At 62.2% G+C, this 51,627-nt stretch carries 49 protein-coding genes (1 of these 49 running past the window's edge); 31 read left to right on the top strand and 18 right to left on the bottom strand.

All coding sequences use genetic code 11. The features are described 5' to 3' along the window. Positions 1 to 66 precede the first annotated feature (66 nt). From NR164_RS16170 to NR164_RS16155, 4 genes are all read left to right on the top strand, one after another. A complete protein-coding gene (locus tag NR164_RS16170; protein WP_256822980.1) occupies positions 67 to 1,014 on the top strand; it encodes a hypothetical protein in 948 nt (315 codons plus the stop codon). Then, on the top strand, positions 1,004 to 1,381 hold the full coding sequence (locus NR164_RS16165; protein ID WP_017849623.1) for a hypothetical protein: 378 nt from the start codon (positions 1,004 to 1,006) through the stop codon (positions 1,379 to 1,381). Before NR164_RS16170 ends, NR164_RS16165 begins: the two co-directional genes overlap by 11 nt. A 410-nt stretch (positions 1,382 to 1,791) precedes the next feature. After that, positions 1,792 to 2,739 (top strand): hypothetical protein, encoded by a 948-nt coding sequence (locus NR164_RS16160; protein WP_256822969.1) that lies wholly within the window; start codon positions 1,792 to 1,794, stop codon positions 2,737 to 2,739. Further along, positions 2,729 to 3,118 (top strand): hypothetical protein, encoded by a 390-nt coding sequence (locus tag NR164_RS16155; protein ID WP_079443682.1) that lies wholly within the window; start codon positions 2,729 to 2,731, stop codon positions 3,116 to 3,118. The genes NR164_RS16160 and NR164_RS16155 overlap by 11 nt, the downstream gene beginning before the upstream one ends. An 86-nt stretch (positions 3,119 to 3,204) precedes the next feature. Here the strand turns inward: NR164_RS16155 and NR164_RS16150 are convergent, their stop codons facing one another. From NR164_RS16150 to NR164_RS16135, 4 genes are all read right to left on the bottom strand, one after another. Beyond that, positions 3,205 to 4,620 (bottom strand): efflux transporter outer membrane subunit, encoded by a 1,416-nt coding sequence (locus NR164_RS16150; protein WP_017847282.1) that lies wholly within the window; start codon positions 4,618 to 4,620, stop codon positions 3,205 to 3,207. Further along, positions 4,617 to 7,796 carry an efflux RND transporter permease subunit gene (locus tag NR164_RS16145; RefSeq protein WP_169865885.1) on the bottom strand — a complete coding sequence of 1,060 codons (3,180 nt, stop codon included), beginning with the start codon at positions 7,794 to 7,796 and terminating at the stop codon, positions 4,617 to 4,619. Before NR164_RS16145 ends, NR164_RS16150 begins: the two co-directional genes overlap by 4 nt. A gap of 15 nt (positions 7,797 to 7,811) precedes the next feature. After that, positions 7,812 to 9,053 carry a multidrug efflux RND transporter periplasmic adaptor subunit MexE gene (gene mexE / locus NR164_RS16140; protein WP_046383238.1) on the bottom strand — a complete coding sequence of 414 codons (1,242 nt, stop codon included), beginning with the start codon at positions 9,051 to 9,053 and terminating at the stop codon, positions 7,812 to 7,814. A 204-nt stretch (positions 9,054 to 9,257) separates the two neighbouring features. Beyond that, entirely contained in the window at positions 9,258 to 10,154 is an 897-nt protein-coding gene (locus NR164_RS16135; protein ID WP_046383239.1) for a LysR family transcriptional regulator, read from the bottom strand. Positions 10,155 to 10,255: 101 nt separating this feature from the next. Between NR164_RS16135 and NR164_RS16130 the strand changes: the two genes are divergently transcribed. The 5 genes from NR164_RS16130 (at position 10,256) to NR164_RS16110 (ending at position 14,509) form a co-directional block, all read left to right on the top strand. Beyond that, positions 10,256 to 11,263 (top strand): polysaccharide deacetylase family protein, encoded by a 1,008-nt coding sequence (locus NR164_RS16130; RefSeq protein WP_256822968.1) that lies wholly within the window; start codon positions 10,256 to 10,258, stop codon positions 11,261 to 11,263. Positions 11,264 to 11,288: 25 nt separating this feature from the next. After that, positions 11,289 to 11,831, top strand: coding sequence for an ester cyclase (locus NR164_RS16125; protein WP_256822967.1), 543 nt, complete (start codon positions 11,289 to 11,291; stop codon positions 11,829 to 11,831). Between the two features lie 115 nt (positions 11,832 to 11,946). Further along, entirely contained in the window at positions 11,947 to 12,381 is a 435-nt protein-coding gene (locus tag NR164_RS16120; RefSeq protein WP_046486470.1) for a nuclear transport factor 2 family protein, read from the top strand. Further along, positions 12,378 to 13,847 carry an FAD/NAD(P)-binding protein gene (locus NR164_RS16115; protein ID WP_256822966.1) on the top strand — a complete coding sequence of 490 codons (1,470 nt, stop codon included), beginning with the start codon at positions 12,378 to 12,380 and terminating at the stop codon, positions 13,845 to 13,847. The genes NR164_RS16120 and NR164_RS16115 overlap by 4 nt, the downstream gene beginning before the upstream one ends. Then, positions 13,844 to 14,509 (top strand): glutathione S-transferase family protein, encoded by a 666-nt coding sequence (locus NR164_RS16110; protein ID WP_017847290.1) that lies wholly within the window; start codon positions 13,844 to 13,846, stop codon positions 14,507 to 14,509. Before NR164_RS16115 ends, NR164_RS16110 begins: the two co-directional genes overlap by 4 nt. On the opposite strand, the gene NR164_RS16105 is transcribed toward NR164_RS16110, so the two are convergent. Beyond that, positions 14,484 to 15,245 carry a helix-turn-helix transcriptional regulator gene (locus tag NR164_RS16105; protein ID WP_256822965.1) on the bottom strand — a complete coding sequence of 254 codons (762 nt, stop codon included), beginning with the start codon at positions 15,243 to 15,245 and terminating at the stop codon, positions 14,484 to 14,486. The two genes, NR164_RS16110 and NR164_RS16105, sit on opposite strands and share 26 nt — an antisense overlap. Before the next feature lie 137 nt (positions 15,246 to 15,382). Between NR164_RS16105 and NR164_RS16100 the strand changes: the two genes are divergently transcribed. The 10 genes from NR164_RS16100 to NR164_RS16055 all read left to right on the top strand — a co-directional run bounded on the left by NR164_RS16100 (position 15,383) and on the right by NR164_RS16055 (position 28,405). Continuing rightward, positions 15,383 to 16,756 (top strand): MFS transporter, encoded by a 1,374-nt coding sequence (locus tag NR164_RS16100; protein ID WP_046383245.1) that lies wholly within the window; start codon positions 15,383 to 15,385, stop codon positions 16,754 to 16,756. A gap of 97 nt (positions 16,757 to 16,853) precedes the next feature. Beyond that, complete coding sequence (locus NR164_RS16095; RefSeq protein WP_126586751.1) at positions 16,854 to 18,194, top strand: lysine N(6)-hydroxylase/L-ornithine N(5)-oxygenase family protein; 1,341 nt, start codon at positions 16,854 to 16,856, stop codon at positions 18,192 to 18,194. Positions 18,195 to 18,210: 16 nt separating this feature from the next. Beyond that, positions 18,211 to 18,564 (top strand): cupin domain-containing protein, encoded by a 354-nt coding sequence (locus tag NR164_RS16090; protein ID WP_046383247.1) that lies wholly within the window; start codon positions 18,211 to 18,213, stop codon positions 18,562 to 18,564. Then, a complete protein-coding gene (locus tag NR164_RS16085) occupies positions 18,561 to 19,685 on the top strand; it encodes an FAD-binding oxidoreductase (protein ID WP_256822964.1) in 1,125 nt (374 codons plus the stop codon). Before NR164_RS16090 ends, NR164_RS16085 begins: the two co-directional genes overlap by 4 nt. A 4-nt stretch (positions 19,686 to 19,689) precedes the next feature. Then, the gene (locus tag NR164_RS16080; RefSeq protein ID WP_256822963.1) at positions 19,690 to 21,312 is read left to right on the top strand and encodes a methionine--tRNA ligase; all 1,623 of its coding nucleotides are present in this window, start codon (positions 19,690 to 19,692) and stop codon (positions 21,310 to 21,312) included. Beyond that, positions 21,305 to 22,429, top strand: a complete 1,125-nt coding sequence (locus tag NR164_RS16075) for an FAD-binding oxidoreductase (RefSeq protein ID WP_256822962.1) — start codon at positions 21,305 to 21,307, stop codon at positions 22,427 to 22,429. The genes NR164_RS16080 and NR164_RS16075 overlap by 8 nt, the downstream gene beginning before the upstream one ends. Positions 22,430 to 22,617: 188 nt before the next feature. Further along, positions 22,618 to 23,958, top strand: coding sequence for an ABC transporter substrate-binding protein (locus NR164_RS16070; RefSeq protein ID WP_256822961.1), 1,341 nt, complete (start codon positions 22,618 to 22,620; stop codon positions 23,956 to 23,958). Between the two features lie 318 nt (positions 23,959 to 24,276). Then, positions 24,277 to 25,218 carry a transcriptional regulator FeaR gene (gene feaR / locus NR164_RS16065; protein WP_256822960.1) on the top strand — a complete coding sequence of 314 codons (942 nt, stop codon included), beginning with the start codon at positions 24,277 to 24,279 and terminating at the stop codon, positions 25,216 to 25,218. A 130-nt stretch (positions 25,219 to 25,348) separates the two neighbouring features. Then, complete coding sequence (locus NR164_RS16060; protein ID WP_108523987.1) at positions 25,349 to 27,463, top strand: PQQ-dependent dehydrogenase, methanol/ethanol family; 2,115 nt, start codon at positions 25,349 to 25,351, stop codon at positions 27,461 to 27,463. 87 nt (positions 27,464 to 27,550) lie between these two features. After that, positions 27,551 to 28,405 (top strand): transporter, encoded by an 855-nt coding sequence (locus tag NR164_RS16055; RefSeq protein WP_108523988.1) that lies wholly within the window; start codon positions 27,551 to 27,553, stop codon positions 28,403 to 28,405. A 44-nt stretch (positions 28,406 to 28,449) separates the two neighbouring features. On the opposite strand, the gene NR164_RS16050 is transcribed toward NR164_RS16055, so the two are convergent. Further along, complete coding sequence (locus NR164_RS16050; protein WP_108523989.1) at positions 28,450 to 29,937, bottom strand: aldehyde dehydrogenase family protein; 1,488 nt, start codon at positions 29,935 to 29,937, stop codon at positions 28,450 to 28,452. A gap of 272 nt (positions 29,938 to 30,209) precedes the next feature. Between NR164_RS16050 and NR164_RS16045 the strand changes: the two genes are divergently transcribed. Beyond that, positions 30,210 to 31,379: a p-hydroxyphenylacetate 3-hydroxylase oxygenase component gene (locus NR164_RS16045; protein ID WP_108523990.1), complete on the top strand. Its 1,170-nt coding sequence runs from the start codon at positions 30,210 to 30,212 to the stop codon at positions 31,377 to 31,379. A gap of 65 nt (positions 31,380 to 31,444) precedes the next feature. Beyond that, entirely contained in the window at positions 31,445 to 32,389 is a 945-nt protein-coding gene (locus tag NR164_RS16040) for a p-hydroxyphenylacetate 3-hydroxylase reductase component (protein WP_108523991.1), read from the top strand. 44 nt (positions 32,390 to 32,433) lie between these two features. Here the strand turns inward: NR164_RS16040 and NR164_RS16035 are convergent, their stop codons facing one another. Further along, a complete protein-coding gene (locus tag NR164_RS16035) occupies positions 32,434 to 33,762 on the bottom strand; it encodes an alginate export family protein (RefSeq protein WP_256822959.1) in 1,329 nt (442 codons plus the stop codon). Positions 33,763 to 33,978: 216 nt separating this feature from the next. Here NR164_RS16035 and NR164_RS16030 point away from each other — a divergent pair, with 216 nt between their 5' ends. From NR164_RS16030 to feaR (NR164_RS16020), 3 genes are all read left to right on the top strand, one after another. After that, positions 33,979 to 35,478 (top strand): APC family permease, encoded by a 1,500-nt coding sequence (locus NR164_RS16030; protein WP_256822958.1) that lies wholly within the window; start codon positions 33,979 to 33,981, stop codon positions 35,476 to 35,478. Next, positions 35,459 to 36,031 (top strand): DUF3156 family protein, encoded by a 573-nt coding sequence (locus tag NR164_RS16025; RefSeq protein ID WP_108523994.1) that lies wholly within the window; start codon positions 35,459 to 35,461, stop codon positions 36,029 to 36,031. The genes NR164_RS16030 and NR164_RS16025 overlap by 20 nt, the downstream gene beginning before the upstream one ends. Before the next feature lie 118 nt (positions 36,032 to 36,149). Further along, positions 36,150 to 37,112 carry a transcriptional regulator FeaR gene (gene feaR, locus NR164_RS16020; RefSeq protein ID WP_256822957.1) on the top strand — a complete coding sequence of 321 codons (963 nt, stop codon included), beginning with the start codon at positions 36,150 to 36,152 and terminating at the stop codon, positions 37,110 to 37,112. A gap of 56 nt (positions 37,113 to 37,168) precedes the next feature. On the opposite strand, the gene NR164_RS16015 is transcribed toward feaR (NR164_RS16020), so the two are convergent. Further along, positions 37,169 to 37,534, bottom strand: coding sequence for a cupin domain-containing protein (locus tag NR164_RS16015; protein ID WP_108523995.1), 366 nt, complete (start codon positions 37,532 to 37,534; stop codon positions 37,169 to 37,171). Between the two features lie 24 nt (positions 37,535 to 37,558). Continuing rightward, positions 37,559 to 38,857 (bottom strand): FAD-binding oxidoreductase, encoded by a 1,299-nt coding sequence (locus NR164_RS16010; RefSeq protein WP_256822956.1) that lies wholly within the window; start codon positions 38,855 to 38,857, stop codon positions 37,559 to 37,561. On the opposite strand from NR164_RS16010, the gene NR164_RS16005 reads away from it, so the two are divergent. Both NR164_RS16005 and hpaR read left to right on the top strand, forming a co-directional pair. Continuing rightward, complete coding sequence (locus NR164_RS16005) at positions 38,856 to 38,993, top strand: hypothetical protein (protein ID WP_158276035.1); 138 nt, start codon at positions 38,856 to 38,858, stop codon at positions 38,991 to 38,993. The genes NR164_RS16010 and NR164_RS16005 overlap by 2 nt on opposite strands. Before the next feature lie 60 nt (positions 38,994 to 39,053). Continuing rightward, positions 39,054 to 39,476 (top strand): homoprotocatechuate degradation operon regulator HpaR, encoded by a 423-nt coding sequence (gene hpaR, locus NR164_RS16000; protein ID WP_108523997.1) that lies wholly within the window; start codon positions 39,054 to 39,056, stop codon positions 39,474 to 39,476. A gap of 53 nt (positions 39,477 to 39,529) precedes the next feature. Here hpaR and hpaI read toward each other — a convergent pair whose 3' ends face one another. From hpaI to NR164_RS15960, 8 genes are all read right to left on the bottom strand, one after another. Continuing rightward, complete coding sequence (gene hpaI, locus NR164_RS15995) at positions 39,530 to 40,330, bottom strand: 4-hydroxy-2-oxoheptanedioate aldolase (protein ID WP_108523998.1); 801 nt, start codon at positions 40,328 to 40,330, stop codon at positions 39,530 to 39,532. A gap of 17 nt (positions 40,331 to 40,347) precedes the next feature. Continuing rightward, a complete protein-coding gene (gene hpaH / locus NR164_RS15990) occupies positions 40,348 to 41,151 on the bottom strand; it encodes a 2-oxo-hept-4-ene-1,7-dioate hydratase (RefSeq protein ID WP_108523999.1) in 804 nt (267 codons plus the stop codon). 12 nt (positions 41,152 to 41,163) lie between these two features. After that, the gene (locus NR164_RS15985; protein ID WP_108524000.1) at positions 41,164 to 42,468 is read right to left on the bottom strand and encodes an MFS transporter; all 1,305 of its coding nucleotides are present in this window, start codon (positions 42,466 to 42,468) and stop codon (positions 41,164 to 41,166) included. Positions 42,469 to 42,516: 48 nt separating this feature from the next. Then, positions 42,517 to 42,909 (bottom strand): 5-carboxymethyl-2-hydroxymuconate Delta-isomerase, encoded by a 393-nt coding sequence (locus tag NR164_RS15980; RefSeq protein WP_108524001.1) that lies wholly within the window; start codon positions 42,907 to 42,909, stop codon positions 42,517 to 42,519. A gap of 78 nt (positions 42,910 to 42,987) precedes the next feature. Then, entirely contained in the window at positions 42,988 to 43,845 is an 858-nt protein-coding gene (gene hpaD / locus NR164_RS15975; RefSeq protein WP_108524002.1) for a 3,4-dihydroxyphenylacetate 2,3-dioxygenase, read from the bottom strand. A gap of 79 nt (positions 43,846 to 43,924) precedes the next feature. Continuing rightward, entirely contained in the window at positions 43,925 to 45,385 is a 1,461-nt protein-coding gene (gene hpaE, locus NR164_RS15970) for a 5-carboxymethyl-2-hydroxymuconate semialdehyde dehydrogenase (RefSeq protein WP_256822955.1), read from the bottom strand. A 5-nt stretch (positions 45,386 to 45,390) separates the two neighbouring features. Further along, complete coding sequence (locus tag NR164_RS15965; protein ID WP_256822954.1) at positions 45,391 to 46,161, bottom strand: fumarylacetoacetate hydrolase family protein; 771 nt, start codon at positions 46,159 to 46,161, stop codon at positions 45,391 to 45,393. After that, a complete protein-coding gene (locus tag NR164_RS15960; RefSeq protein WP_108524005.1) occupies positions 46,158 to 46,823 on the bottom strand; it encodes a fumarylacetoacetate hydrolase family protein in 666 nt (221 codons plus the stop codon). The genes NR164_RS15965 and NR164_RS15960 overlap by 4 nt, the downstream gene beginning before the upstream one ends. Before the next feature lie 189 nt (positions 46,824 to 47,012). On the opposite strand from NR164_RS15960, the gene hpaA reads away from it, so the two are divergent. Beyond that, entirely contained in the window at positions 47,013 to 47,903 is an 891-nt protein-coding gene (hpaA, locus tag NR164_RS15955) for a 4-hydroxyphenylacetate catabolism regulatory protein HpaA (RefSeq protein ID WP_256822953.1), read from the top strand. Positions 47,904 to 48,014: 111 nt separating this feature from the next. Here hpaA and NR164_RS15950 read toward each other — a convergent pair whose 3' ends face one another. After that, positions 48,015 to 49,271, bottom strand: a complete 1,257-nt coding sequence (locus NR164_RS15950) for an OprD family porin (RefSeq protein ID WP_256822952.1) — start codon at positions 49,269 to 49,271, stop codon at positions 48,015 to 48,017. Positions 49,272 to 49,535: 264 nt separating this feature from the next. On the opposite strand from NR164_RS15950, the gene pqqA reads away from it, so the two are divergent. The 4 genes from pqqA to NR164_RS15930 form a co-directional block, all read left to right on the top strand. Then, complete coding sequence (gene pqqA, locus NR164_RS15945) at positions 49,536 to 49,607, top strand: pyrroloquinoline quinone precursor peptide PqqA (RefSeq protein ID WP_108524256.1); 72 nt, start codon at positions 49,536 to 49,538, stop codon at positions 49,605 to 49,607. 83 nt (positions 49,608 to 49,690) lie between these two features. Further along, complete coding sequence (locus tag NR164_RS15940; RefSeq protein WP_108524008.1) at positions 49,691 to 50,080, top strand: DUF2946 domain-containing protein; 390 nt, start codon at positions 49,691 to 49,693, stop codon at positions 50,078 to 50,080. A gap of 209 nt (positions 50,081 to 50,289) precedes the next feature. Then, on the top strand, positions 50,290 to 50,871 hold the full coding sequence (locus NR164_RS15935) for a putative natural product biosynthesis protein (RefSeq protein WP_108524009.1): 582 nt from the start codon (positions 50,290 to 50,292) through the stop codon (positions 50,869 to 50,871). Between the two features lie 691 nt (positions 50,872 to 51,562). Then, positions 51,563 to 51,627: the start of a DUF2946 family protein gene (locus NR164_RS15930; RefSeq protein ID WP_108524010.1), read on the top strand. It continues 343 nt past the right edge of the window; 65 of the gene's 408 nt are visible here — the first part of the coding sequence; the start codon lies at positions 51,563 to 51,565; its stop codon lies off the right edge, out of view.

Here is a 51,627-nt window from a genome sequence, read left to right as displayed (position 1 = left end):
ATGCATGGCAAGCAACAGGCTCACATCAACCGGTTCCCTTCGCCCACTGCGGCTGAGAGGTTTTTAATGTCTCAGCCCTATGCGTTTATCAATGATTGGCAACAAACCTCAGTTGAACTCAAGGCAAGATTGCGCTTGAGCCAGCACGCCGAAGCCAAGTTCGACAGGCTCAATACCCATATTCGAAACGTTGTGGTGCTGCCGGGGCAGTTGGTCATCATCGGTGATGACTCCACGGTGTTGTGCAAGCCGGAAGAGCATCTGCTGATGCAATCCGCCTGGCGTATCCGCCATAGCGTGATGGCCGAAGGGGGCGACGCCTTTGCTTTGCAAAACTACGACCTGCTGCAGAAACTGCTGGGCTACACCTCGCTTGGGGTCGGTACGGCGGGGGATGCTTGGAATCGCCACTTGAAGGCGATCGTCAAAACCCTGGAAGAAATCGATGCCCTGCATAAACAGGCGTTGCGCCGAGGCGGTGGCGTAGCGCGGGATGAGTTTTTGGCGCGTCGCCAAACGCTGTTCGCCAAACTGGAGGCACAACTGCGCGGGTTCGCCCGTTACGGCACGGGTTTGCGTAATGAAGGCTCGATCAAGAAAATGCTCGGTATTTCCACCAAGAGTTATTTGCATACTGGAGAGATCAGCCGGTATGCCGAGAGGATTGCGCGGATTTCCAGGGTGGCGAAAGTGCTCAAGGCAGGGACGCCGTTGGGGATTGCTTTGAGCGCTGCGTCCACTGGGCTGGAGATCAAGGAAGCCTGTTCCACGGGGAGGGAGGAGCAGTGTACGAAGGCTAAGTATGTGGAGGTGGGGAAGCTGGCAGGAGGCGTTTCATTAGGCGCTGCCGGAGGGTTGATTGGATCGAGTTTGTGTCTTGCCGTACTGGTACCAACAACGGGTCCAGGTTCGCTGGCTTGTCTATTAATCGGTGGCGCGGCGGGCGGCGTCGCAGGAGGCGCGCTTGGCAGTAGGGGTGGGGAATTAGTGGGTGAAAAGCTCTATGAATATTAACGATTTCCTAAGTTCTCATATCATTTTCTGGTTTGAAATAGCGTTGTGTATTTCACTCGGCGTTGCCTTGCTGATCTATGTTTTTCTGGCCTATCGGCGTTTGGAATACATGGAGCGCCTTCTGAATAAATGCAGTTTCGTTGTGTTTCACGCCCAGTTTTGGGGCAACTCACCGCGAGGGAGAATGATGCGATTCGGCGCGGTCGCAGTAGCAGTATTGCTGCCAAAGCGGAACTTAAAACGTGGTGTCATTGACTGGCAGCAAGTCCAGGAATTTCCTCGCTGCCTGAAAAACTTGTTCCGTGGTATCTATTTCGTCATCGTCGTTGTCTTTATGTACGGCATCGTTTTTTGGTTGCCTAAATGAATTAGTGTTCAGTAGGAATGTTTTTCTTAAGTTGCTGAGCCAAAAAAGCCCCGTGATCGAATGGAGTACGGGGTAAAAAACTGGCTGGATGCGACCAACCAAAGAGACTCTTTACATTATCTGGTACTAGTGACGTTTCGCGTCATTTGCGTTGCCGCAGTCATATTGGTTAACGAAATTATTCCATTGGAATAGCTATTAGGAAGTGTCTGACAGCTATTGGTAGGCGAGGGGAAGTCCATTTCCCAAGTTGATCGACGATGCGCGAATTTATCTGGTAAATCCGCGACAGCGCTTGAGCCGTTAATTAGATTACGACGCCATCTTCATTCAATCAGGAATGTATGCATGGCAAGCAACAGGCTCACATCAACCGGTTCCCTTCGCCCACTGCGGCTGAGAGGTTTTTAATGTCTCAGCCCTATGCGTTCATTAATGATTGGCAACAAACCTCAGTTGAACTCAAGGCAAGATTGCGCTTGAGCCAGCACGCCGAAGCCAAGTTCGACAGGCTCAATACCCATATCCGGAACGTTGTGGTGCTGCCGGGGCAGTTGGTCATCATCGGTGATGACTCCACGGCGTTGTGCAAGCCGGAAGAGCATCTGCTGATGCAATCCGCCTGGCGTATCCGCCATAGCGTGATGGCCGAAGGGGGCGACGCCTTTGCTTTGCAAAACTACGACCTGCTGCAGAAACTGCTGGGCTACACCTCGCTTGGGGTCGGTACGGCGGGGGATGCTTGGAATCACCACTTGAAGGCGATCGTCAAAACCCTGGAAGAAATCGATGCCCTGCATAAACAGGCGTTGCGCCGAGGCGGTGGCGCCGCGCGGGAGGAGTTTTTGGCGCGTCGCCAAACCCTGTTCAAAAAACTGGAAGCACAACTGCGCGGGTTTGCCCGTTACGGCACGGGTTTGCGTAATGAAGGCTCGATCAAGAAAATGCTCGGTATTTCCACCAAGAGTTATTTGCATACTGGGGAGATCAGTCGATATGCCGAGAGGATTGCGCGGATTTCCAGGGTGGCGAAAGTGCTCAAGGCTGGGACGCCGTTGGGGATTGCTTTGAGCGCTGCGTCCACTGGGCTGGAGATCAAGGAAGCCTGTTCCACGGGGAGGGAGGAGCAGTGTACGAAGGCTAAGTATGTGGAAACGAGTAGGTTAGTAGGCGGGGTTGCTGGTGGTTTAGTGGGGGGCTATGCGGCGGCCACGTTATGTTTCGTTGTGTTGGGGCCCACTACAGGACCGCTATCATTAAGTTGTTTGTTGATCGGCGGCGGGACCGTAGGCGCTGTCATGGGCAGTCGTGGAGGGGATCTGGGCGAGCATTTAGGAGAGAAACTATATGAGTATTGATTGTTTTATTTATCATCCGCTGAAGCTCTGGTTTGATTTGACTCTGTTTTTTTTGGTCTTCATCGCCTTTGTGGTTTTGATATACCTGGCTTATCGAAGACTCGACGAAATGGAATATCTTCTAAACAAATGCAGTCTTATCACACCCAATCAACGTGTTTGGGGTAATTCGATTCGAGGAAGAATGATTCGACTATCTGCCGTCACCGCAGCGGTTGTTCTACCAAAGTGGAACGTAAAACGAGGTGCAGTGGATTGGCAGCAGGTACAAGCCTTTCCTCGTAACCTCAAGCGATTGCTTCAGGGAACCCTGCTTGTTGGAGTGCTTTTTCTAATGAGCGCCACCGCTGACATCTTGTATAAGTGGCTACATCAGTAACTGCGACACAAAAAAAAGCCCCATGACCAAACGGACCACGGGGCTAAAAATTGGCTGGATGCGACCAACCAAAGGAGCTCTTTACATCACTTGGCCGTAGCGACCACCGTATCCGGCTGCCAACCGCCACCCAGCGCCTTGTAGATCGCAACAATCCCGCGATACAGATCAACCTCGGCCTGGGCCTGGGAGTCTTCGGCGGCCAGGCGTTCGCGTTGTGCGTCGAGCAGCACGAGGAAGTCCACGGTGCCTTCGCGGTAGCGGATCGCGGCGAGGTCGGCGGCGGCGCGGCTGGATTCGCTTTGGCGGATCAGCGAGACCAGGCGTTGCTGACGCTTGCCGTAGTCGCTGAAGGCGTTCTCGGATTCTTCCAACGCCAGCAACACTTGCTGCTCGTAGTTGGCCAGGGCGCCATCGGCCTCGGCATCGGCGCCGCGCAGGCGCGCGCGCACGCTGCCCAGGTCAAACGCGGCCCAGGTGATGCTCGGGCCGAGGGCCCAGGCATTCGCCGCGGATGAACCGATCTGCGAACCGCGCCCGGCGGTGAAGCCGAGGAAGCCGCTGAGGCTGACCCGTGGGAACAGGTCGGCCTTGGCCACGCCGATGCGCGCGGTGGCGGATGCCAGTTTGCGTTCGGCACTCAGAATGTCCGGGCGCCGTTGCAGCAGTTGCCCTGGATCGCCGATCGGCAGCGCCTTGGCAATCGCCGGCAAGTCTTTCGGGCTCAGGTCCACGCTCAGCTTGTCGGGGCGCTGGCCGAGGAGGGTGGCGATGCGGTTGCGCTCGCGCACTTGTTCGGCCTGCAGTTGCGGCACGCTGGCTTCCACCGCCGCGAGGCGCGCGTCGGCACGTTCCACGTCGAGTTGGTCGCCCACGCCGGCATCGCGCAGGCTGACGGTGATGGTGCGCGACTCCTGTTGGTTCTTCAGGTTGTCCAGGGCGATGCGTTCACGCAGTTGCGCGCCGCGCAGTTGACCGTAGGCGTCCACCAGTTCGGCAATCAGCGTGACTTGCAGCTGGTACAGGTCGGCTTCGGCCGCTTGCTGGTCGGCGTCGGTGGCTTCCAGGTTGCGCTGGATGCGGCCGAACAGGTCCAGCTCCCAGGCCATGTCCAGGCCCAGGTCATAACGCTCGCTGTTGACGCGCTTGGTGGTCTGGCCAGGGATTTGCCCCTTGGCCAGGTCACTGCTGGCGCGGCTGGTGATGGTCGGCATCGCGTCGTTGCTGGCGTCATCGCGGATCGCCCGTGCGGCCCGCAGGCGGGCAAACGCCACACGCAGGTCGCGGTTACCGCTCAGCGACTGGGTCACCAACTGGTTGAGAGTCGGGTCGTCGAATTGCTGCCACCAGATGCCTTCGAATTTCCCGTGGTCGTATTTTTTGGCATCGGCGGCAGCCGTGATATTGGCCGCCTCCGGGGTCTGGGTTGTGTAGTCCGGGCCCACGGCACAGGCGCTCAGCGCCAGGACCAGCAAGCTCGGCAGAAAGACTTTCACACTCATTGCTGTGTCTCCAGCTTCAAGGCCTTGGCCGCTTTGCGCGCGTCCTGGCGCTCCACATAGCGACGGATGAGTACGTAGAACACTGGTGTCAGCAACAGCCCGAAGAAGGTCACCCCGATCATCCCGGAGAACACCGCCACGCCCATGGCATGCCGCATCTCGGCACCGGCACCGCTGGACAGCACCAGGGGCACCACACCCATGATGAAGGCGAACGAGGTCATCAGGATCGGCCGCAGCCGCAGGCGGCACGCTTCCAGCACCGCGGCGAGCGGGTCGAGGCCTTCCTGCTGTTTATCCTTGGCGAACTCGACGATCAGAATCGCGTTCTTACAGGCCAGGCCCACCAGCACGATCAGGCCGATCTGGGTGAAGATGTTGTTGTCGCCGCCCGAGATGATCACCCCGGTGATGGCCGACAGCAGCGTCATCGGTACGATCAGGATCACCGCCAGCGGCAGGCTCCAGCTTTCGTATTGGGCGGCCAGTACCAGGAACGCCAGCAGCACACAGAGCGGGAACACGAACAGCGCGGTGTTGCCCGAGAGGATTTGCTGATACGTCAGGTCGGTCCACTCGTAGGTCATGCCGTTGGGCAGTTCATCCTTCAGCAGTTTTTCAATCGCGGCCTGCGCCTGGCCGGAGCTGTAGCCCGGTGCAGCGTTGCCGTTGATTTCCGCGGTGATGAAGCCGTTGTAGTGCATTACGCGGTCCGGGCCAGAGGTGTCGCTGACCTTGATGAAGGTCGCCAGCGGGATCATCTCGCCTTTGTTGTTGCGCACTTTCAACTGGCCGATCTGGTCTTCATCCAGGCGGAACTGCTGTTCAGCCTGCACGTTGACCTGGTAGGTGCGGCCGAAGCGGTTGAAGTCGTTGGCATACAACGAACCCAGGTAGATCTGCAGGGTGTCGAAGATGTCGCTGATCGCCACGCCGTGGGTCTTGGCCTTTTCGCGGTCGATGGCGGCATCGACCTGGGGCACGTTGACCGTGTAGCTGGTGAACAGGCCGAACAGCTCCGGCGTGGTGCGGCTCTTGGTGATGACGTTCTGCACTTCTTTGTACAGCTCTTCGTAACCCAGGTTGCCACGGTCTTCGATCTGCAGGCGGAACCCGCCGATGGTGCCCAGGCCCTGTACCGGCGGCGGTGGGAAGATCGCCATGTAGGCTTCCTGGATGTCGCTGTACTTGCCGTTCAGCGCGCCGGCAATCGCACCGGCGGACATGCTCGGGTCTTTACGCTCGTCGAACGGTTTGAGGGTCACGAACACGATGCCGCTGTTCGGGCTGTTGGTGAACCCGTTGATCGACAGGCCCGGGAAGGCCACGGCGCTTTCCACGCCCGGCTGTTTCAGGGCGATGTCGGACATGCGCTTGATCACGTCTTCGGTGCGATCCAGGCTCGCGGCGTCCGGCAATTGGGCGAAAGCCACCAGGTATTGCTTGTCCTGGGCCGGTACGAAACCGGTCGGGGTGTGGGCAAACCCGAACCACGTCAGCACCATCAGGCCAGCGTACAGGAACAGCGCGATGCCGCTGCCGCGGATCACCCGGCGCACGGTGCCGACGTAACCATGGCTGGCTTTTTCGAAGAAGCGGTTGAACGGCCGGAACAACCAGCCCCCCAACAGCTTGTCGAGCACCTTGGAGAAGCGATCCTTCGGCGCGTCATGGCTGCGCAGCAACACGGCAGCCAGGGCAGGGGACAAGGTCAGCGAGTTGAAGGCCGAGATCACCGTCGAAATCGCAATGGTCAAGGCGAACTGCTTGTAGAACTGCCCGGTCAAGCCGCTGATGAAGGCTGCGGGAATGAACACGGCGCACAGCACCAGTGCCGTGGCGATGATCGGCCCGGTCACTTCGCTCATGGCCTTTTCAGTCGCCTGGAACGGTTCCAGGCCCAGCTCGATGTTGCGCTCGACGTTCTCCACCACCACGATGGCGTCATCCACCACGATGCCGATGGCGAGTACCAGGCCGAACAAGGACAGTGCGTTGAGCGAGAAGCCGAACAGGTGCATCACCGCAAACGTACCGATCAGCGAGACCGGCACCGCCACCAACGGAATGATCGAGGCGCGCCAGGTCTGCAGGAACAGGATCACCACCAGCACCACGAGGATCAGCGCTTCGAACAGGGTATGCACCACCGCCTCGATGGAGCCGCGCACGAAGATGGTCGGGTCGTAGACGATGCTGAAGTCCATGCCTTCGGGGAAGCTCTTCTTCAGCTCCGCCATTTTGTCGCGCACTTCGTTGGAGATCTGGATCGCGTTCGAGCCTGGGCGCTGGAAGATCGGGATCGCCACGGCCGGCTGGTTGTTGAGCAACGAACGCAGGGCGTATTGGCTCGAACCCAGCTCGACCCGCGCGATGTCTTTGAGGCGCGTGATTTCACCGTTATCGCCGGCGCGAATGATGATGTTCTCGAACTCTTCTTCCGTGACCAGGCGGCCCTGGGTGTTCACCGACAACTGGAAGCTGGTGGCATTCGGTGCAGGCGGCGCACCCAGCGCACCGGCGGCCACTTGACGGTTCTGCTCGCGAATCGCGGTCACCACATCGGTGGCGGTCAGGTTGCGCGAAGCGGTCTTGTTCGGGTCCAGCCAGACGCGCAGGGAATAGTCGCCCATGCCGAACAGCTGCACATCACCCACGCCGCCCAGGCGCGCCAACTCGTCCTTGATGTTGAGCAAGGCGTAGTTGGACAGGTAAAGCATGTCGTAACGCTGATCCGGGGAGGTCAAATGCACCACCATGGTCAGGTCGGGGGAGGCCTTGTCCACGGTGATACCGATGCGCGTCACTTCCTCGGGCAGCTTGGGTTGCGTGCGCGTCACACGGTTTTGCACCTGCACCTGCGCGTTGTCCAGGTCGGTGCCCAGGGCGAAGGTGATGGTCAGGGTCAGTTTGCCGTCGGCGGTCGACTGCGAGGACATGTACAGCATGTTCTCGACGCCGGTGATCGCCTGTTCCAGCGGCGCGGCGACGGTTTCGCCGATGACTTTGGGGTTGGCGCCAGGGAAGTTGGCACGCACCACCACGGTCGGCGGCACCACTTCCGGGTATTCGCTGATCGGCAGTTGGAACAGCGAGATCGCGCCAGCGATCAGGATCAACAGCGAGAGCACCGCTGCGAAGATCGGCCGCGAAATGAAGAACTTGGAAAAATTCATCTTGAGTCGTATCCCTTAACCGCGTGGAGTCGCGACGGCTGCGAGCTTGGGCGCGGTTTTTTCCGGCGCCACTTGCTCCAGGTTGCTGGCTTCAAGCGCTTGTCGTTGTTGGGCCAAGGCGGCGAGGGTTTCCTTGCTGGCCATCGGGATGGTTTCCGGGGCGACCGGCGCGCCCGGGCGCACACGCTGCAGGCCCTTGACGATAATGGTGTCGTCCTTGTTCAGGCCGCTGCGCACGATGCGCAAACCTTCGATCTTTGGCCCCAGTTCCACCGAGCGGTAGGCCGGCTTGTCGCCTTCCATCACCAGCACGAACTTCTTGCCCAGGTCGGTGCCGACCGCTTCATCGTTGATCAGCACGGCGGAGTAAGTGCCGCTGCCGACCAGTTTCAGGCGGGCGTACAAGCCAGGGGTGTATTCGCCTTTGCTGTTATCGAATACCGCGCGGCCACGGATGGTGCCGGTGGCCGGGTTGACCTGGTTGTCGACGAAGTTCATCTGGCCCAGGTGCGGGTTGCCGGTTTCATTCGACAGGCCCAGGTACACCGGGGTGGTCGCGCCACGGCGACCCTGGCGGGCGAGTTCGGTGTACTTGAGGTACACGCGCTCATCGGCGTCGAAGTAGGCGTAGACCTTGTCGGTGGAGACCACGCTGGTCAGCGCGGTGACGTCGGCGGTGACCAGGTTGCCAGCGGTGATCTCGGCACGGCTGACACGGCCGCTGATCGGCGCGATGACGCGGGTGAAGCTCAGGTTCAGCTTGGCCAGGTCCAACTGCGCCTGGATGCCGGCGACAGCGGCGCGGGCTTCCTGGGCGGCGGTGGTGCGCGAGTCGGCCAGTTCGGCGGAGATCGCGTTGCTCTGACGCAGGCGTTCGCCCCGTTGCGCTTCGTTATCGCTGCGGGTGGCGGCGGCTTTGGTCTGTTGCAGTTGGGCTTCGAGGCGGCGCACCTCGGCCTGGAACGGGCGTGGGTCGATCTGGAACAGCAGGTCGCCTTTCTTCACGAGGGCGCCTTCGGTGAAGGCCACCTGATCGATCTGGCCGGACACCCGTGGACGGATCTGCACGGTTTCCGGTGCTTCCAGGCGTCCGGTGAATTCGTCCCACTCGTTGACCGGTTGCTCAAGCACCTTGGCCACGCTGATTTTTGCAGGAGGCATGGCGGCCGCTTGTTCCGGGGTTTTGCCGCACGCGCTCATCACCGCCACGGCCAGAATCGCCAGGGGCAAGCGTAAGTGTTTGAGTGTCTGTTCCATGAGGTGTATCCGCCAATGTATTTGAGATGGGCGGATCATGCGCGGGGAGCTGCTAGGTCACGAATCGAATGAAGCAAAGATAACTATCATTCGGAATGATATAAGCGCGGAGTGAGCCCTCTAGTCTGCGGGTTTCATTAGGCAGCTATCAATATGCTTGATGACAAAGGCATGTTGCGCGCGCTGCAAGGAACGCCGCAATGCCTACCTGGCACTGTCGCTCGCCAGCTGCGCAACGATGCGTTCTATCAACATTCTCACCCGTCTGGGCTGAATGCGCGTGGGCGGGTAGACGATGTTCAGCGCTGTGCGGCCCAGGTCGTAATCCTCGAGCACCTCGACCAAGCGGCCGGCGTCGAGATCGGCACGCACGTCCCACACCGATTTCAAGCAAATTCCGTGGCCGGCCAGGCACCATTGGCGGACCAGCGCGCCGTCGTTCGCCACGCGGCGGCCACGCACCATGATCCGGTGGGTCTGCCCGTGCTGCGTGAACGCCCACTCCCGCGAAATATTGACGCCGAAGCGCATCACCAGGCACTCGTGCGCGGCGAGGTCCTCGGGGTGTTGCGGGGTGCCGTGGCGCGCCAGGTACAGCGGTGATGCACACACCACTCGGCGGTTTTCGCCAATCAGACGGGCATGCAGGGTGCTGTCGGCCAGCGCGCCGAAGCGCACGGCGAAGTCGATCCCCTGGCCGACGGGGTCGACATAGCCATCGCTGAGGTTCAGGTCGATGCTGACCTGCGGGTGCTCCTGCATGAACTGCGCAAGGATCGGTTCGATGTATTGGCGACCGAAGTCTTGCGGGGCGCTGAGGCGGATCGGCCCGCAAAGGGTGTCGGCGCCCAGGCGAATGCTGGTGTGCAACTCGTCGGCGTCTGCCAACAGGCGATGCGCGCCATCGACCAGCAGGCGGCCTTCATCCGTGAGGTTGATCGCGCGGGTGGTGCGCTTGAGTAGGCTGGCACCGTAAAAGCTCTCCAACTGCGCCAGCCGTTCCGACACCGAGGCCGGCGATAAGCCCAGTTCCCTGCCGGCGGCAGACAGCCCGCCTTTCTCGACGATCAACAAAAACAGCTCAAGGTTCTTCAGCAGCATTATTCGGTTTTTCCGAAAGTGATTTTTGATTTCAGCTCAATTATCAAAATAAACCTAAAGGACTAGCGTTGCATCCGTGTTTATTCAACGGAGTTACCGTCATGTCATTTGTGAACCTGCAACGGCGTACCTTCCTGGCCCAGGCGGGCGCGGGCGCCGCGGTGTTGACCGCCGGATCGCTGCTCGGCAGCGCCAACGCGAGCGCGGCGCAGGCCGGGCAGAGTGGGGCGGCACCGGCTGCGCGCCAGGCCAAGGGTGGTTTCTGGCCCGGCGACACACGGCTTGTGGTCTCGATCTCGATGCAGTTCGAGGCCGGTGGGCAACCGCTGAAGGGCACCGACAGCCCGTTTCCCAAGGTGGACTTCCCCGACAGCGTGCCCGCTGACCCGGCCACCAATACCTGGTTCGCCTATGGCTACCGCGAAGGCATTCCCAGGCTGCTCGACCTCTGGGACCGGCATGGGGTGAAGGTCACCAGCCACATGATCGGCGATGCGGTGAAGCGGCATCCGCAGTTGGCCCGGGAAATCGTCGCGCGCGGACACGAGGCGGCGGGCCATGGCCCGCGCTGGAGTTCGCAATTTGCCATGAGCCGCGATGAAGAACGCACGTTCCTGCGCCAGGCCGCGAGCATGGTGCAGGACGTCACCGGCCAGCCGGTCAGCGGCTATAACTGCAATTGGCTGCGCCGTGGCCCCAACACCCTGGCGCTGCTGCAAGAGCTTGGCTACGTCTATCACATCGACGATGTGAGTCGCGACGAGCCGTTTATCGAGCAGGTCAACGGCCAGGATTTCGTGGTAGTTCCGTACACCTTGCGCAACAACGACATCGTCTTGATCGAAGGCCGCAACTACTCACCGTCGCAGTTCCTGGAACAGGTGAAGCTGGACTTCGACCAGTTGTACGAAGAGGCCGGCAGCCGGCGCCGCATGATGTCGATCAGCGCCCACGACCGCATCAGCGGTACGCCGCAAATGGTCCGGGTCTGGGATGAGTTTTTGCGCTATGCCAACCGCCACCCCGGCGTGGCCTTCATGCGCAAGGACGCTATCGCGCAGTACACCCTTAAAAGCCCGCTTAGCCTGCGCGAACACGAGACCCTCTGAGCCCATCACCCAAGGAGATTCTTCAATGAAACCCTCACCTATAGCGCGCGTTTGCCTCATCGCCACACTCTTGACCTCGACCTTTTCCGGCGCCGTCCTGGCGGCCAACACTGAACTGGTCAAGCCGGGTGTGCTGGTGGTGGACAAGAGCCTCCCGCCTGCGCAACTGGCGCTCATGGAAACCGCCGCCCGCCGTTATGACACCTTCTGGGACACCGGCGACGAAAGCCTGGCCCGTGAGGCGCTGGCCGCAGATTTCATCGACAAAACCCCACCGGCCGGACGTAAACAAGGCCCCGAAGGCCCGTTGCTCGCCTCCCGGGCGTTTCGTGAAGCGGTGCCGGACCTGCGTTGCGAGGTCGAACACATGCTCATTGCCGGCGACCGCGTGGTGGTTCACCTGCATTTTCGCGGGCACTTCACCGGCACCTTCGGCCAGCTCAAGGGCGGTGGGCAGCCCGTGGACTTTATCGCCACCGATATCTATCAGATCGACAACGGCAAGATCGCCGCCAACTGGCACATCGAAGACAACCTCACCTTGATGAAACAGTTGGGCGCCCTGTAATCCTTGAGAGGCATCGCGTGCCTGACACTTCGGGCCAGGTCGAAGCATGGCGGGGTGGCAATTTTTTACAATTGCGGCTTCTATTAGCAGCGGTGCTGCCACGCGAGGAAACCTCATGACTGCGTCCATCGATCCCGGCCTGCTGGCTATTTATGAAGCCTGGCACGCCAGCGTCTGTGCCGGCGACCTGGCCGCGACGGCGGCGTTGTATGCCGAGCAGGCGGTGTTCGAAACGCCGCTGGTGCTGGCGATCTACCCCGACCACGGCAGCGGCGTGCTGGTCGGCCGGGGGACGATCCAGCGGTTCATGGAGGACAGCAAGCGCCGCTTTCCCAATGACCTGGCTGAGTGGTATCGCAGCGATAAAGCCTTCATCAACGGCCGCAACCTGACGTGGGAATACCCGCGCAAGACGCCGACGGGGGAGCAGGTCGACCTGATGGAAATGATGGAGATAGAAAACGGCTTGATCACCTGCCACCGCGTGTATTGGGGCTGGTATGGCGTGCGCTTGCTGGCGCCAGTGCTGGCGAAGGCGCAAGCGCTGTGAACCCGCGTGCGGCGGTTGCGATCATTGGTGGGTCGGTGACCGGTGTCGCGGCGTTTATCCAACTGGTGCGCGCCGGCAACGCCAAGCGTATCGACATCATCGATCCCGAGGGGCTGGCGGACTCGATTGCCTTCGGCGTCTGCGAGGACGTGCTGTTATGCAATACCTCGGTGCAGACCCTGTCGATACTGGACGATGAACCGCACGACTTTCAGCGTTACCTCCAGGCGCAGGGCATCGACGTCGGCGAAGACGCGTTTGTGCCACGGACCTGGGTGGCGGGCTATCTCAAGCAACGCTATGCCGAGTACCGCGATGTGGCCGAGGTCCGGGGCATTGCACATCGGATCGTGCGGGCGACGGTGCGGCATATCCAGCCGGTCGCTCGCGGCGACTATCGCCTGGTGCTGGATGAAGGCGGCGACCTGCGCGCCTGTGCCGTGCTGGTCTGCACCGGCAGTGCCGCGCCGTTCGTGCCGCCGCTGGTCAGCCCGCATGCCGGTGCGCCGGGCATTTTCTCCACGCCATACCCGGCCAAGGCCTGGCTGGACAGCCTGGATAAACCGTCACGGGTCTTGGTGCTGGGCAGTCGCCTGTCGGCGGTCGACAGTGTGTTGCTGCTCTGCGGCGCGGGGCACCAGGTGCTGATGGCGTCGCCTTCCGGGCGTTTGCCGGGCGTGCGTACCGCCACCCCCCGGCGTGGCGCGGTGGCCCTGGATGAAGCGCGATTCGCCCGGCTGGACCTGGAAAACCCCAAGCTGTACTGGCACTTGCTGCGCATCGTTGCGCGGGCGACCAAGGCGATCAATGGCCGCTCGCTGCGCGAACAAGTCGATCGCAGCGCGGAGCCCATCCAGCGCCTGCGCGGCGAAGTCGCCTTGGCCCGACGGGGCGCGACGGACTGGCAGAACCTGTTGGTGCAGTGCATGGACCTGGCCGACGGGAAGTTGCGCGCGGCGCCGCCCTCGGTGCGCGTGGCGGCGCTGCAAAACTGCTGGGAAGCGGTCGGGCGTTACCTGTTCGCGGTGCCTTTGCAGACCGCAACCACGCTGCTGCGCCTGATCGACGAAGGGCGCCTGCAACTGGCCGCGCACTTGCCGACACAGCTTGAGTGGCAAGGCCAATGGCGGGTCCACGATGCCCAGGGGCGCATCGAGGCGGTGGATGCGGTGGTGTGCGCCAGCGGTTTTCATAAACAGTTTTTCCATGCCTCGCGCAACGGCCTTGAGCTGCAGGTGCCGCCGGCAACGCCGTGTACGCCGCCTTATGTGTCAGCGCAGTTGCAGGTCAGCCTGCCCGGCGCCGAAGCGCCGGAAGACATCTGGCTGCTGGGCATGGCCTCGTACCTGGCGGCGCCGATGGTCAATTCGGTGTACCAATCGGTGCGCCAGGCCCGCGAGGTGGTGATGCTGCTCGCCGAGCACCCTTCATTCATGGACAAACACGCAACCGAGGCAGTGGCATGAAAGTGTATGGCGACAGAGGTTCGAGCAATACCCGGCGCGTACTGACGACCGCCGCTTACCTGGGGCTTGAGGTCGAATTCGTCTTCCTCGATCTGTTCAGTGGCGAGAACCGCACGCCGGAGTACCTGGCGCTCAACCCCAACGGCACGATCCCGACCTTGGTCGACGGCGATGTGGTGCTGTTCGAAGCCTCGGCGATCATGATTTACCTGGCGGAACGGGCCGGCTCGTCATTGCTGCCCGCGGGCAACGCCAAGTACGAAACGCTCAAATGGATGTTCTGGGCCGCCGAGCATTTTCGTCGCGGGCCCACGGTGCTGATCGAGCAGCGGTTCATGGACCGCCTCAAAGGCCGCGCCGAGAACCCGACCCTGGTGGCCGAAGCGCTGCAGGCGATCCACCGCTACACGGCGGTGCTCGACGGGCACTTGCGCACCCGGCGCTTTGTGGTGGGCGACGCGTTGAGCCTGGCGGACATCGACCTGGCGGCCCCGCTGAGTCATATCCCGCGGACCCAGGCGCCGTTTCTGGAGTATCCCCATGTGGCGGCCTGGTACGCACGGATCAATGCGCTGCTCGCCTGGCAGCAGAGCGGGGTGGCCCAGGAGCGCCGCATCGCCGAAATCGAGCGCTTGTTCAGCTCGCAACAGGTGCCGGCATAAGGGTTTTCCTGGCCGGGGTCACGGGATGCAGCGGTGCTTCGAGATGGCGCAGGTGCTCAATCCCCAGATGCAGCTTGAATGCCCGCCAGCCCGAGCCGGTCACATGTACCGCGCGCGAGCCGGCGGTTCGGCGCAGCCAACCCAACTGGCAAAAAGTCTCCAGCAGGTGGGTGCCGAGCGGCCCGGCGATGTGGTGTTGCCGTTCGGTCCAATCCAGGCAGCGGCGGGCCTGGAGGTGGTCGTGCAAGCATGGCTCGCCGGCCTGCGGGTTGAGTGACTGCAGCCACTCGGTACCACGCCGGGTGAGCACGTATTCGCGCTCGTCGCTTTCAAGGAGAAAACCCTGCTCCAGCATGCCTTGGGTCACCGCTACGCCGACCTGGCCGGCCAGGTGGTCGTAGCAGCAACGGGCAAAACGCAATTCATGGGCCGAACGGTTGGGCAGGCTACGCCACGAACTGGTTTGCGGTGCGACCGCCGCCAGGCTTTCCAGCACATGGGACACATCGGGGCCGGCCAATTGATAGAAGCGGTTGCGGCCCTTGATCTCCACGGTGAGCAAGCCGCCGTCGAGCAGCTTCGCCAGGTGCGAACTGGCCGTCTGCGGCGTCACGCCAGCGGCATCGGCCAAGGCGCTGGCAGACATCGAACTGCCATCTGCCAGGGTGATCAGGATCACTGCGCGCACGGGTTCGGCGATCAGGTAGGCGATGGATGAGATTTTTGGCTGGGTCATTCCGTCGAACTCCGTGCTGTGCCAGGTGAAATCGGATTTCAGGATGACATAAACATAAACACTTCGACACAGCTCGAAGCGTTTATCCCAGAAAGCTGCATATAGTCGAGCCGCCCCCTTAAAGGACGCTCGCGGTCATGACCTCCAACACCCGCTACCAACGACAAGTACTGATTGCGACGAGTCTGAGCTATGTGGTCGTTATCCTCGACACTTCGATTGTCAACGTGGCAGTGGAATCGATTTCCCGCACCTTTGGCTCGGGTATCACCGGGCTGCAGTGGGTGATCAACGCATATACCCTGACCTTCGCCAGCCTGCTGCTGACGGGCGGCCTGCTGGGCGATCGTTTCGGCGCGAAGAAAATCTACGCCGTCGGCCTCGGCCTGTTTGCCCTGGCCTCGGCGTTGTGCGGCCTGGCCACCGACCTGCCGGAGTTGGTCGGTGCGCGGGTCCTGCAGGGGCTGGGCGCCGCGTTGCTGGTGCCGTGTTCTTTGATGTTGATCAACAGCGCTTACCCGCAGACCCACCAGCGCGCCGGCGCCATTGGCGTGTGGGCCGGGTGCGGCGGCATCGCCATGGCGGCCGGACCGCTGGTGGGCGGCGTACTGATCGAGCTGTTCGGCTGGCGCAGCATCTTCTTGATCAACGTGCCGATCGCCCTGGTGGGCGTGTGGCTGACCTCGCGCATCCCGTCTTCGGCACCGTTGGCGCCAAACCGGCACTTGGACGTCACCGGGCAAGTCGCCGCGATTATCGCGCTGGCGACCTCGGTGGCGGTGCTGATTGAAGGGGCGAAGCTGGGGTGGAACTCCGAATGGGTGTACGCCTGCGTGTTCGTGGCCTGTATCGCCTGGTGCGTGTTCTTTGTGACCGAAAGCCGCCACAAGGACCCGATGCTGCCGCTGCAGTATTTCCGCAACCCGGTGTTCTCGGGGGCGACGCTGCTGTCGCTGGCGTCGGCCCTGGTGTTCTATGGCCTGTTTTTCCTGCTCAGCGTGTACTTCCAGAGCGAGCGTGGCTGGTCGCCGCTGGACACCGGGCTGGCTTTCCTGCCACTGACCGCCATGGTCACCCTGGGCAGCTTCACCTGCGGCCGGCTGACCCGTGCGTATGGCGCGCGCGCCGTGCTGTGTGCGGGGTTCGGCCTGTACACCGTGGGGTTTATCGGCCTGTTCGCCCTGGCCAGTGACGCACCGTACTGGCGTATCGCAGTGTGCTACCCGGCCGTGGGGTTCGGTGCCGGGATCATCACCCCGGCCGCCACCTCCGTGCTGATGAGTGTGGTCGACCGCGCCAAGGCCGGGGTGGCGGCGGGCACACTCAATGCCAGCCGCCAAAGCGGCTCCGCCTTCGGTGTGGCGATCTTCGGCGCCTTGCTCACCTCGATTCAGCCCCTGGGCGATGCCATCGACGTCGCCGTCAGCGTCGCCATCGGTTTGTCGTTGCTCGCCATGCTGATGGCCGCCCTGGTGTTGAAAGCGCCGGCGGCGCAACCCGTGGAAAGTTGATGGGCCTGCACCTGTAAAGGCGATTGCCCGGCACGTTTTCGTGACATTCGCGAGGCGTCGCTGCACCTGAAAAACATCATCAATAGGGATAATGATCATGAATCTGCGTTCTGCACCTGCAGTTGTCGATATGGCGGGGATCGGCATCGGTCCGGCCAACCTTAGCCTGGCGGCGCTGGCCCAGCCCAAACCGAGCATTAGCGCAGCGTTCTTCGAGCGCAGCAGCGAATTTCAATGGCATGCGGGGATGATGGTGCCCGAGGCCAAACTGCAGGTGCATTACCTCAAGGACCTGGTCAGCCTGGTGGACCCGTCCAACCCGCTGTCATTCCTCGCTTACCTGGCGCAGAAAAAACAGCTGCTCAGTTTTATCAACGCGCATTTCGAGCAGGTGCTGCGCCGCGAGTTCAACCAGTACTACCGCTGGGCGTGCAGCCAGCTGCCGAATCTGCATTTCAACAGCGAAGTGCGTTCGGTGACGTTCGATAACGGCCTGTTCCTGCTCCAGGGCGATACCTGGGCGCAACCGGCGCGCCACCTGGTGTTGGGCACCGGGCAGCAACCGTCGATCCCGGCGTGTGCGCAGGCGCATCTGGGCGATACGCTGTTTCACTCCTCGCAGTACATGACCCGCAAGCGCAGCTTCAAAGACCAGCGCGTGGTGGTGATCGGTGGCGGCCAGACCGGGGCCGAAATCATCCAGCACCTGCTGTCCGACACCGCCGCCTTGCCCGCCAGCGTGACCTGGGTCTCGCGGCGCTGGAATTTTTCGCCGCTGGATGAGTCGCCGTTTACCAACGAGCTCTACACCCCGCAGTACAGCGACCACTTTTTCGCTCAGCCCGAGGCCGTGCGCCGGCCATTGCTGGTCGAGCAGAAACTGGCGAGCGACGGCATTTCCCAAGCGTTGTTGCAGTCGATTTATCGCCGCCTGTACGAGCTCAAGCACGTCTTGCAGCACCCCTGTCACATTCGCCTGCTGCCCGGGCGCGAGTTGACCGCGATTCAGCAGCGCCCCCATCACTGGAGCCTGTCGATGGCGCACGGGCACAGCCAGGTGCAGGAGGAACTGAGTGCCGACACCGCGGTGCTGTGTACAGGCTATGCCTACCAGATGCCGGCGTGCCTGGCGGCGCTCGAATCACGGATTACCCGATGCAACGGCGAGTATGTCTTCAACGATGACTATTCCGTCGCCTGGGATGGGCCGCAGGGCTCGGCCATCTATGTGCAAAACGCCGCGCGCAGCCAGAAAGGCATCGCCGACCCGAACCTGGGCCTGATCCCCTGGCGTTGCGCGAACATCATCAACAGCGTCAGCGGGCAAGCCCTGTACGACTTGGATGAGCCCGAGGCGTTCGTCCAATGGGGCGCCAACGAAGTATTCGACGAGGTCGGCGATGCGCGTTTCGATCGCCTGACCGCTCTCGCCAACTAGACCCAGGAGCCCGGTCATGGAACCCATCACACTTGCCCCCAACGGCAATGCCCCGGTGATTCGAGAAACCGAGGAGCCCGTGGCGCCGGAAGGCGTGCGCCTGTACCTGCACCACTTTGCCGGCAAACTGGCCAATGCGCCGATCCAGTCATCGCGTTTCACTCTCGAGCCACACAGCGCGACGGACGAAGACAAGCACGCCGTGAACGAAATCTGGTTTATCAGCGGCGGGGAACTGGACGTCTTCTACGACGGCACCTGGCACGCGGTCAGAAATGGCGAAAGCCTGTATTTCGCGCCCTGGCGGCCGCATTTCGCGCGCAACAACGGCACGACCCAGGTCCAGGTGTTTTCGGTGTGGTGGGCATGAGCATGGAGCAGCACTTCGACCTGGTGATTGTCGGCGGCGGCATTATCGGTGCCTGGGCGTTGCATCATGCGACGCAACGCTATCCCCACTGGCAGATTCTGCTGATCGACCGCTACCGCATCGGCGACGGGGCCACCGCCCATTCGGCGGGTGTGCTGCTGGCCACCGGCCGCTCGCCGCGCGAACGGCGCCTGGCCGGGGAGAGCGCCGAGCTGTATCGGGCCCTGCGTGATCGCCTGGGCATCCGCACCACCCAGGCGCCGGTGTACTGGCTGGCCGAACGCAGCTTTAGCGCAGACATCGAGCAGGCCCTGGTCGATGCGCCGGTTCAGCCCGCCGACTTGTGCGTGGCGGACCTGGGCCCACGCCTGGGCGCCTCACTCAAGGTTGGCGCGAACGAAAGCCTGTTGCGTGGTGGCACCGCCGAAAGTTATGAGCCACCGCTGGTGGCGCGGTTGCTGATCGGCCACAGCCTGGCCAGTGCCCATGTGCGCTGCATCGAAGGCGTGGGCGTGCAGCAGATCGATGCGCTGGGCAGCGGCACGCGCATCACCCTGGCCGACGGCGCCACGCTGCGCGCCCGCCGCACCCTGGTTGCCACGGGGCCGTGGGTCAGCGAGCCGCCGTTCGACGCGCTTGCCGCGCGCCATGGGCTGCGGGTGAAGAAGGTGGTGGCCCTGCATATCGACGGCGTACCGCCGAGCAACGCCGCGGCGCTGTTCCTGCCGCAATCCGACGCTTACCTGATGCCATTGGCGGCGCGTAACCAGTGGTTGTTCAGCTTCCGGTGCGATGAATGGGACGTTGCGCCGCGCAAACATGCACTGGAAATCAACCGCCACGATGTACAGGTGGCCACCCGCACGCTGGCGCACTACCTGCCCGAGCTGGTGGCCCGCTGTCGCGGCGGCCGGGTGTTCTGCGACAGCTACAGCCCCGGCGGAGAGTCGCAGGTGAGCTTCGACGCCGGGCAGAACCTGGTGTTTGCCGGCGCCGGCAGCGGCGCCGGTTTCCGCCTGGCACCGGGCATTGCCCGCGAAGCCGTGGACCTGCTCGTCGCCCAGTGGCCCGATGCGCCCGCTACCGCCAAACCCACCCTTTCTACTGTTTCGATGGATTGAAAAGATGACCGCTATCGCCGCGCAAACCTTCTTCCTGATGCCCATCCCGCCGACTCCGAACGGCAGGCTGCACCTGGGGCATATCGCCGGGCCGTACTTGCGCATGGACATGCTGGGGCGCTACCTGCGCAGCCAGGGCCATCGTGTCGACGTGGTCTCGGCGGTCGACGGCTTCGACTCCTATGTGCTGTGGAAGGCCCTGCAAGAGCAGCGCACGCCCGAAGCCGTGGTGCGCGACTATCACGGGCAAATCGCCCATGACCTGCGTGCGCTGGATGTCGAGGTGGATGACTTCCTCGACCTGGTGCAAGGCCCCTATGCGCAGCAGCATGCGCGCAATGCCCAGCGCACGGTGGAGCGCCTGGTGGCGCTCGGGGTGACGCAAAGCGTGGTCGAACGCGTGCTGTATTGCCCGGACACCCGGCGCTACATGGCGGGGGCCTGGCTGCTGGGGCAATGCCCGTATTGCCGGGCGGGGGCGGGCGGCTATTTTTGCGAAGCCTGCGGCGCGCTGTTTCGCCCGGAAGCCATGCTTGACCCGCAACCGCGCATGGGCGACAGCCCCCTGCACTGGGTTGAGGTCGAAAGCCTGTTTCTGACCGTCGCCCACCCCGAGCAGTTGCTGCAGCGCATGGCGACCTCCGGTGCGCCGGCGTCGATCGTCGAGGTGATTGCACGCTTCCTAGAACGGGAAAACGGCCGGGTGCGGCTGACCGCGCCGGGCGAATGGGGCGTTGCCTGGAGCCCGGACCGCTTCGGCAACCCGCGCGTGCTGTTCGAATCGGGCTGGGAGTATGCGCTGACCTGCGCCGACCGATCCCAGGAACAGGCGCCCGAGCACGGCCATGCCATGCTGCGCAGCAGCGAGGTGACGACGCTGGTCAGTTTTGGCATCGACAACGCGGTGCTGCTGTTGGCCGGCAGTGTCGCGGTGATGGATGCGTTGCAGGATCACCGCTCATTCGATTACGTGTTGACCAATTACTTCTACAACCTGCAAGGCGCGAAGTTTTCCACCAGCCGCCTGCATGTGGTGTGGGCCGCCGATATCGTCGAAAAGACCCCGGCGACCAGCGACGCGGTGCGTTACTTCCTGAGCCGCGAAAGCCCCGAACAGGGCGAAACCAACTTCGCCGTGGAGGAGTTTGTCGAGGTGGTCAATGTGGACCTGGCCGGTGCGCTCGACGGCCGCATCGACCTGGCGCTGGCCGCCCTCGATCACACGCGGCCGCAGTCCATCGACCCGGCGTTGTGGCCGGCCCTGGAACTGGCCGTTACGCGGTTGGGGCAGGCCTTCCGGTTGGACGCGGTGTCGGTGCGCGAAGCCTGGGACGTGCTGCATCAATGGATGCAACGCCCCGACCTGGACGTCACGCAGCCCGCCCACGCCTACCTGTGGCTCAAGGGCCTGGCGTACCTGGCCGCGCCGATCATGCCGCGCCTGGCCGAGTACCTGTGGCAGTGCCTGGGGCATGACGGCTTGCCGCTGATCCAGGCGCTGCACGCTGCCTCGCAGCCACGTCCGCAGACCTCGGCGCGCCCGCGCTTTGCGCCGCTGTCGCCGGCCGCATTGGCGCCGTGCCTGCCGGCCAGCGTGGTGCTTGCCGGGGCCACCAGCGATGCATGAATACGCCGACGTTATCGTGATCGGCGCCGGCACCACCGGTACCGCCGCAGCCTGGCACCTGGCGCGGGCCGGGGCGTCGGTCAGGCTGCTCGATAAAGGCGCGATTGCCAGCGGTTCGTCGGGCGCATCGCCGGGGATCGTGCGGGCTTATTATGCCGACCCCGCTCTCAGCTACCTGGCGACGCAAGGTGTGCGGGCCTATCGCGAGTGGCCGCAGCACTATCCCGGCGCATGCGGCTACCAGCGCACGGGGTTCCTGACCGGTATTGCCGGGCACGCGCAAGCGACCACCCAGGCCAATGTCGCGCGTCTGCGGGCAGCGGGCGCGCCGCTTGAATGGCTCTGCCCCGAGCAGATACGGGAACGGGTGCCGGACCTGTACACCGATGGCCTGGCGGGCGCGGTCTACGAACCGGACGCCGGTTATTGCGACCCGCGTCTTACCGCGCGCAGCTTTGCCGCCGGTGCGAGCGCCCTGGGCGCGGTGATCGAAGAGGGCCGGGCGGCGCGGCGGATTGTGCGCCAGGCCGGCCGCGTCGTCGGCGTGCAGACCGACTGCGGGTTTATCGCCAGCAGCCATGTGATCAACGCCGCCGGGCCATGGGCCGCCGCACTGGCCGCCGAGTGCGGCGCGCCGCTGCCGATCCATGCCACACGGCAATGCGTGGGCATTCTCGAGGTCTGCGGCGCGGATAAGCCGATGCCGGGCTACTGCGACCGCGACGTCGGTTTCTACCTGCGCCCGGATCGCCCCGGCAGCTACGTGATCGGCGCGCTGGGCGGCGCCGAAGGGGCGCCCATCGACCCGGATGCCTTCGACGGCACCTTCAGCGACACTCAGGTGTTGGCCTACCGTGACCGCGCTGCGCAACGCGTGCAACGTCTACTGGGCGCACAGCCGATCGGGCGCCGCGTGTCGTTCTTCGACGACACGCCGGACGGTAATCCGCTGCTCGGCCCGGACCCGCGCGTGCCGGGGTTGATGGTCGCGGCAGGGTTGAGCGGGCATGGTTTCAAGTTCGCGCCGTTGTTCGGGCAGGCGATCGCGCAGTGGGTGTTGACGGGGGAGATGTCGGCGGCGATGGCGCCGTTTGCGCTGCAGCGGTTTATCGGCTGACGGGACGTGCCCAGGTTGTTGGTGGAGCAACAGCAGTTCAATAAACTGTGCGATCGCGCAGGCTTAGGTTCTGCGTAAGATGCTGAATTTAAAGGCTTATGGGTTTGGCATGAATTGTGTTGTCAGTCGATAGGCACTGACCCGACAACGGGAGGGATAACCCCCACTTTTCAAAAGAAACCACACCCATGCACAACACCTTGCAACGCACGTTTATTGCCGGCCTGCTGGCAATCGGCACCTTGGGCGGGCTGCTGCCGGCCGCGGCCCAGGCGGCCAATGATCAACAGTTCATCCCGCTGGCGACCTACCGGGTCGGCGCCTACGCCTCCAGCGGCATCCCGTGGTGGGCGGGGGAGATCGACTACTTCCGCTATATCAATGAGGTCGAAGGCGGCGTGAACGGGGTCAAACTGGTCTGGCAAGAGTGCGAGACCGAGTGGAAGACCGACCGTATCATCGAATGCTACGAACGCTACAAGGCCGGCCTCGACGGCGCGCCGACCGGCTTCTTCTTCACCCACAGCACGCCGGCGTCCTATGCGCTGATGGACCGCGCCGCCGTCGACCATATCCCGCTGATCGACGGTGCCGGCGGGCGTACCGAATCGACCGATGGCCGCGTGTTCCCTTACGCCTTCCCGCTGTTGCTCAACTACTACGGCCAGGCGTCGGTGGGGATCAACTACATCGCCCAGCGCGAAGGCGGCCTGGACAAACTCAAGGGCAAGAAGATCGTCACGGTCTACCACGACTCCGCCTATGGCCGCGAAACCCAGATGGCGATGCAATTGCTCGCGCAAAAGTACGGTTTCGAGAATATCCAGATCCCGGTGGCGGACCCCGGCAACGAGCAGTCGACCCAATGGCGGCAGGTCCGTCAGATCAACCCGGACTGGGTGTTCCTGCGCACCTGGGGCGTGTCCACCCCGGTCGGCATCAAGACCGCCGTGCGTTTTGGCATCCCGGTGGACCGCCTGATCGGAGACGTGTGGGCCGGCTCCGAAGCCGATGTGATCCCCGCGGGCACCGCCGCCAAAGGCTACCAGGCGCTGGCGCCGTTCCCCGGTGGCGACAGCTTCGAGATCCACCGCAAACTCAAGCAGTTCATCCTGGACCCGGGCAAGAGCAACCTCAAAGACCCGAGTTACTTCGGCAAGGTCTACTACAACATCGGCCTGATCAACGCGGCCATTGCAGTCGAAGCCTTGCGCACCGGCCAGGCCAAGTTCGGCAATCGTGGGCTGAACGGTGAGGAAACGCGCTGGGCGTTCGAGCATTTGGACATCGACGCCGCTCGCATCAAGGCGTTGGGTCTCGAAGGCTTGCTCGCGCCGTTGAAACTGTCCTGCGCCGACCACGAAGGCGGCGGTTCAGCCCGGGTGCAGCAGTGGGACGGGCAAAAATGGGTGCTGGTGACCGACTGGGTCCAGGCCGACCGCGCCACCTTGCGCCCGTTGATCGAGGCCAAGTCTGCCGCGTATGCCCAGGAGAAGGGCATCGCGGCGCGTGACTGCGCGGCCGAGTAGCGCCTGGTCAGGCGACGGTGGCCGCGCAAGCCGGTTGAAATCACGGTCACGGTATTGAGCGGGGTATCGTCCGTCGCCGTTTCGGCAAACGCGGGTGCGCCCGCAAGCAGCAGAGAACCGGTCAACAGCGACAGGGGGAACGTTTTGATGGGGGGCGGCTCGGGCATGTCAGCAATCATCCATTAGGCCTGGCACTGGCCCTAGGTATGCGTGCAGTTTCGCAAGCGTTTCGAGAAAAACTGGGGGGCGAGTCGCTTGCGCCTGAGCAAGATAGATAATATGTTAACGGTATAACTAAAAATAATCGGTGGAGGGGGGATGCCTGCCTTATTTCACGCTGGCGCTGAGTTCGCCAACTGGAACCGCGACTTGCGTGCGGTGTGCGGTAACTTCAGCACGACGATGTCCGATCAGCACCGTCTGTTTATCGGCAGCGTCCACGGCCAGGATGTCTGTGGCCTCGAAGTGGCGCATATCCGCACCAACGCAGGGTTGATCAGCCGCCACCGCACTCACGGCGATGGCGCCGACGATCGACACTGCTTTCTGATCCTCCAGAGCAGCGGCCATCAGCGCATTCGCCAAAAACACCGGGTGCTCGAACTGGGGCCTGAAGACATCGCCCTGGTGGACTCGGCGCAGGCCTTCGAGATCGAACCTCAAGGCTTGGTGCAAAACATCTCGATTCATTTGTCACGCCAGGAAGTCAGCCTGCAACTGAGCCAGCAAGCGCTGTTTGGCAAGCTGGCGCGCAACAGTGTGGCCACTCATATGATTCGCACCTTGGTGCGCTCGCTGGCTGACGTGGAGGTGAGTGAGGGCTATGGCGGCCAAAGCGATGGCCCGGCCTTGGAGCAAGCGCTGATCGGCTTGGCCGCCGCCGGTCTGGACGAGCGTGCCGAGGGCCAGCCCGGTTTCGCCTGCGTGGGCCATGATGATATCTACGGGTTGGCCACGCGGCTGGTCGAAGCCTCGTTGCAAGAGACTGAACTGGGCCCTGAATATTTGGCCCGACGCTTGAACGTCTCGGTGCGCCAGCTCTATCGGCTGTTTGAGCAGCGTCACGAGAGTATTGCGCGCTACATCCAGCAACGTCGCTTGGAGCGGGTAGCCCAGGACCTGCGCGCCCAAGACCTGCGGCATGAGTCGATTACGCAAATCGCCTTCAAATGGGGGTTTGTCGACGCCGCGCATTTCAGCCGGGCCTTCAAGCGCCATTTCCAGTACGCCCCTCGGGACTTTCGCCAACACGCCTCCTAAGTGCAGCCCTGGCAGGGAATGCCAAGCGGTTTGGCAGACTCAGTCAAGTCGCAGGGCGTGGCAGGCACTCTAATAAGGTGGCCTGGGCTGGGGTTGATACCGAGCCGCTTATTGCTGGAGAAAAATAAAAATGAAAACACGGAGCTTGCTGATAGGCAGCCCTTTACTGATGGCCGCGTTGTGCTCGGTGGTGTTGGCCGGTCCGGCTCAGGTCGATGGTCGGCGCATCATCGCCGCTGACCAGGAGCCGGGCAACTGGATGAGCCACGGCCGCACCTACGACGAGCAGCGCTACAGCCCGTTGGACAGCGTCAATGCGAGCAACGTCGGCCAGTTGGGCATGGCCTGGACGACGAAACTGGATATCGACAGCGGCACCGAAGCCACGCCGCTGGTGGTCGATGGGGTGATGTACACCACCGGGGCCTTCAGCATTGTCTATGCGATCAATGCCGCTACCGGCGAGTTGCTCTGGAAATACGACCCGAAGGTGCCGCCCGAAAACCTCAGCCAAGGCTGCTGCGGGCCGGTAAACCGGGGCGTGGCGGTCTGGCAGGGCAAGGTCTACGTGGGCAGTTTTGACGGACGCTTGATTGCCCTCGATGCGGCCAGTGGTCAGCCGGTCTGGAGCGTCGACACGATCATCGATCGTACCAAGAGCTATTCGATCACGGGCGCCCCGCGCGTCGTCAAAGGCAAGGTGCTGATCGGCAACGGCGGCGCTGAATTCGGCGTGCGCGGTTACGTGACGGCTTACGATGCCGAGACCGGCAAACAGGTGTGGCGTTTCTATACCGTGCCAGGCGACCCGAAACTGCCGCCGGAAAATGCGGCGATGGCCAAGGCGATGAAAACCTGGGACGGCGACGGCTGGGTCAAATGGGGTGGCGGCGGCACCGTCTGGGACTCCATGGCCTACGACCCGCAACTGGATCTCCTGTATGTGGGCACGGGCAACGGCTCGCCCTGGAACTATCAGTTCCGCACCAATGGCAAGGGCGACAACCTCTACGTGTCGTCGATCCTGGCGCTGCGGCCAGACACCGGTGAATACGTCTGGCATTACCAGATCACGCCGCAAGACCAGTGGGATTTCACCGCGACCCAACACATGATCCTCGCCGACATCAAGGTGGACGGCAAGGTGCGCAAGGTGATCATGCAGGCGCCGAAGAATGGCTTCTTCTACGTCCTCGACCGCACCAACGGCCAGTTGCTCTCGGCGAAGAATTTCGTGCCGGTGAACTGGGCCAGCGGCATCGACATGAAAACCGGCCGCCCGATCCTGACCGGCGCGGCCGACTATTCCAAGGAGCCGAAAGTGGTGCAGCCGAGCTTTCTCGGCGGGCACAACTGGCACCCCATGTCCTTCAGCCCGAAGACCGGCTACGTCTATATTCCGGCCCAGTACACCTTGGCCGAGTTGAAGGCGGCCAAGGCGCCGATGTTCCTGGCGAACAAGTCGGTGGTGAACTTCGGGCTGGATGTGCCGGACTTGCCTGAAGACCCGAAAATCCTCAATAAAATCCGTGACGCCTGGAGTGGTGAGCTGATCGCCTGGGACCCGGTCCAACAGAAAGCGGCCTGGAAACAGCCATACATCAGCGCCGGCAACGGCGGCACGCTGGCCACGGCGGGCAATCTGGTGTTCCAGGGCACCGCCGACGGGCGCGTGGTCGCCTATCGCGCCGACACCGGCGAGCAGCTATGGGAGCATCGGGCCAACTCCGGGGTCATGGCCGGGCCCGTCACCTACACCGTCAATGGCGAGCAATACGTGGCGTTCTCAGTGGGTTGGGGCGGGATCATTCCGCTGCTGACCGGGCCGTTGACCAACAAGGGCAAGGTGCGCGCCGAGTCGCGGGTGATTGCCTTCAAGCTCGGCGCCCACGGCGAACTGCCGCCGCCCAAAGTCGCGCCAGTGCTACCGACCACCCACCAGACACTCACGGCAACCCCTGAGCAACTGGTACAGGCGCGCGGTCTGTTCAATGGCCTGTGCGCCGGTTGTCACGGCCTCAATGCCATCAGCGGCGGCGTGGTGCCGGACCTGCGCTACCTGAGTGACGACAAACACGCGGCGTTCCCGGCCTTTGTCAGCGGAGCGCTGATCACCAAGGGCATGCCGAATTTCTCCGACATTCTCCAGCGCGACGACATGGAATTGATCCGTCAATACCTGGTCAAGCGCAACCAGGATCTGCAGGCCGACCTCAAGGCCGCCGGGCACGTCGACACCCCCTGACTCCCTACCGTTTCACCCATGCATGACGACGCCCCACGGCGTCGTCATGGCGAAGCTCTGCCTCCAATAAAAATAACGGGACACGCCATGAAAACACTTAGCACTCTGACCCTCAGCGCACTCTTCGCCGGCCTGGCCCCTTTGGCCCAGGCCGATGTAAAACCTGATCCGGGCGACTACACCGCGCTGCCCAAAGGCACCGATGTGGTGGTGTTGTACCAGCAGAACCCACGCGGGGATAAGGTGTACTCGGGCGGCAAGAAAGTCGCCGACAACCTCGACCTCGACATGACCGTCGGGGTGTTGCGTCTGATCCACTTCACCGAGTTCTTCAACACCGGGCTGACCTGGGACCCGCAAATCGTCATCCCCTTCGGCTACCAGAAGACCGGCGCCACCGACAGCAAGAACTCGGGTCTGGGTGATATCACCTTCGGTGGGACGGTGTGGACCATCGCTGACCTGGCCAAAAACGAACACCTGGGCTGGTCGGTGTTTGTCACCGCGCCGACCGGCAGCGAGAAGAACCAAGGCTTTGCCTTGAGCAGCAATCGCTGGGCGCTGGACTTTCAGGTCGGTTACATCAAGGGCCTTACCGATAAAATCACCTGGGACGTGATCGCCGAAACCGAGTTTTACGACGAACAGCGCTCCACCGATGCCAAAAAAGACCCGTTGCTGCAACTGCACAACCACCTGCGCTACAACTTCACCCCCGACACTTACGCCGCGATCTCTTATCGTCACAACTGGGGCGCGCGCGAGACACTCGACCATGAAACCCTGGCCACCAGCCGCAGCAATGGCACGCTCGGTTTTACCGTTGCGACCATGCTGGGCAAACAGGTGCAGGTCATGGGGCAGTTGATGCATGACACGTCGGTGCGTGAGGGCGTGAAGATTGATAATTCGCTGCAGTTTCGCCTGGCGTACTTCTACTGAATCAACGGCTGTCCGGCATGGACACGGTCCATGCCGGCGCTGGATCAATAGCGAATCATCACCGATTTGAGTTCGGTGTAATCCTCGATAAACGCTGACCCGAATTCCCGACCGATGCCCGATGATTTAACCCCGCCAAACGGCACCGCCGGGTCGAGCAGCGTGTGCATGTTCACCCACACCGTGCCGGCGTGGATGGCGGGCACCATTCGCAGGGCTTTGCTCAGGTCGTTGGTCCAGAGGCTGGCGCTGAGGCCATACGGTGTGTTGTTCATCAGCTCCAGCAGCTCGTCTTCGCTGTCATAGGGCAAGAACGTGGCGATCGGGCCGAAGGTTTCCTCGTTGAGCAAGCTGTCGTTGATGCTGTTGGCGAGGATCACTGTGGGTTCGACATAACACCCAGGGCGATCGATGCACCGGCCGCCGTGGATAATCGTGTTGTTTTCGGCACGCGCCTTGGCAAAAAAACCTTCGAGCTTCAATTGGTGCTGGCGGTGGGTGACCGGGCCGAATTCGGTGCGCTCATCCAGCGGCGAACCGATGTTCAGTTTGCCCAGACGCTCGGCCAGGCGGCTCATGATCGGCTCGATCTGCGAGCGATGGGCGAAAAAACGTTCAGCGGCGGCGCAGATCTGCCCCGAGTGCAGGAAGCCCGCTTCGATGATGCCGTTGACCGCCTTGTCGAGGTCCACATCACGCAGGAACCCCGCCGAGTTTTTCCCGCCCAGTTCCAGGGTCGCGCGGGTCAGCCCGGCGCCCGTGGCCGCGCGGCCTACGGCGATGCCGGTCGGCACCGAGCCGGTGAACGAGACCTTATCGGTGCCGGGATGCTCGATCAGCGCCTGACCCACCGGGCCGCCGCCGGTCAACACGTTCAGGACGCCGGCGGGCAGGCCTGCGTCGACCGCCAGCTCGGCGACCCGCAGGATCGTCAGCGGGGTGAACTCACTGGGCTTGATGATGATGCTGCAGCCGGTGACCAGCGCCGAGGCGAGTTTCCAGATGGCGATCATGGTCGAGAAATTCCACGGCACGATGCCCACCACCACGCCCACCGGTTCGCGCAGGGTGAACGCGGTGTAGCGTTCGCCGGCGAAGGAGGGCAGGGACGGCGTGATGGTCTGGCCGCTGATCTTGGTCGCCCAGCCGGCGTAGTAGCGCAGAAAGTGCGCGGCCTGGTCCACTTCGAAAGCGCGGGAAATCTGGATGATCTTGCCCGATTGGCACGTCTCGATCTGAGCCAGTTCCTCGCGGTGTTGTTCCAGCAGGTCGGCGAGTTTGAGCAGCACGTTGCCGCGCACTGCCGGGGCGACCTGGGACCAGTGCTGGAAGCCACGGCGGGCGGATTCCACCGCCGCATCGACGTCGGCCGCGTTTGCATCGGCGACGTGGGCAATCACGTGGTCGGTGGCGGGGTTGATCACTTCGAGGGTCTGGCCGGACTGACTCTGCACGTAACCGCCGTGGATAAACAGGGCATGGCTTCGACGCAAAAACGCTTCGACTTGGGGCAACAGGGTGATGTCGGTCATGGGGTTTTCCTGGTGGTGAACAAGAGAAAACCCTGAGGTTAAGCAAGGGCTGTCACGGCGGCTTGACTGTGACTGCCCGGCGCCATGTCTGTGTCTGCCAACGCCGCGTCTATTGCGGCTGACGGGCAGGATCAATACCCATGGAAAGTACAATTTTGCATCTGGAAGGTACATTTTCGCAGCGTGCCGCTCACCCCATACTGGGCCTGCAGCCGGTGCCGCTCCTCAATAATGGACGGCAGCCGGACATCCAATAATAAGCAGGGCCGTCCATGAAAAAGCCAAACCCGCTCCTCGAAGACCTCAAGTCCATTCTGCCGACCATTGCCGCCAATGCGTTCCAGGCGGAGCAAGACCGCAAGGTCCCCGACGAAAACATTGCGCTGCTCAAAAGCATCGGCCTGCACCGTGCTTTTCAGCCCAGGAAGTTCGGCGGCATGGAACTCTCCCTCCCGCAATTTGCCGATTGCATCGCCGTGCTCGCCGGCGCCTGCGCCAGCACGGCCTGGGCGATGAGCCTGCTGTGCACCCACAGTCATCAATTGGCGATGTTTTGCGCCCAGTTGCAGCAGGAAGTCTGGGGCGATAATCCCGACGCCACCGCCAGCAGCAGTATCGCGCCGTTTGGCCGAACCGAAGAGGTTCACGGTGGCGTGTTGTTCAGTGGCGAGATGGGCTGGAGCAGCGGCTGTGATCATGCCGAGTGGGCGATTGTCGGCTTCCGGCGCAAGAACGCCGAAGGCACCCAGGACTATTGCTTCGCGGTGCTGCCGCGCAGCGACTATGAGATTCGCGATGACTGGTTTGCCGCCGGCATGAAAGGCAGCGGCACCAAGACCTTGATCATCGATAACGTGCTTGTGCCGGAACACCGCATCCAGAAAGCCAAGGACATGATGGAAGGCAAGTCCGCAGGCTTCGGTCTGTACCCGGACAGCAAGATTTTCTACTCGCCGTACCGTCCGTACTTCGCCAGTGGGTTTTCCACCGTAAGCCTGGGGGTCGCCGAGCGCATGCTCGACGTCTTCCGCGAGAAGACCAAAACCCGCGTGCGGGCCTACACCGGGGCGGCCGTGGGCGCGGCGACGCCGGCGTTGATGCGCCTGGCCGAGTCGACGCACCAGGTGGCCGCCGCCCGGGCCTTTCTCGAGAAGACCTGGCAGGAGCATGCCGAGCACAGCGAGCAGCATCGCTATCCGACCCGCGAAACCCTGGCGTTCTGGCGCACCAACCAGGCCTATGCGACCAAGATGTGCATCCAGGCCGTCGACCGTCTGTTCGAAGCTGCCGGTGGTAATGCCTGGTTCGAGCACAACGAACTGCAGCGCCTGTTCCGTGACTCGCACATGACCGGCGCCCACGCGTACACCGATTACGACGTCTGCGCGCAGATCCTTGGCCGCGAGTTGATGGGCCTCGAACCCGATCCCAGCATGATCTGAGTCGCTCGCCCCACGCCCCATAACAATAATCAGGACTGCTTGTGCAAGCAGTCCGGGAGTCTTGCATGTCCGATAACAGCCCAACCCCCTTCGACCCACGCGCCTTCCGCCGCGCCCTGGGTAATTTTGCCACCGGCGTCACCGTGGTGACCGCCGCCGACGCCAGCGGGCGCAAGGTCGGCGTGACGGCCAACAGTTTCAACTCGGTGTCCCTGGACCCACCGCTGGTGCTGTGGAGCATCGACAAACGTTCCAACAGCCACGAGGTGTTCGAGCAGGCCAGCCACTTTGCGGTCAACGTGCTGGCCGCCGACCAGATCGACCTATCGAATAATTTCGCGCGACCCAAGGAAGACCGCTTCGCCGAAATCGAGTTTGAACCGGGCGAGGGCGGATCACCGGTATTCGCCGACTGCTCGGCGCGTTTTCACTGCGAAAAATACCAGCAAGTCGACGGTGGCGATCACTGGATCATGATCGGCAAGGTGGTAGCGTTCGACGATTTCGGCCGCTCGCCGTTGCTGTATCACCAGGGCGCCTATTCGATGGTCCTGCCACACTCACGCATGACCCGGCGCGACGACAGCCAGCCGCCCAGCAGTCATTTTCAAGGGCGTCTCAGCCACAACCTGTATTACCTGATGACCCAGGCCGTGCGGGCTTATCAATCCGGCTACCAGCCTCGGCAATTGTCCACGGGCTTGCGCACCAGTGAAGCGCGCATGCTGATGGTGCTGGAAAGTGATGCTGGCCTGAGCACGCCTGAATTGCTGCGTGAGGTTGCAATGCCGGTGCGCGAGATCGACGAAGCCGTGGCCAACCTCAAGCGCAAGGCGCTGGTCAGTGACCATGACGGCCGTGTGCGCCTGACCGCCGCTGGCCTCGAACAGGCTGAAGACCTCTGGTCGATTGCCCAGGAGCAGCAGGATAAGGTGTTCAGTGCATTCAGCGCGGAGCAGATCGACACCTTCAAAACCGTGTTGAAGCAACTGATTAGCCACGCCGGCTAGCCCCGAAAAGGCTCAGGAGCGGCGCAAGGCGGCTCCTGATTCGATCAAAACGGCACCGCCACTGTCAGTTGGCTGTACACGTTGGTGCCATTCCCTCCTACTTGGTTGCCATCGTTGTGCTGGTCCCGCTCGGGTTTGTACAGGCCCAGTAGCGGGGTGACGATCAGGTGCTCGTTCACCGCCCATTCGGCGTACAGGTCAAGCTCGCGGCCGTTCAGGTTTGGCATGCCGTGCGTGCTGACGGTCTGGTAATCGAAGAACAAGGCGCCAAGGGTCACGGCTTGGGCCGGCTTGACCTTGAGCGCGACATGTCGGATCACCGTGTTGGTATTGAATGGCCCCGCGTAATTGCCGGCGACTTCGCCCTGCACCCAGGTGCCGAAGCCGCGATTGAAGCCCGAGAACATCGCGTCCCAGTTTTTCGAATAGCGTGTGTAGCGATAGGTCAGGTCCGGCGACCACGGCAGGCTGGCGAAGGTGTAGCCGGCCTCGCTGTACCAGGCGTTTTGCGCACCGATGTGCGTGTCCTGCCAGGCATATTCGGCGGCGAAGTGCGCGTTTTCGATGCCGGCATTCCCGGCGCCGCGCAGGCTATAGAGGTTCATGCCGGCCCGTTGTTTTTGCAGGTCATTGGCGTAGCGCTCGTCGACGCTGATGCCGTGGATATAGGTCAACCCCAGGGTGCCCGGGGCGGCGCTGTATTCCAGGGTGCCGGCGGCCATTTCGGTGTTGGCCTGGGCGCGATTGTCCGACTGTATCCACATCAGGCTGCCATGCACGCCCTCCTTGCCGCCCAGGCGCAGCAGCGCGGTTTGATCGAAGGCATGGCGGGCCGCGAGGTAGTAGGCGCCGCCCCGATTGAATTCGCCGTCTGCCACGCCCTTGCCGAGGTTGGTGCCGTCATCGTTGATGATGAAACCATCCCCGAGCATGATCACCTGGCGCCCGAAGGACAGGTCCATGCCGTCCGTGCCCAACACCGGGAATAGTTCGCCAGAACGCCAGCCGGCGAAGGCTTCGTCAAATTTGCTGGTGCGTTCGCTGCCCGTGGTCACGCCGGAGGCATCGCCATCGCCCCAGGTGCCGGAACTGACCTGGTTGGCCGTGCCGTAGACGCTGCCCAGGCCGCCCAAGCGCTGGTCCAGGCTGACGCCATACTTGATGAAACCTTCGCGCCAGGTGGAACCGCCCGGGGTGCCGTCGTAGTTCTTGCGACTGTTGAACATCCCGTAGACGGCCAGGAAGTTGCCGCTTAGTCGCGTGTCGTCGTCTGCATACAGCTCGAAGGCCTGGACCGACGATTCGCCGATCAACAGCGCAAGGCCCATGCCGACGGCCTGGTACAGTCGGCGCGTGTTGTGTGTGTGCTCCATGGTCAGTGTCCCCAACTGGATGAGTGGAGGCGCATTAAGGCGAGCGGGGCCGGACGGCGTCTTTCATCTGCGTGCCAGGCAATTGACCCAGGCCGCCAGCCGGCCGGCGGTGGCAGGGAGCAACAAAACCCAAGGCAGCCAGGGGCAAGACGCTCAATCGAGGCAGGGCGCACAGTGGCTCAACGTCTAAAAATCCGCTGCTTGAGGGGCTGCACCATGTTGATCAACGACCGGCTTAGCGCACATTTGAAACAGGGCACGGTGGGCTTTCCCACGGCGCTCGCCAGCACCATTGGCCTGATCATGGCCAGCCCGGTGATCCTCACCGCGACGATGGGCTTCGGCATCGGCGGCAGTGCCTTTGCGGTGGCCATGCTGATCGCGGTGGTGATGATGCTCGCCCAGGCGACCACCTTTGCCGAGGCGGCCGCGATCCTGCCCACCACCGGCTCGGTCTACGACTACATCAATTGCGGCATGGGCCGGTTCTTCGCCATCACCGGCACCTTGTCGGCCTACCTGATCGTGCATGTCTTTGCCGGTACGGCGGAAACCATCCTCTCCGGGGTCATGGCGCTGGTGAACTTCGAACACCTCAATACCCTGGCGGAGTCGGCAGGCGGTTCGTGGTTGCTGGGGGTGGGTTTCGTAATTGTGTTCGGCATCCTCAATGCTTTTGGCGTCAGCGCATTCGGCAAGGCCGAGATCATCCTCACCTTCGGCATGTGGACCACCTTGACGGTGTTCGGCGTACTGGGGCTGATCGCGGCACCAGCGGTGCAACTGGAGGGCTGGTTCGGCGCATCACTGGTGGGCACCGACCTGATCACCATCCTGTCGCTGGTGGGCATGGCCATGTTCATGTTCGTCGGTTGCGAATTCGTCACGCCGTTGGCACCGGACTTGCGCAACTCGGCCAAGGTCATGCCCAAGGCCATGATGCTGGGGCTGCTCGGCGTCGCCAGTTGCATGTTCATCTACGGCGCGGCGATGAAGCGTCAGGTGGAAAACGTGCTGCTCGATGCCGGCGGTGGCGTACACCTGCTGGATACACCGATGGCGATTCCGAAATTCGCCGAACAGGTGATGGGCAGCATCGGCCCGCTGTGGCTGGGGATCGGCTTCCTGTTTGCCGGAGCCGCGACCATCAACACCTTGATGGCGGGGGTGCCGCGCATCCTCTACGGGATGGCGGTCGATGGCGCGTTGCCCAAGGTCTTCACCTACCTGCACCCGCGTTTCAAGACCCCGCTGCTGTGCATCCTGGTGGCGATGCTGATTCCGTGCCTGCACGCGCTGTACCTGGGTGGCAACACCGACAACATCATGCACCTGGTGCTGGCGGCGGTGTGTGCCTGGAGTTTCGCCTACCTGTTGGTGACAATCTCGGTGGTGAGCCTGCGCATCCGCCGCCCGGACCTGCCGCGCGCCTATCGTTCGCCATGGTTTCCGTTGCCGCAGATCCTGTCCAGTATCGGCATCCTGCTGGGCATCTGGTTTATCACGCCGCCGGGGATGAACCCGGCGGACATCTACATTCCGTTTGGCGTGATGCTGGCCGGCACGGCGGCGTATGCGTTGTTCTGGACTTTGGTGGTGCAGAAGGTCAATCCGTTCAAGCCGGCGTCAGTGGAAGCGGTGTTGGCCAACGAATTCGCCCATGCACCGAGCCAGCCTCACACCGAGTATCAGCGCCATGCTGCGAAGCCTGTTTGAGCTGTTCAGTGCCCGGCGCACCCCGGCTGGTTATCGCCCTGGAGTGACCCTGGAACACCTGCGCCGTAACCTTGACCTGGTGCAGTTTCAGTGCACCGCTCCGACCACGGCCGAGGCGGTCCTGCTCGATGGTCGCTTGCGCGTGGAGATAGTCGAACGCGCCGAGTCGCAGTTGCTGATGCACCTGGTGATGACTGAGTTCGTGCTGCGTCTGCCTGCTTCGCGAGAGGGCACCGCAAGTTTTGAACTGCACCACACCGGAGCCATTTGGCGCACCGGTATTCGTTGCCGGCAACGCAGCGGCGACCCGGCGCTGCTGGCGTTGTTGCAGCCCCATGGGGAGTTGCTCCAAGCGTTGATGCCGCTGGATTTCAAGCGTCTGCGCATCGATCTGCAGGCCCGCCAGTGGTGTGTGCGCCTGGAGCATATGGGCGGTAGCGAGGTGATTAACCGCATGCCCGCGTTTCGCCGCTATATCCCGCTGAGCCCCGATCAACGCAGCGGGTTGCTGGTGACCTTGCTCCATTTCCAGCGCCTGCTGGCGGCACTCTGATCACGGGTTTTGGCACCATTAGTGCAATCGCTTTGGTTGAGACGGATGTGTTGCGGGTACTTAGATAACATATTAACTATTGCCCGACAACAACAAAAAAACCAAGGTGGACACAACCATGAGCATGCAAGCGGTTGGACAAGATGGGCTCGACAGTTGGACCCGCGATCTGCGCTCGATCTGTGGGCACTTCCACACAGAACTGGCGTTCAATCGCTCGCTGTTTATCGGTGACATCTCGACCTGTTCCCGTGGCGGGCTGCCCCTGGCCAACCTGCGCACCAACGCCGGCCTGATCAAGCGCCCCAACGCCCGCACCGACCACGATGACGACCAGCAGTGTTTCCTGGTCAGCCAACGCAGTGGCTACAGCCAGATTGCCCAGGACGGTCAGGCCATTCGGCTGGGCCCCGGCGAACTGTTGCTGATGGACTCGGTAGGTTCCATCGAGATCACCCCGTTCGGGTTGATCGAGCACGCCTCCCTGTGTCTGTCTCGTCATGAAGTGTGCAAACAACTCGGCACCCGGCCACGTACCTTCGGCAAAATTTCTTCAAGCAAAGCCTGCGGACGCATGCTGCATGTGTTGATGGATCAATTGTGCACGGATGCTCTGGATGGCGACGCGGCGGTGGCGGAGGGCCTGGCGTTGCAGTCGGCGTTGGTCTCGCTGCTCGGCTCGGCCTTTGCGCAGCAGGAGGAGGCGACCGACGACTGCGCGGCGCTGCCGGGCGTCAATCTGCGCAGTTATGTGCAAAAAGTCATTGATGAGTCGCTCAGCCAGCCGGGATTGAGCCCGCTGGGCCTGGCCAATCGCCTGAATATCTCGGTGCGGCATTTGTACCGGCTGTTTGAAGCGCAGGACGACAGTGTATGCCGCTACATCCAGCGGGCGAGGCTCAAGCGCAGTGCCGATGACCTCGCCAATCCGCTCCTGCGCGGCGAGTCGATCACCGCGATTGCCTACAAGTGGGGCTTCACCGATTCAGCGCACTTCAGCCGCTCGTTCAAGAAGCAGTTCGAGGTCTCGCCCAAGGAGTTTCGCTCCAGCCACGTGCAGCAGGTGGCGCAGGGGGTGTGAGCGTTCAACGAAGATGAAGCGAAGAAGCTGCCGGCGAGCGCCGGCAGCCGAGGTCATTACGCGACGGCGAAGTAGTGTTTGACGAAGCTGGGGCTGACGATTTCCCACAGCACTGCGGTGCCTTTGGTCACGAACCAGCTGTCGCCGGCCTTGAAATGTGTCTGTTGGCCGCTGGTTTCGTCGGTCAGCAGCACTTCGCCGGTGACCACCGTGGCTTGTTCGGTAAACGGGTAGACCATGCGGAACTTGCCCTGGGTGGTACCGAAATAGGCGCTGCTGACCGGGTCCGTCGGCGTGCCGAAGGTCATCTTGCCGAAGGCTTTGCCATCGCCTTCGAGCAACTGCGAGCCGAGGTCGGTCACGGTGCCCCAGGCGTCGAGTTCCGAGAGCTGGATGTCGTGTTTGAGGGGGGTGAGGGTCATGGCAGGTACTCCTGATGGGAAAAATTAGCGGCGACCGTTCCAATAGCCCGACAGTTGGTGCCAGGACTTGCCGGCGGTCAGCAACAGCGGGCGGATCGCGTCTTTGCCGAGGATGGTCGGGCGGCGGATCGAACTGAGCAGGTCGTAGCGCGCCGAACCTTCGCTCATGCCTTCGGCCAGCACCTTGCAAATGATGTGGCTGGGGGGCACGCCGAAGCCGGAATAACCTTGCACATAGAAAGCGTTGCTACGGCCGGGCAGGGTGCCGACCTGGGGGAATAGGTTCGGGCTGCACGCCATCGGGCCGCCCCAGGCCAGGTCGATCTTCACGTCCTTGAGGTACGGGAAAATCTTCAGCATCAGGTGGCGGTTCCAGGCTTTCAGGTCGCGGGGGATATGCTCCACCAGCGGTGTGGCAGCGCCGAACAGCAGGCGGTTTTCGTTGGTGACACGGTAGTAGTCGATCACCGGGCGTATATCGCTGTAGGCCCCGCGAATCGGGCTGATCCGCTGGATCAACTGTTCCGGCAACGGCTCGGTCATCATCTGGAACGCATAGGTATTGATGGTCGATCGGTGCAGCTCGGGCTCCAGTTTGTTGAGGAAGCTGTCACAGGCCCACAGCAGCTTGCTGGCCCTGACCGAGCCGCGCCCGGTACGCACGCTGATGCGTTCGCCATAGCTGACTTCCAGGGCCGGGCTATTCTCGAAAATCCGCACGCCGTGCCCCGCCAGGGCCTTGGCTTCGCCGAGCAGCAGGTTCAGTGAGTGAACGTGACCGCCGCCCATGTGCAGCAAGGCGCTGCTGTAGGCATTGGAACCAATGATTTGCTTGACGTCCGAGCCGCCGAGAAAACGAATTTCGTGGGCAGTACCGATCGACTGGAAGTCTTTTTCCCAGGCCTGCAGGGTCTTGGCCTGACGCGCGTTGAAGCCCATGTAGCCATAGCCGTGGCAGAAGTCGGCATCGATATCGTACTTGGCGATGCGGTCCTTGATGATGCCGGCCCCCAGGTCGCTGATCTCGAAGATCCGGCGCAGTCCGTCCTCGCCCACTTCCTTTTTGATCTTTTCCAGGTCGTGGCCGATCCCGGCCATGATCTGCCCGCCGTTGCGTCCGGTGCCGCCAAAACCCAGGTAGCGCGCTTCCAGCACGACGATGTTGGTGATGCCTTTTTCCGCCAGTTCAAGGGCTGTGTTGATGCCGGAAAAGCCGCCGCCGATGATCACCACGTCGGCGTCTATGTCCTGTTCGAGGCACGGGAAACTGAGGTTGTATTTCTTGGTGGCCGTGTAATAGGTGGGTGTTTCGATAGTGATCATGGCGCAGCCTGAAAGTGACGATGTGATGGTGTTTATTAAGGGCCATGGCGTCGCACTTGTCTTGATTCTGTGTGCCGCCGCTTTGATCCTGCGCGCCAGCGACCTGGCCGCTGCCGCAAGTTATAGCGCGCAGTGAAGAGGACAGTGGTAGAGTTTCGTTAAAATATTAACTAACTGAGTTGTGATGCCCAGACCCATGCGTAAACTCCGACAATCCCTTACATTGACCCTGTTGCAGGCCCGCGAAGCGGCCATGAGTTTTTTCCGCCCCTCGCTCAATGAGCACGGCCTGACCGAGCAGCAATGGCGGGTTATCCGCATTCTCAGCCAGCACGATGAGCTGGAAATCTATCAACTGGCCGAATTGGCCTGCATTCTCAAACCGAGCATGACCGGCGTGCTGGTGCGCATGGAGACTGCCGGCCTGGTGCATCGGCGCAAGGCTGAGCAGGACCAGCGGCGCGTACTAGTGACCCTGGCGGATAAGGGCAAGGCCAGCTTCGACTCCATGAGCCAGTGCATGGAGGAGAACTACCAGAAGTTGCAGGCGCAGTTCGGCGAAGAGAAGCTGCAGACGCTGCTGGGGCTGTTGGATGAGTTGAAGGCTATCAAGCGCTGAGTGCCAGCCCATCGCGAACAGGCGAATGGGCTGGTGGTGCTGCGTGCAGGGGGTTAGTACACACAGCCGGGCCTGAGTGGCGCGACGCCGTCCTTGAACGTTGCCGCGAGGCTTTGCAGGCCGCGCATCAGCACGGTCGTATCGACCCCGACGGCGACAAACGCGGCGCCCAATTCGATATAGCGCCTGGCCAGGGCCTGGTCTGCGCTGAGAATCCCCGCTGCCTTGCCGGCCTGGCGAACTCGCGCAATTGCGTCTTCGATCGCCGCCTGCACGGCAGGATGCCCTGGGTTACCGCGGTAGCCCATCGAAGCACTCAAATCCGCCGGGCCAATGAACACTCCGTCGACGCCTTCAACCTGCGCAATCGCCTCCAGATTGGCCAGGCCTTCGAGGTTCTCGATTTGTACCAGCAGGCACATCTGTGCGTCGGCCTGATCCAGGTAGCCGGCAATGCTGTTCCAGCGCGACGCACGGGCGAGGGCGCTGCCGACGCCGCGAATGCCCTGGGGCGGATAATGCATCGCGCGCACCAGTTCCCGCGCCTGCTGTGCGCTTTCGACCATCGGCACCAGCAGCGTTTGCGCGCCGATATCCAGCAATTGCTTGATCAGTGCGCTATCGCCGACCACCGGACGAATGATCGCTTGGCTCGCATAGGGCGCGATGGCTTGCAACTGGCCGAGCATCCCGCACAGGTCATTGGGCGCGTGTTCGCCGTCGATCAGCAGCCAGTCAAACCCGGCATTGGCCGCCAGCTCGGTGCAGTAGGCATCGGCCAGGCCGAGCCACAGGCCGATCTGCGTCTCACCGCGGCACAGGCGCTGCTTGAAGCGGTTGATGGGCATATCCATGGAACGGTCCTCCAGGGTCAGACAAAGCGGCAGGAGATCGAGCCCAGCATGTCGTAGTCGACGTGGAAGGTGTCGCCGGGATTGGCCGCCACCGGGCGGGTGAAGGAGCCGCCGAGGATGATCTGCCCGGGCTGCAACGTCACGTCGTAGGGCGCCAGTTTGTTCGCCAGCCAGGCCACGCCTTTGGCCGGGTGGTTGAGCACGGCGGCCGACACGCCGGACTCTTCGATCACCCCGTTGCGGTACAACACGGCAGGCACTTTGCGCAGGTCGATTTCGGTCGGCCGCACGGCCCGCCCACCCATGACCACGCCCGCGTTGGCGGCGTTATCGGAGATGGTGTCGAACACCTTACGGGTGGCGTGGGTCTGCGGGTCGATCTGTTGGATGCGCGCGTCGATGATTTCCAACGCCGGGATGACCCACTCCGTGGCGTCGAGCACGTCGAAAATCGTGCAGTTCGGCCCCTTCAGCGGTTTGCCCAGGATGAACGCCAGCTCCACCTCGACCCGTGGCACGATGAAGCGCTCAAACGGAATGTCGGTGCCTTCGTCGAAGAACATGTCATCGAGCAACGCGCCGTAGTCCGGTTCGCTGATGTTCGACGACACCTGCATGGCACGCGAGGTCAGGCCGATCTTGTGCCCGACCAGCTTGCGCCCGTCCTTGATTTTCTGTGCGACCCAGGCGCGTTGGATCGCGTAGGCGTCGTCAATGGTGATCGCCGGGTAGTCCAGCGAGAATTGCCGGACCTGTTCGCGTGAGCGCTCGGCTCGGTCCAGGTGTGCGGCGGCTTGCAGAATCTGCTGTTGATCGAGCATGACGAAGTTCTCTTACTGTGGGTTGACGATGGCCGCCGGGGTACGCAGGACCAAAAAGCCGCCAAGGGCGATAAACAGCGCCAGCACATACAAGGCCAGGCTGGCGCTTTGGGTGGTGTCACGCATCCAGCCGATCAGGTAGGGCGCGAGGAACGAGGCGATACTGCCGAACGAGCTGATCAGGGCAATGCCGGCCGCCTGGGTGCTGTTGGACAGGAAGGCCGGAGGCAGTTGCCAGAACATCGGCAGCGCGGCGCTGGCCCCCATGCCGGCGATCACCAGGCCGCACAACACCAGGGTCGGGTTGGTGGGCGACAGCCCGGCCACCGCGATACCGACGGCGGACATCAGCAGCGGCACGCACAAGTGCCAGCGTCGCTCACGGTTGCGATCGGATGAGCGCCCGCAACCGATCATGAAGAAACATCCGGCCAGGTAAGGCACCGCACTGAGCAGGCCGACCTGACTGTCACGGCCGATGCCGGCGCCGTGGATCAGGGTGGGCATCCAAAACGCCAGGGTGTTGACCGCGAGCATCACCGCGAAATAGATCGCCACCAGCAGCCAGACCTGCGGGTCACGCAGGATGCCGCCGAACGAGGTGATGGATTTGCGCTGCTCCTCACTGCTTAGTTGTGTACGCAGTTGCTGTTTCTGCAGCGCGCTGAGCCAGTTCACCGTCTCGTAGCTGTCCGGCAGGCATTTGAGCACCACCAGGCCCAGCAGGATCACCGGGGCGCCTTCGATCAGGAACATCCACTGCCAGCCGCGCAGGCCGCCAAAGTCATGGAAGTGTTCCAGGATCGCGCCGGACAACGGCCCGCCGATCACGCCGGCCATCGGCACCGCAATGGCAAACAGCGCGGTGACTTGCGCGCGGCGACGGGCCGGGTACCAGCGGTTGAGAAACACCAGGATCCCCGGAAAGAAGCCGGCTTCGGCCACCCCCAGCAAAAAGCGCAGCACGTAGAAACCGGTGGAGCTTTCGATCCACAACATGCTAGCGGACAGCACGCCCCAGACCACCATCAGGCAGGCGATCCAGCGCCGTGGCCCAACACGGTCGAGGGCGATGTTGCTCGGTACGCCGAACAGCGCGTAGGCGATGAAAAACAGTCCGGCCCCGAAGCCGTAAACGGTGTCGCTGAAGTGCAGGTCGGTACTCATCTGCATCTTGGCGAAGCCGATGTTGATGCGGTCCAGGTGGGCAAACAGATAACAGATCAGCAGCAAGGGCATCAGGCGCCAGGTAACGACGCTATGGGTACGCTGGTGTTCGAGCAGGGTGGTGCTGTCGGCGGTATTGGCTGTGCTCATGATGTTGTACTTTTTTTTGAGTGGCCGTTGGCGGAAGGCGGGCAGTGTTCAGCTCGCCTGGTTTTTCAAGAAGGCATGCACGTTGTTTTGCTTGAAGTTGAGTTCGGGGTGCAGCTCGATCATCTCGAACGACAGCGCCAGCAGACGCTGCGATTGCAGTTCGGCGAAGTGTTCGGTGATCACGTTGAACAGGCGTTGGGCGACGGTTTTGCGCGTGTCCAGGTCGCGTCCATGGCCGACCTTGAGGGTCATGTGGACGAACGCGTAATCGTGCTTGCCGTCGGCCATGCGCCAGGTGTCCAGGCGCACGCCGCGGCTGCGGATGCCGCCCAGGGGGAACACACCGCTGTCGCCCAGCACGGTGTGGACCTTCTCGAACAGCGCGGGCAAGTCGGCCTGCTGCTCGATGTTGTCGGTGTATTCAGCAATGAAGTGCGGCATGGGTGTCTCCTCCCTTGATCGGTGACGCGGATGTGTCCTGTGGGCGCTGTCGGCCCCACAGGGTGTCTTCGCCCTGGGTCAGAGGGGGAAAATGGCGTTGATCTGGCCGGTGCCGGAGCTGCCGAACGGTGCGGTGATGATCTCGGCCGGTTTGTTGTAGTCCGGGCCGCCCAGCAGGCCGAGGAGCATCGCGGTGTCGTGCATCTTGCCTTCGCCGAAGCAGTGCTCGGCGTAGTCCGGCAGCATTGCGCAGAACTCCTTGAAGCGGCCTTGCTTCCACATGTCCACCACATGCATGTCCATCTGCTTGTCGAATTCACGGGTCCAGTTGTGGATGTTGGCTTCGGCTTCGCGGTCGTCGGAGAAACGGTGGGAGAGGGAGCCCGAGGCCAGCACCAGGACTTTGCGGTCGCTCTTCTCGATCGCCCGGCGCACGGCGGCGCCAAACGTGAAGCTGTCTTCGAGGCGGTGCCAGGCGCACCAGGCGGCAATCGAGATCACGTCGAATTTTTGCTCGTCCGGCACGCCCATGTGCATGTAGCGCATCGGCACTAGGGTGCCGTATTCCAGCTCCAGGCTCGGGATGTTGTGAGCCATCGTGCGTACATCGGCCAGGTTGGCTTCAGCCGCGATCAGTTCCCCCAGTTCCGGGCAACCGGGGTAGTCGTACTCCATGTTCTTGATGAAGTGCGGCAACTCATTGCTGGTATAGGTGCCCTTGAAATGCTCACCGCAGTTGACGTGGTAGCCGCTGTTGACCAGCCAATGCACGTCGAAAACCACCACTGTGTCGGCGCCCAGCTCGCGGGCGCGACGCCCGATTTCCTTGTGCCCGGCAATGGCGGCTTCGCGACAACCATGGTGCTTTCCGGGCAGTTCCGACAGGTACATCGAGGGTACGTGGCAGATCTTTGCAGCCAGGACGACTTCGCCCATGATGATTCTCCTGAATAATTGTTTTTGTCTTGGAAGCATTGTGTGGCGAGGGCGCAAGGGCCCTCGCCAGCGGCCTGACTCACACGCCCCAGCGCGGAATGTGATGACTGCCCATGGAGATACACACGTTTTTGATTTCGGCGAACACTTCAAAGCTGTACTGGCCGCCTTCGCGTCCGGTACCTGAGCCTTTCACCCCACCGAACGGCTGACGCAAGTCGCGCACGTTCTGGCTGTTGATGAACACCATGCCGGCTTCGATGCCGTAGGCCAGGCGATGCGCCTTGCCGATGTCCTGGGTCCAGATATAGGACGCCAGGCCGTACTCGGTATCGTTGGCCAGTTGCAGCGCTTCGGCTTCATCCTTGAACGGGATCAGGCACACCACCGGGCCGAAGATTTCTTCCTGGGCGATGCGCATCGTGTTGTTCACATCGGCAAACACCGTGGGCTGGATAAACTGCCCGCGACTCAAGTGCGCCGGCAGGTTGGCCGGACGTTCCAGGCCGCCGGCGAGCAGGGTGGCGCCTTCTTCTATACCAATCTTGATGTAGCCGGTGACCTTGTCGTAGTGCGCCTGGGTGATCATCGAGCCGACCTGGGTTTTCAGGTCTTGCGGGTCGCCGACGATCAGGCGTTTGGCGCGGGCGGCAAACTCGGCGACGAACTGCGGGTAGACACTCTCCTGAATGAACACCCGGCTGCCGGCGGTGCAGCGTTCACCGTTGAGCGAAAAGATGGTGAACAGCGCGGCGTCGAGGGCGCGTTCCAGGTCGGCATCCTCGAAGATCAGTACCGGCGACTTGCCGCCCAGCTCCATGGAGTACTTTTTCAGCCCGGCGGTCTGCATGATTTTCTTGCCGGTGGCGGTGCCGCCGGTGAACGAAATCGCACGCACGTCCGGGTGGCGCACCAGCGCATCACCGGCGGTGGCGCCGTAGCCCTGGATCACGTTCAACACGCCTTTGGGAATGCCGGCCTCGACGGCCAGGCGCCCGAGTTCATTGGCGGTCAGCGGCGACAGCTCGGACATTTTCAGCACGGCGGTGTTGCCCAGTGCCAGGCATGGCGCGGTCTTCCAGGTGGCCGTCATGAACGGCACGTTCCACGGCGATACCAACGCGCAGACGCCCACCGGTTGGTACAGGGTGTAGTTGAGCATCTGGTCGTCCACCGGGTAGGTGTGGCCGTCCATGCGGGTGCAGACTTCGGCGAAGAAATCGAAGTTGTGCGAGGCCCGTGGAATCAACACGTTCTTGGTCTGGTGGATCGGCAGGCCGGTGTCGAGGGTTTCCAGTTCGGCCAGGCGGGGCACGTTGTGTTCGATCAGCTCACCGAGCTTGCGCATCAAGCGGGCTCGTTCCTTGGCCGGTGTGCCTGCCCACTTCGGAAAGGCTTCCGTGGCCGCTGCAACCGCTTGCGCGACTTCTTCGGCGCCGCCGCTGGCAACTTCACCGATGGCTTCGCCGGTGGCCGGGTTGTAGTTGATGAAGGTGTCTTTGCTTTCGACCTCACGGCCGTTGATCCAGTGTTTGATCATGCTGCTCAAGCCTCTTTACCGGCGCTGAAGAATTGCGCCTCGCTGACAATTCGATTGACCAGGCGCCCCACGCCTTCGACTTCCACGATGACTTCATCGCCCGGCACCACGTCGGCCAGGCCTTCCGGCGTGCCGGTGGCGATCATGTCGCCGGGTTGCAGGGTCATGAAGCTGGACAGGTATTCGATCAGGTACGGGATGTCGAAAATCATGTCTTTTGTGCTGCCTTCCTGGCGCAGCTCGCCGTTGATCCAGGTGCGCAGTTTCAGGTTGCTCGGGTCCGGCACATCGGCGACGTCGACGATCCACGGGCCTACCGGCGTGGTCGCGTCGCGGTTCTTCACCCGCAGGTTGGGGCGGTAGTAGTTTTCCAGGTAGTCGCGGATCGCGTAGTCGTTGCACACCGTGTAACCGGCCAAGTAGTCCAGGGCGTCTGCGCGCTTGACGTTGCGCGCCGGCTTGCCGATCACCGCGACCAGTTCGCACTCGTAGTGCATGTAGGCGACATTGTCCGGGCGCCAGGTCACTTGGTTGTGGCCGGTGTAGGTGCCGCGCGACTTGATGAAGGCCAGCGGCTCGGTCGGTGGCGTGAAGGCCAGTTCGGCGGCATGGTCGGCGTAGTTCAGGCCGAGGGCGAACATGCTGCCGGTGGCCGGTGGCAGCCACTCGACCTGGTCTTCGGCGAGCAGGCGACCGTCGGCCAGGCGCACGGCGTTTTGGGCTTCGACCAGAACCTGATGCACGGCGCCTTCAAAGCGAATACGGGTGTGTTTCATGACAGCTCCTCTGCCTTGATGTGGTTGACCAGACGGCCCAGGCCGCTGATCTCGACTTCAACGGTATCGCCGGGTTGCACGTCCACACGGCCTTCGGGCGTGCCGGTGATCAGTACATCGCCTTCGTGCAGGGTCATGAACTCGCTGATTTCGGCGATCAGTTGAGGAATATCGCGCACCCAATTGGCGGTCGAGTTTTGTTGGCGAAGCTCACCGTTGACGAACAGTTTCAGGCTCAATTGGTTGGGGTTGTCGATCTGGTCGCGCCCCACCAGTTCCGGGCCCAGCGCGCAGAACCCGTCGCGACATTTGGCTTTCACCGCCGGGCGGTAGTAGCTGTCTTCCGGCAGGCTGAACTCATTGACGATGGTGTAGCCGGCCACATGCGCCATGGCGTCCTCGACGCTGACGCGGCTGGCGCTTTTACCGATCACCACGCCCAGCGCCGGGCCGGGCTGAAGGCGTTCGCCGGTGGGCTGCACGACGCTGCCGTCATGGCCATTGCGGGTGTTGGGGGTCTTGATGAACAGCACCGGTTTGAGCGGCGGCTTCTGGTAAGGCGCTTGCTCGAATTCGGCGATACGTTGGTTCAGCAACCCCTGATAGTTCAGCGCAACGCCGAACAGGGTGCCGTTCGCAACATCATGCAGAGCACGGCTCATGCTTTTCTCCTGGCAGTGGCGGGGCAGAGACTGCTCCGAGGAATATTCGTTAACCTATTAACGTTATAATTAAGATGTTAACTATCGTCAAGCGTGGCAAACTCTTTCGAGCCTGGCGAGCCGCTGAAATCCGGCGCAGGATGGCCTCTGCAGGTTGGTTGATAGCCCAATAAAAAAGAGAAATCCGCGATGATCGATCGTAAACCGATCCCCAATATCAACATCGGTCAGGTCTACGACCAGCGCTACAGTGATGCCGAAGTGCACTACGACAAACTCGGCAATCTGGCGGAGTTTTTCGGCCGCAACATGCCGGTGCATCGGCACGACCGGTTCTTCCAGGTGCATTACGTGAAGAGCGGCGCGGTGCGTGTTTACCTGGATGACCAGCAGTATCTGGAGTCGGGACCGATGTTCTTTCTGACGCCGCCGACGGTGCCCCACGCCTTTGTCACGGAGGCAGACGCCGATGGGCATGTGCTGACGGTGCGTCAACAGCTTGTCTGGGGGGTGATCGATGCCGATCCGACCTTGGTGCCCGGTTCGCAGTTGCCGGCGGCCTGTGTCGCACTGGCGCAGTTTCCACGGGAAATCAGGCGGCTGGAGTTTATGTTCGAAGCGCTGAGCGACGAAATCAACGCCGCCGGGGCCGGGCGCAGTGCGGCGCTGGACAGCCTGACCCGCTTGATCATGATCAGCTTGCTGCGGCTCTGCTCCAACTCCCTGCAAGCCCGGCCGGCGCGCCATGAAGACCTGCGGATCTTCCATCGCTTCAACGCGTTGATCGAGGACCATTACCTGCAGCACTGGCCGCTGTCGCGCTATGCCGACGGTGTAGGCGTCACCGAGGCGCGGCTCAATGACGTCTGCCGACGCATTGCCGATCTGCCGTCGAAGCGGCTGATTCTCGAGCGGGTCATGCAGGAGGCCAAGCGGCTGTTGTTGTTCACCGGCAGTTCGGCCAACGAAATCTGCTACCAGTTGGGTTTCAAGGACCCGGCCTATTTCAGCCGGTTCTTCCAGCGTTACGCGCAGATGACGCCGGGGGAATACCGCCAGCGGCAATCGGGGTTGCGGTGAAGCCGCCATAGTGTGTTCTCGATGGGCGTCGGTGCGCTCATGATGGTTGCAGTCACTTCCCCGAAAAATGGCTTTTACGGGGAAGCGATTGCACATTTCACACCGCAGCGGTCACCACAAGGCCAGGCTGTAGCCGACGATGATCCGGCTTTCGTCAATGTCGCTGGTCAGGCCGTTACTTGAGCGCAGGCTGGCGTTGCGCAGACGCACGTTGACGTTCTTCAGCGGGCCGCTTTGAACGGTGTAGACCAGATCGGTATCGCGCTCCCATTCGCGGCCATTACGCGCGGTGGCGGTTTGCGCGTGGCTGCCGTCCACATAGCGGGTCATGAACGTCAGCCCGGGTACGCCGAGGGCTGCGAAGTTATAGTCGTAGCGCGCCTGCCAGGCATCGGTGTTGGCCTTGGTGAAGATATTGATGGTCACCAGATTGACTGAATACGGGTCTTGGCCCGGGAAGGCAAAGTCGCCGTCGCCGGAGAGGTTTTGATAGCCCAGGCCGAATTTGTGCGCGCCCACCGACAGGCTGAACATGCCGTTGAAAAAGCGGTTGTCGATCCGCCCGCCGTCAACCCTCGAAGGGCTGCGCAGCCGCGCGCTGCCTTGCTCGCGAGTGTCGAAATAGCGCAGGTCGCTGCGCAGGTTCACGCCTTCGGCAAGGGGCAGGTCATGCACCAGGCCGATGAAGTTCTGACGGTAGATGTCCTGCATTTGCGCGTAGTAATACGTCGCCGCCAGGTGCGGATTGATCGCGTAGGTGCCCCCGGCCAGGTCCAGGTGGCTGCTGGTGACGCCGCCGTAACTCATTGACTCGTTGTTGGAGGAGTCGCGCAGGTTCTGTTTTTCCAGGCGACCGACGTTCAGGGTCAGCCCATCGATGTCCTGCGACGTAAGCAGTTCACCGTTATAGGTCGACGGCAGCAGCCGGGTATCGTTGTAGGCAGCCACGGGTAACAGCGGCTGCAAGGTACCCAGTTTGAGCACGGTTTTTGACACCCGCAGTTTGGCGGTCAGGCCCAGTTCGCTGTAGCTATCAGCCGGTTCGCCGTCTGCGCCGGACGGCAGCAGCCCGGTGCCGCGCCGGTCTCGGCTGGAGTCGAGTTTCAGCCCCAGTTCTCCCAAGGCATCCACGCCGAATCCGACCACGCCGTCGGTGTAGCCCGACTCCATGCGCAATACAAAACCCTGCGCCCATTCGTCCGCCTTGTTCTGCGGTGCATTGCTCTGGCGAAAGTCGCGGTTCATGTAGAAATTGCGCAGATCCAGATTGGCTTTGCTGTCCTGGAAAAAATCGGCGTGGGCAACCAGAGGGGTAAACGCGGCGCACAGGCCAGCGCTTGCCGCCGTGCGAAAGAGGCACGAATGCATGAGGGGCGTTCCTTATGTTGTTTTTGTTGGTATGGCCCTCTGCTAGGTCAGGGGCTAGGATATAGTTAACATGTTATTTTTAATCCGGATAGCGCGATTCGCAGGTTTTACCAATTTGTTTCGAAGTTAATGATTTTTCAGCGGGCCTGATTGGCACGAAATGACAAGCAGCGTTGTCACGCTCAGTCAAGCGGGGCGGGTGACGTTCGCCTGTAATGGCGCAGCGCAGCGTTAAACCCCAATAGACCCCAAGAGGAGGTGCCCATGTGGACCAAACCGAGCTATACCGATGTACGCATTGGTTTTGAAGTGACAATGTACTTCGCCAATCGATAACGCCCTGGAAGGCATGGGGGCGATGTACTGCCGTCCCGGGTTGCGCTTCAATCGACCGGCCGTTCGGTGGTAAAGTCGCCGCCATGAAACTGACCCGCTCAGACCGCTCGCTCATTGCCTGGACGTTGTATTTCTGCGTCCTGTTCAATGTGTTTGCCTGCGGTTTGGCGCACGGACAGACGATGGGCTTGGCGCTCAATGGCGTAGGCGGGCAGTTCTGCTCGTCCCAGAGCAGCCCTGCACCGGCTTCGAAAGCGGATCCCGCCGATCTGTCCGCCAGTGGCTGGGCCGGGAGTTTTTCGTGTCCGATCTGCTCGGCTGTGACCTTGAGCATCGCCTTACTGTTTTGTTTGAGCTGGATGCTGCGGATCGGGCAGGTACGCCGGCCTGACCGCGAACAGCGCTGCAAGGCACCCCCGCGTTATTCCTGGCCCTCGGCCAATCCCAGAGCCTCCCCCGCACTTTGCGCATGACCGCGTTTGTCTAAGCCCCCTTGTGCCTGTCGACCCCGGTCAGCCAGGCGTTGCGGGGGGCTCCACGGTTAAAGGTGACACGGGAAGGAGCACACAATGGCTCATGTATTGGCACGTCTCAATCGCCGGCTACTGCCAGGATTGGCTGCGGCCGTTTACGCAAAAAAACACGCAAAGTTCGCGACTGCGCCAATCGGCCGGAGGTCGCCATGTGCGCGCTAGCCGTTCCATCGGGGGCTTCGCGGTTGGTCAGCAAAGCCTCGCGTCTGCGTAATCAAGCGGACTTTTTGCTGCCGTTTCCGGATTACCCAGGTAATGCGCGCAGTTTCGTACACCTGGATGCCCGACTGCTGCCGTACTGGCACACCTTGTTCGATGTGTGTCCCGGCTTGCTCAAGCTCGATCCGCCCGATGGCCTGAATATATTTCGTGGTTTCATGACCTGGGCCTATCGCAATCATCCGCCGTTGAACTGGACCTATTACCTGAGCGTATGCCGCTGGCTCCTGGGCTCCAAGTATCAGGCGCGGATCAACGAAGAGCACATCGAGTCGTTTATGTGCGCTGCGGCGGCACGCTGGATCAATAGCGATGACAGCCAGGCTCGGGGGCTGGTGTTGGCCTGGCAGGGCGCGCCGCAAATGGTGTTCGATTGGAAGCAGGCACCCCGTCCGGTGCCCGGGCTTGAAGCTGATCTGGAGGAGTTTCCGCCCGTGCCCTGGGACTTTGCCTGGTGCCCGTTGACCGGCAAGGGCGGTGTGGGATTTCGCCGCTGGCTGCCGATTCCTTGACGCACTGTTGACCCAGGAGGGCGCCAGTGGGCTGCGACAAAACACCACGCCTGATCAGCATTGATCAGTCGCGCCGCCAGCACCGCGGATCGTGCCGATCAGCGCACGAGGTGTGGCCGATTGTCGCAGTTGTTGCCCTGAGACTGTGCTCATAAAGTGTGCAGGCTTTGAGCGGAGGCAGACACTTCCACGGTAGCTCGAAGCGCGGCATTTGAACCCGTTCATGTGCCGGTTGCCAGGCCCTCTTCCCAGAGGGCTTTTTTTTGCCTGATAAATCCGGTCCTCACTTGCCCGCGTGCCGGTTTGGCGTTCATGAGCCAGGTTCATGGGGCTCGGCACTGCGGTTGTTGGCGTTGAGCGAGGAGGCCCGGTGCGACAGCCCGCCACAGTCAGGAGGGCAGAGCGCCAAGGCGTGGTTCTTGATTGTGCAATGAGGCGCTGCCTGTGGTGGTTTGTCGCAGGTCAGGTGGCGCGCACGGGCATGCTAGATTCTGCGTCGACACGACATTTTCCCTTGGCAGGGTTTTGGTCGCGTTACTGAGCGCCGGGAATCGCAAGGTTCCTGGCGCTCCTTCAATGTGCGTTCGAGCCTCAACCAACGGTTGCGGGCTCTGCAGATTAACGGTTGAAGCACGGAATATGTCCTGTCCACGGGCATTGCTGACGACATAACAATTGCAGGGATTCTTGCATGCTTTCCAACAGGCACCCACCGCACGCTCGGCCCACCCTCGGCCTTCTGGTCTGCCTGTTCGC

The organism is Pseudomonas sp. Pse79 (assembly GCF_024519615.1).
GTDB lineage: Bacteria > Pseudomonadota > Gammaproteobacteria > Pseudomonadales > Pseudomonadaceae > Aquipseudomonas > Aquipseudomonas veronii.
This window is presented reverse-complemented; position numbering and strand designations above follow the sequence as displayed.

Bases quoted from the DNA above. Each gene is read 5' to 3' on its own strand.
- NR164_RS16170 (WP_256822980.1), top strand. From the start codon at position 67: ATGTCTCAGCCCTATGCGTTTATCAATGATTGGCAACAAACCTCAGTT.
- NR164_RS16165 (WP_017849623.1), top strand. From the start codon at position 1,004: ATGAATATTAACGATTTCCTAAGTTCTCATATCATTTTCTGGTTTGAA.
- NR164_RS16160 (WP_256822969.1), top strand. From the start codon at position 1,792: ATGTCTCAGCCCTATGCGTTCATTAATGATTGGCAACAAACCTCAGTT.
- NR164_RS16155 (WP_079443682.1), top strand. From the start codon at position 2,729: ATGAGTATTGATTGTTTTATTTATCATCCGCTGAAGCTCTGGTTTGAT.
- NR164_RS16150 (WP_017847282.1), bottom strand. From the start codon at position 4,620: ATGAGTGTGAAAGTCTTTCTGCCGAGCTTGCTGGTCCTGGCGCTGAGC.
- NR164_RS16145 (WP_169865885.1), bottom strand. From the start codon at position 7,796: ATGAATTTTTCCAAGTTCTTCATTTCGCGGCCGATCTTCGCAGCGGTG.
- mexE (WP_046383238.1), bottom strand. From the start codon at position 9,053: ATGGAACAGACACTCAAACACTTACGCTTGCCCCTGGCGATTCTGGCC.
- NR164_RS16135 (WP_046383239.1), bottom strand. From the start codon at position 10,154: ATGCTGCTGAAGAACCTTGAGCTGTTTTTGTTGATCGTCGAGAAAGGC.
- NR164_RS16130 (WP_256822968.1), top strand. From the start codon at position 10,256: ATGTCATTTGTGAACCTGCAACGGCGTACCTTCCTGGCCCAGGCGGGC.
- NR164_RS16125 (WP_256822967.1), top strand. From the start codon at position 11,289: ATGAAACCCTCACCTATAGCGCGCGTTTGCCTCATCGCCACACTCTTG.
- NR164_RS16120 (WP_046486470.1), top strand. From the start codon at position 11,947: ATGACTGCGTCCATCGATCCCGGCCTGCTGGCTATTTATGAAGCCTGG.
- NR164_RS16110 (WP_017847290.1), top strand. From the start codon at position 13,844: ATGAAAGTGTATGGCGACAGAGGTTCGAGCAATACCCGGCGCGTACTG.
- NR164_RS16105 (WP_256822965.1), bottom strand. From the start codon at position 15,245: ATGACCCAGCCAAAAATCTCATCCATCGCCTACCTGATCGCCGAACCC.
- NR164_RS16100 (WP_046383245.1), top strand. From the start codon at position 15,383: ATGACCTCCAACACCCGCTACCAACGACAAGTACTGATTGCGACGAGT.
- NR164_RS16095 (WP_126586751.1), top strand. From the start codon at position 16,854: ATGAATCTGCGTTCTGCACCTGCAGTTGTCGATATGGCGGGGATCGGC.
- NR164_RS16090 (WP_046383247.1), top strand. From the start codon at position 18,211: ATGGAACCCATCACACTTGCCCCCAACGGCAATGCCCCGGTGATTCGA.
- NR164_RS16085 (WP_256822964.1), top strand. From the start codon at position 18,561: ATGAGCATGGAGCAGCACTTCGACCTGGTGATTGTCGGCGGCGGCATT.
- NR164_RS16080 (WP_256822963.1), top strand. From the start codon at position 19,690: ATGACCGCTATCGCCGCGCAAACCTTCTTCCTGATGCCCATCCCGCCG.
- NR164_RS16075 (WP_256822962.1), top strand. From the start codon at position 21,305: ATGCATGAATACGCCGACGTTATCGTGATCGGCGCCGGCACCACCGGT.
- NR164_RS16070 (WP_256822961.1), top strand. From the start codon at position 22,618: ATGCACAACACCTTGCAACGCACGTTTATTGCCGGCCTGCTGGCAATC.
- feaR (WP_256822960.1), top strand. From the start codon at position 24,277: ATGCCTGCCTTATTTCACGCTGGCGCTGAGTTCGCCAACTGGAACCGC.
- NR164_RS16060 (WP_108523987.1), top strand. From the start codon at position 25,349: ATGAAAACACGGAGCTTGCTGATAGGCAGCCCTTTACTGATGGCCGCG.
- NR164_RS16055 (WP_108523988.1), top strand. From the start codon at position 27,551: ATGAAAACACTTAGCACTCTGACCCTCAGCGCACTCTTCGCCGGCCTG.
- NR164_RS16050 (WP_108523989.1), bottom strand. From the start codon at position 29,937: ATGACCGACATCACCCTGTTGCCCCAAGTCGAAGCGTTTTTGCGTCGA.
- NR164_RS16045 (WP_108523990.1), top strand. From the start codon at position 30,210: ATGAAAAAGCCAAACCCGCTCCTCGAAGACCTCAAGTCCATTCTGCCG.
- NR164_RS16040 (WP_108523991.1), top strand. From the start codon at position 31,445: ATGTCCGATAACAGCCCAACCCCCTTCGACCCACGCGCCTTCCGCCGC.
- NR164_RS16035 (WP_256822959.1), bottom strand. From the start codon at position 33,762: ATGGAGCACACACACAACACGCGCCGACTGTACCAGGCCGTCGGCATG.
- NR164_RS16030 (WP_256822958.1), top strand. From the start codon at position 33,979: ATGTTGATCAACGACCGGCTTAGCGCACATTTGAAACAGGGCACGGTG.
- NR164_RS16025 (WP_108523994.1), top strand. From the start codon at position 35,459: ATGCTGCGAAGCCTGTTTGAGCTGTTCAGTGCCCGGCGCACCCCGGCT.
- feaR (WP_256822957.1), top strand. From the start codon at position 36,150: ATGAGCATGCAAGCGGTTGGACAAGATGGGCTCGACAGTTGGACCCGC.
- NR164_RS16015 (WP_108523995.1), bottom strand. From the start codon at position 37,534: ATGACCCTCACCCCCCTCAAACACGACATCCAGCTCTCGGAACTCGAC.
- NR164_RS16005 (WP_158276035.1), top strand. From the start codon at position 38,856: ATGGCGCAGCCTGAAAGTGACGATGTGATGGTGTTTATTAAGGGCCAT.
- NR164_RS16010 (WP_256822956.1), bottom strand. From the start codon at position 38,857: ATGATCACTATCGAAACACCCACCTATTACACGGCCACCAAGAAATAC.
- hpaR (WP_108523997.1), top strand. From the start codon at position 39,054: ATGCGTAAACTCCGACAATCCCTTACATTGACCCTGTTGCAGGCCCGC.
- hpaI (WP_108523998.1), bottom strand. From the start codon at position 40,330: ATGGATATGCCCATCAACCGCTTCAAGCAGCGCCTGTGCCGCGGTGAG.
- hpaH (WP_108523999.1), bottom strand. From the start codon at position 41,151: ATGCTCGATCAACAGCAGATTCTGCAAGCCGCCGCACACCTGGACCGA.
- NR164_RS15985 (WP_108524000.1), bottom strand. From the start codon at position 42,468: ATGAGCACAGCCAATACCGCCGACAGCACCACCCTGCTCGAACACCAG.
- NR164_RS15980 (WP_108524001.1), bottom strand. From the start codon at position 42,909: ATGCCGCACTTCATTGCTGAATACACCGACAACATCGAGCAGCAGGCC.
- hpaD (WP_108524002.1), bottom strand. From the start codon at position 43,845: ATGGGCGAAGTCGTCCTGGCTGCAAAGATCTGCCACGTACCCTCGATG.
- hpaE (WP_256822955.1), bottom strand. From the start codon at position 45,385: ATGATCAAACACTGGATCAACGGCCGTGAGGTCGAAAGCAAAGACACC.
- NR164_RS15965 (WP_256822954.1), bottom strand. From the start codon at position 46,161: ATGAAACACACCCGTATTCGCTTTGAAGGCGCCGTGCATCAGGTTCTG.
- NR164_RS15960 (WP_108524005.1), bottom strand. From the start codon at position 46,823: ATGAGCCGTGCTCTGCATGATGTTGCGAACGGCACCCTGTTCGGCGTT.
- hpaA (WP_256822953.1), top strand. From the start codon at position 47,013: ATGATCGATCGTAAACCGATCCCCAATATCAACATCGGTCAGGTCTAC.
- NR164_RS15950 (WP_256822952.1), bottom strand. From the start codon at position 49,271: ATGCATTCGTGCCTCTTTCGCACGGCGGCAAGCGCTGGCCTGTGCGCC.
- NR164_RS15940 (WP_108524008.1), top strand. From the start codon at position 49,691: ATGAAACTGACCCGCTCAGACCGCTCGCTCATTGCCTGGACGTTGTAT.
- NR164_RS15935 (WP_108524009.1), top strand. From the start codon at position 50,290: ATGTGCGCGCTAGCCGTTCCATCGGGGGCTTCGCGGTTGGTCAGCAAA.